Here is a 57,671-nt window from a genome sequence, read left to right as displayed (position 1 = left end):
CGGAGTCGGCTGTCCAGCTACATCGGCGGTGAGGTTCATGCCCTCGGTGTCGATCGACTCCATGCGCGCGGCGGTTGCCTGCGGCGTTTGACCAAAAATACGCGCGTATAGCAACACGGCTTCGGCATGATCGTCATTCATGTGGGCGCAGATGCGATCGCTGACTTGCGGCGTGAGCGGATCGGCCATGGGTTTTCACCTCAGTACTCGCTCGCCAAATGCTAGCATCTCCGCAGGCTCGGGCCGCGCGCGATCGCCGCACCGGCAGCTTTTACATTACTTGCAGTCAACGTGCGGAGTTAATGCCATTGTGAGTTCGACCCTCAATCGCGATATCCGGCGGTTTTACGATGCTTCGAGTGCCCTGTGGGAGCGCACTTGGGGCGAGCACATGCACCACGGATATTACGGTCGCTCGGGGACGCGACGCGTGCCCCGCCGCCAAGCGCAAATCGATCTCATCGAAGAGTTTTGGAATTGGGGGGTAAAAGCGGGGACGCCGAGCGCAAGCGAAGATCGCCCGCAGCAGATCCTGGACGTGGGCTGCGGCATTGGCGGCAGCACGCTGTATTTGGCCGAAACCTTCAACGCCCGCGCAACGGGCATCACCCTATCGCCGGTGCAAGCCGATCGCGCTAGCGAGCGCGCGGCAGCAGCCGGGTTGGACGACCGCGTCCGATTTGAAGTGGCCGACGCGCTAGCCATGCCATTTCCCGACAACAGCTTCGACATAGTCTGGTCGTTGGAGAGCGGCGAACACATGCCCGACAAAGCAAAGTTCCTGCGCGAATGCGATCGCGTCCTGCGACCGGGAGGACTTTTTTTAATGGCAACGTGGTGCCACCGGCCGACCGCTTCGCTGGCCGGTGCGCTGACAGATGAGGAGCGCCGCCATCTGAACGAGATCTATCGCGTGTATTGCTTGCCCTATGTCATCTCTTTACCGGACTACGAAGAGATCGCGCGCGCGCTCGGTTGGGAGGGAATCCTGACGGCGGATTGGTCCGCCGCTGTTGCGCCATTTTGGGATGTCGTCATTGCCTCTGCCTTCAACCTAGAGACAATTCAAGGGTTGGTCTCCAGCGGTTGGCAAACCGTTCAAGCTGCTTTATCGCTGGGATTGATGAGTAAGGGCTACGCCCGCGGGCTGATTCGCTTTGGGTTGCTTGCAGCTCGTAAGTCCGAGTACTCTCGAGCACTCTAGCAGCGCAGGCGACTCCCTTAAACCTTCCGAATTCGCGACCGAGCCTGCGATCGCTCCCCTCGTTCGATATGGGAATTACGTCGAGTGCGATCGCGCCAGCCTTTGGATCGGCATCTTTACCCAACGAGAGCTATGAGCCAACCCTCTGGTACCCAACCGCGAAGTTTTTGGCGCGAGCCGAGGGCGTGGCTGCAGAGTTTCTGGACGTTCTCGCGCCCGCATACGGTGATTGGCACTAGTTTGAGCGTTTGGGCGCTCTACGCGATCGCGGTCGACACCGTCGGCGAGCAGTCACTATCTGGGGCGAGCGTGGCAGCGATCGCCTGGTTGGCATGCCTGGGCGGCAACATTTATATAGTCGGACTCAATCAATTGACCGACGTCGGTATCGATCGCATCAACAAACCGCACCTACCTATTGCAGCCGGCGAGTTCGCCCCCGCACAAGCACGATGGCTGGTCGGGCTATCCGGCAGCTCGGCCTTGGCGATCGCGGCCCTGTCTGGGCGCTGGCTATTCGCAACCATTGCCACCAGCCTAATCGTCGGCACAGCGTATTCGCTGCCGCCGATCCGCTTGAAGCGATCGCCGTTGCTCGCGGCCCTGTGCATTTTGTTCGTCCGTGGCGTAGTCGTGAATCTGGGGTTGTTCTTGCACTTCACGAGTGCGATCGCCGGACGGGAACTGCTGACACCGTCGGTGTGGGCGCTGAGTGGATTTATTTTTGTTTTTACGATTGCGATCGCGATCTTTAAAGACGTTCCCGACCTTGAAGGCGACAAGCAGTTCAACATCACGACGCTGACAATCCTGCTTGGGAAACGCTCGGTGTTTAACATCGCGCGCTGGATTGCCAGCAGCTGCTATCTCGGATTGATAGCTGTCAGCTTAGTCTGGGAGGTGGATCTGAACCCAGTTTTCCTCGTAGCAACGCATTTTTTGTTGCTCGGCGGCTTGTGGTGGCGCAGCCGAGGCGTCGATCTCGACCGCAAACCGGAAATTGTCAGCTTTTACCAGTTCATCTGGAAGTTGTTCTTTTTGGAGTATCTGTTGTTGCCCGCGGCGTGTTGGTTGGCTTAGCAACCGCGATCGCGCCGGACAAGCGACTGGACTATCCAAATGCTCTAAACGCTTACTGTTGGCGATCGCGCGGATCCAACCTGCACTTCGCCACGCCAATTTCAGGCTAATCCACAGACTCGGGACTGACGCTTTGGCTGTTTCGGAAGTCCCTAAGACTTTTAACTGCGTGTTACGGCTAACTGCGTGTAACGGCAGCTTGCTCGGTTTTGCGAACGTCAAGGGAACTGCCGATCTCGTTGCCGAAGCTGCCACCAGCCAAGTGCGATGAAGCCGCTGGCGATCGTGAGGACTGTCATCCCCGGAAGCATCCCTGCGTCCGGACCCTGAAAACGAGCAAATGCTAGTTCGAAGAAGACAATTGCACCGCTGAATGCGCCAAAAAACGTACCGACCCCCAAACTGGCCCTAGATTCGGGGACTAACTCCAGAACGAAGGGAACCATGCCGTTCAGAACCGTGCTGAGGGTAAAACTCATGACAGCCGCACTTACAAGAAAGATCGCCATGGGTGCGTTAGACGAGACAATCCCGAGGAGCAGAGCCGTGGCAATCGTGGCGATCGCCATCGCACGCGTATTGCCGATTTGGCTGGCAACCCATCCTGCCGGTAAGGCAGTCAGGGCGACCAACACATTAAACCCCAGCAGTGCCCAGTCTCCGGACGCTTCGCTAAACCGCAGTGCGACTGTTTGAGTCAACCCAGCGAAAAGGAAACGTACCCCCCAGCAGAGCCCGATACCCGTTCCAATAATGGCGACGATCGCCGGAACGGAGATCGCTGGCGCGGGTTCGTTGCGCACTGGTGCTGGTGATGCAGGCACCGGCGTGACTCGACGCAAGAGCGTAGCAGCGCCTAAAAGGACGAACGTGCCAGTTGCAAAGGTAAATAACGGACCGATGCCGAGTATAAAGCCGAATGCGGAGAACCTAATGGCATTAATGCACTGCTGAATCAAGGTCAGGCAACTGGCCGCGATCGGCAGTTGGGGTTTGGGTGCAGCACGTGCGAGCAAAGCAACGACAGGACTGCGAAAAACAGCCATTGCTGAAGCCCATAGCACTGCTGTTGCCGGTAACATCCAGCGCCAGGGACTTGCCGGCGATAGGAAGAGTGCGATCGCGGGGATTGCCAGGAAGCACGCCGATGCCAAGACCACGCCGGAGATAATCCAGGGGAAACGAGTTCCGCGTTCGCGCTCCGAGCGATCGGCGAGATGACCGAAGAGCGGCTGGACGATCGCCTCAAGGGCATGTTCCAAGAGTATGAGAACTCCGGCCAACTCCTGCGGAAAGCCCAGTCGAACGAGCAAGTCGGGCAAATAGAGAACGTAAATGACCCAGCCCAAAGAAATCGAGCCTTGGACGGCGACGATGCCGCTCAACCGTCGCCAGTGCATCGCGGATTGTGTCATGGTCGACAATGCTATGGAGCTTTAACTCGGACCCTTGCTCGGCGAAGCAAGCTGGAATATTGCCCAAACGCTCGTGCAACAAATTTACTTACGGGCTCCCCCTACTTTGGAGGGTAACGGAAAAGCAACGTTGCGTCTCTGTCATGTTTGCCTGACACTCGTCTGTGCTGCACGGATTCCGAGTGAGAGTGCTGCCGTCGCTTGACGAATCTGGAAATCGCAAGCTAGGATGACAGTCTCACTATGGGGCTATAGCTCAGCTGGTAGAGCACCTCAATGGCATTGAGGGGGCCAGCGGTTCGAGTCCGCTTAGCTCCATCATCAAATAACCCAATAATCTCTATCAACGACCGGTAAACCCACTCTGGGAGCCGGTTTTCTCATATATTTTTTGTCCTCGAGAGTCCGAGTTTATCGGCGGGTATCTGGGGGGCAAATAGGGGAAACTCGATGACCCCAACCTTCCCGCGACCACATGTTGACGGATACGTTGGCGCAGGTAGTAAGCCTTTCAGTCCCTCCAGTCTCTTAGGCAAGGAAGTCGAGGCGTTATCGCTGGGGAAAGGCCAATGGAGTTAGAAAGTTAACTCGGCGTGTTGTCTCGGAGTAACGAGTACATGTTTTCACGCTTCCGTTCTGAGGAAACGACACCAATCATGGCTTTTGTCGGCGTAGCTACGCGATCGCAGAGCCCAAGGACAATTTCCGCCGACCTATTGCAGCTCTGGATCGATCGTCCTTACCATCCTCTACGGCAGCAATCGGCTCTCCAATGGCGCGATCGCTCTGGAGCGCTAAGCCATCGCGTCGGGGAAGCGATCGCCTGATACCACTCGCCGCCCCAGCCCTGCCGCGCAGTAACATCGAAGCACGGGTTCGAGGAAGTCAAAGTGGTTGCCCTCGCACACAAAAAGTTCACGATCGAGCAGTATCAGCGCATGGCCGAAGTGGGGATTCTCACCGAATGCGATCGCGTCGAGTTGATTGAAGGAGCGATCGTTGAAATGTCACCCCTGGGCAGCAAGCACATCGGTTGCGTCAATCGCCTAGCCGAACTGTTCTTCATGGCACTATCAGATGTCGCACTGGTGCAGGTTCAAAGCTCCGTGCGGGTAAGCGATCGTTCTCAACCCCAACCCGACCTTGCGATCCTGCAACGGCGCTCGGACTTCTATAGCGGCAAGCTTCCCGAGCCAGAAGACATCTTTGCTCTCGTCGAAGTAGCCGATACGACCATCAACTACGATCGCACCGTCAAAGCCCCGCTCTATGCCCGTGCCGACATTCGCGAAGTTTGGATTGTCGATCTCAACACGCCCGCGATCGAGATCTACCGCAATCCGAGTCCCGACGGCTACACCAGCGTGCAGACCGTCCGGCCGGGTGAATCTCTGGCGTTCCAAGCATTCCCAGATCGACCGTTTGCCGTCGGTGAAATCTTGGCGGATGCTCCGTGACGTTGCGGGGATTGTTCAGTAAAGCTTTGCCGTCCCTCGTTCGCGGTCGAACTCGAAACGTTTCTGGAAGTTCGTTACCCCATAAAGGTTGAACGAAATCGTGGGTTCGTTGCCGAGGACTTCTACGCTATGAATGGCTTCCGGAGTTAGCCCGATAACATCACCCGGATTCAACACGACTTCGCCGACCGGTTCGATGCGGTCCCGTGCGTCCGCTGTCGGCGATCGCTTCCAGATCCGGTTGCGCTCCTGCCCGGCTATCAGGGCGATCGCGCCCCAGGACGCATGATTGTGAATTGGCGACACCTGCCCCGGCGCCCAGGTCACCATCTGCAGCGTCAGCGGGAACTCGTGGTCTCGATACAAAAACCTCACCGCCCAACCCGTCCGCGGCGAGGGCGGGTCGAACTCCATCTGCAACCAGTACGAACTATTTAATAGAGTCCGCACCCGCGGCAGGATTGCTTGCAAGCGTTGGCGATCGTCGGGCTCCTGCGCCAAAATGTCTTCGAGATCGCTCAAGAACCGATAGAGTCGGTAGGGTTCCAACGGCGGTTCGAAGCACTCTAAGTCGAGTTCGGTGTAAGTGCTGTCGTCTATAACAAGCCAGTTACGGGCATCCATACGGGGTCTCAGCTCTGAATCGGCCTCAAGCTAGCATGGCAAACTTAACCCTTTCTAAGCCGCCGCTTGTCCGGTTCCTCGCGCCCATCCTAGCCGGGTCAGCAGCTGGAGCGATCGCCGCGATCTGGTTGGCATCATTGCCAGTGACTGGTGGACCGACCCCTGTTTGCCGAGATGACTTTGCCGCCGTGCCCGCTGGCGAGTTTGCGGCCGGCAGCGATCGCGCCGAACGCGACTACGGCTACCGCATCTCCGCCCTGGCCGCGGCACCACAAGCCGAACGCGTCCCCGCAGTCGAACAGCGCCTGCGTCAAGCTCGCTGGTTCGAAAACGAGCGATCGCGTCAGACGCTCTCCTTACCGGGGTTCTGTATCGCACGCAACCTCGTTACCAACGCCGACTACCGCGCGTTCGTGCAAGCCACCAGACACCGCATTCCGGGTATCTCCGCTACGGAGTACCAGCAGCAAGGCTTTCTCGTCCATCCCTACACCACCGTCGAGCGCTTCCTCTGGACGGGCGATCGCTACCCTGCCGGGACGGGGAGACATCCCGTCGTACTCGTGTCTTACCGCGACGCTCTAGCCTATGCCCGCTGGCGCGGCAATCGCGACGGCATCGCTTACCGACTGCCGAGCGCTCTGGAGTGGGAAAAAGCCGCCCGCGGCACCGACGGTCGCTATTTCCCCTGGGGCGATCGCTGGCGCGACGACGCCACCAATTGGGGGACGGACCCGGATTACACGACCGCAATCGCGAGCTACCCCCTCAGCCGCAGCCCTTTCGGAATGGAAGACGCTGCCGGCAACATCTTCGAATACTCCGCCACTTTGACAGCCAACGGCGATCGCGTTGTTCTCAAGGGGTGCTCGTGGGACGACCTGCCGGGGTTTTGCCGTGCTGCCTACCGTCACGCGCGCCCGCTAGCCTCGCGACACATCTTGTTCGGGTTTCGCCTCGCCTACGATTCCGAGCCGAGCAAGCGGACGCTGAAATAAGCTAAATGCCGCCCATTCGGTTTTGCCGAAGCGCCATAATTGCGTTCGGGAATCCGACCCAACTGCGGTTAGCACTCCAATACAGAGAGTGCTAAATTTGCTACTGGTAGACCGACGGAACGACACGCAATCATGGCAAAAATCCTATCTTTCAAGGACGAAGCGCGGCGATCGCTCGAAGCGGGCGTTAACGCTGTTGCGGATGCCGTTCGCATCACTTTGGGTCCCAAGGGCCGCAATGTCCTGCTCGAGAAAAAGTATGGCGCGCCGCAGATCGTCAATGACGGCGTGACGGCAGCGAAAGAGATCGATCTCGAAGATCCGCTCAAGAACACGGGCGCACGTCTGATCCGCGAAGTTGCCTCCAAAACGAACGACGTGGCTGGCGACGGCACCACCACCGCCACCGTGCTCGCACAGGAGATGATCCGCGAAGGTCTCAAGAACGTAACGGCTGGTGCCAATCCCATTGCCCTCAAGCGCGGCATCGATAAGGCTGTCGATTACCTGGTCGCGGAGATTGAAGCCGTATCGAAGCCCGTAGAAGGCGGCGCGATCGCCCAGGTGGCAACCGTGTCTGCCGGTAACGATGAAGCGGTCGGTGACACGATTGCCGAAGCAATGGACAAGGTGACCACCGACGGCGTCATTACGGTTGAAGAGTCGAAGTCTCTGGAGACCGAACTGGAAGTCGTCGAAGGGATGCAGTTCGACCGCGGATACGTTTCGCCCTACTTCGTGACCGATCAAGAGCGGCAAACCGTCGAGTTTGAAAATCCGTTCCTACTGATCGTCGATAAGAAGATTGGCGCGATTCAAGATTTGGTCCCAGTTCTGGAGCGCGTAGCGCGAGCGGGGCGACCGCTGCTGATCGTTGCCGAAGATGTTGAGGGCGAGGCCCTGGCGACGCTGGTGGTGAACAAAGCACGCGGCGTTCTAAACGTAGCGGCAGTAAAAGCACCGGGCTTCGGCGATCGCCGCAAGCAGATGCTCCAGGACATTGCGATTTTGACCGGCGGTCGCGTGATCTCCGAAGAAATCGGTCTGAGCTTGGAAAGCACGACGGTCGAGATGATGGGGTCTGCCCGCAAGGTCTCGATCGATAAGGAAACCACGACGGTTGTGGCGACGGGTGAAAACCGCGCGGATGTTGAGAAGCGCATCGCGCAGATCCGCAAGCAACTAGCCGAAACCGACTCCGAGTATGACAAAGAGAAGCTGCAAGAGCGGATTGCTAAATTGGCCGGCGGCGTTGCCGTCATTAAGGTCGGTGCAGCAACCGAAACCGAGCTGAAAGAGCGCAAGCTTCGCATCGAGGATGCGCTGAGTTCTACGCGCGCGGCAGTCGAAGAGGGCATCGTCCCCGGCGGCGGCACGACGTTGATTCATCTGGCAACCAAGGTCGGGGAGTTCAAGCAGTCCCTCGATGCCGAAGAGCGTCTGGGTGCTGACATCATTCAGCGATCGCTCATCGCACCGTTGCGTCAAATTGCTGACAATGCTGGCGTGGAAGGCACGGTCGTGGTCGAGAACGTGCGCACCACCGATTTCAACGTTGGCTTCAATGCTCTGACCGGCGTGTACGAAGACCTGATTGCAGCAGGTATCATCGACCCGGCGAAAGTAGTACGCTCTGCTTTACAGAATGCTGCTTCAATTGCGGGCATGTTGCTAACGACTGAAGCCTTAGTCGTCGAGAAGCCCGAGCCCGAACCGGCGATGCCCGACGGTGGCATGGGTGGCATGGGTGGCATGGGCGGCATGGGCGGCATGGGCGGCATGGGTGGCATGGGCATGATGTAATACCCACCGCCGCGATGTCGTAGCAATACGCACCGCGCTGCATACAGCCCCACTTACTCGAACAAGCGGTCTGTCCTCCGGGACAGACCGCTGTCATATCATTCCTACGAAATCACTTTTATACCGTCTCTGCCCACTAGTGGACGTTCGTCAGCCCCGCAATTGCTTCAAGTGGGGTATCATCCACCGTCATCATCGTTTGCTTACCATTGCCTCAGCTTGACAACTGCCGTGGTGCGGTTGAGTTTGTTGGAGACGCCCAGCAGATTGTCGTTGCGTCAAAGATCTGCGCGCGCGTTCCGCCCTCAGCATCATCGCTCTTGCGCCGGCGATCGCCCGCATAGAGCCCTTCTCGAGCCTGCTGCTGGCAGCCACCTCGAACTGCCAGATACCGTCCGCAATCTTGCCAAAGCGTTCGGATAGCCCGGGCGATCGCAGTCGTTCTTCACTCCGCCGATCGATCGTCATCACGCGAGCGGGGCAAGCGAGTGGTGTAGACTGAGCCTAAGCAATCGACGAACGTGCAGCTGCGTAAGCGGTATCTGCAGTTCGCGAACCCGGCGCAAGCAAACGCGGTCGGCCCCGATTAGGTCGGGTCGCTGTGGGATTTTTACTCGTTTATGATTCCCACAATCTTTGCTAAGTCGTTAGGGACTAGTGAGTTATGGGTCGGAATGTTCGGGCTTTTACTACATTTCTTGACAAGTTTCTTGCGCGACAGCTGGCGCTCTACGAGTAGGCGCTTGTTTGTCGCGGTCGTCGGCGCGATCGCTCTGTTGCAATGGGTTATATTCCCGGCATTCACCCAGCAACCGGTGACCGTGAAGGTACTGGTCCAAGCGCTTGAAGGTGCACAGCTAGCACCGTTGGTAGAGCGCTTTCACCGCGAAAACCCCGACATCGAGCTCGACATTGTCGAAGCGCCCAACGATACGAACAACGTCGAAGATCTTTACACCTCGGCGTTTTTGCTAGGCCAGTCGCCCTACGACCTGGTTTACATGGATATCGTATGGGTGCCGAAGTTCGCGGCAGCCGGGTGGTTGTTGCCGCTGGACGATCGCATCGAGCGGGCGGGCATCGACCTTGGCAAGTTTCTCCAGGGCGACGTCAATGGCGGACGCTACCGCGGCGAGCTCTATCGTATGCCGTTTCGCTCCGACGGCGGCATGCTTTACTACCGTACGGATTGGTTGCAAGCAGTCGGACGGCAGCCGCCCGCAACCTTTGACGAATTGGTCGATGTCTCCCAAGAGTTGCAAGCGCAGGGACTGACGGATTGGGGATACGTTTGGCAGGGCAAGCAATATGAAGGACTCTCGGCGATGTTCGTTGAGGTGCTCGCTGGCTACGGAGCGTACTGGGTCGATCCCGACACGCTGGATGTCGGCTTAGACCGATCAGAGGCGATCGCTGCCGTGGAGTTTCTCGTCAGCACCATCACCTCGGGCGTGTCCCCGCCGGGAGTGACAACGTATTCCGAGGAACCGGTACGCCGCTTGTTCGAGAACGGACGGACCGCCTTCATGCGCAACTGGCCGTACGCCTACAGCCTGGGACAGCAGTCGGCGATCGCGGGTCAGTTCGCCATCCAGCCGATGGTGCGATCGTCTCAGGGGCGCAGCGGAGCCTGTCAGGGCGGTTGGGGCTTGGGCATTGCTAAAACCACGGCGCATCCGGACGCAGCTTGGCGAGTTGCAGAATACTTCGCTCGCGCGGAAACGCAGAAGCAGTACAGCTTAGAGACTGGCTATGTTCCCAGCCGTCGCGAGCTGTTCGCGGATCCCGAGCTGGTTGCCGAATTCAGTTATCTACCGGATTTGTTGAACGTCATCGAGAACTCGGTGTTGCGACCGCCGATCGCGCAATATTCCCAAGCATCCGACATTCTCCAGCGCTATCTGAGTGCGGCATTCTCGCGTACGATGACGCCGGACGCAGCCATGGAAGCCGCCGCGCGCGAGACGCGGGCGCTGCTGCGCTCGGCGCCGCGGGCATCCTAACCGTTGCGCGGGGAAGTTTAGTTAACCTTCGAGCGTACGCGATCGTGTCTATTCTCAAACCACAAACCATTCAAGAACAGGACCAATTGACGGGTTGGTTGCTCTCGCTGCCCGCACTCGTGATTTTGTTGCTGGTGTTTGCGTACCCGATCGGGCGCGCGATTTGGCTGAGCTTGTTTACCGAGAATCTGGGCACGCAACTGCAACCCATTTTCTCTGGATTGGAAAACTACGCGCGCATGTTCGGTGACGGCCGCTTCTGGCAGAGCCTGAGCAACACGGCCCTGTTCACCCTTGTGTCGCTGCTGTTGGAGTTGGTTTTGGGGATGGGGATGGCACTGGTGCTCGATCGCGAGTTTCGCGGTCGCGGCCTCGTGCGCACGATCGGGATCTTGCCTTGGGCGCTGCCAACGGCAGTCATGGGCTTGGCGTGGGAGTGGATTTTCAACGACCAGTACGGCGTGGCCAACGATATTCTGCGGCTATTCGGCGCCGATGCCGTTACGTGGCTGGGCGAACCAGGTTATGCCATGGTGGCACTGATCGTTGCCGACGTGTGGAAGACAACGCCCTTCATTGCAGTCATTCTCTTAGCCGGATTGCAGTCCATTCCGCAGGACTTATACGAAGCACATGCCATTGATGGTGCCAACCCGTGGCAGAACTTTCGGAAGATTGCACTGCCATCGATCGCACCGCAGATAACCGTCGCGCTGCTGTTCCGATTTGCGGAAGCCTTCGGTGTCTTCGAACTCGTGCTGGTCATGACCGGTGGCGGCCCTGCTGGTTCGACCGAAACCGTGTCGCTTTATGTCTATAACACGGTCATGCGCTACCTGGATTTCGGCTACGGTGCGGCATTAATTGTTATTACCTTCGGCATCTTACTTGCTGCCGTGGCACTAGCGGCCTTCGTGCTTTCTAAAATCCGAACAAACGCGATAGGAGAACGATAGACGTGGCGATCGTGCAAGAGCAAAATGAAGGGCAATCTCGATCGGTTTCCTGGCGTAACGTGGCACTAGTTTGTGGAATCGTCGGGTTAGTCGTCTTCTGTTTGGCTCCGGTCATGTGGCAGGTGCTGACGTCGTTTAAGGTCGACACCGCGATCGCGCGCATCCCCAATATCTACTTACCGAGTCCCACACAGCTGACGTTCGATCATTACATCGACCTGTTCTCGCGCCGGCCCTTTCTGCTGTACGTTTTCAATAGTTTGTTCGTGGCAGCCGCAGCAACGCTCGTGGCCCTGGCAGCGGGGGCGCCAGCAGCCTATGCTCTAGCGCGGCTGAAGATTCCCGGCGAGCGCGTTCTCGTAGCGATCGTGTTGATCGTGACGCTGTTTCCCTACGTACTGCTCTTTCTCGGTTTGTTCGAGGTTGTCAAAGCCCTCGGTTTGGGCAACAACTATTTGGCACTGATTATTCCCTACGCCGGCAAGAACTTGCCGTTAACGATCTTGGTGTTACGAAGCTTCTTTCAGCAATTGCCGAAAGATTTGGAAGACTCGGCCAAGATGGACGGCTACAGTACCGTACAGTTACTCACGCGTATTATCTTACCGATGACCGTTCCAGCAATAGTCACAACGGGCATTCTGGCGTTTATCTTTGCTTGGAACGAGTTTATCTTTGCCCTGACGTTCGTAACGCGCGAGAGCATGAAAACCATTCCGGTGGCCACGGCACAGATCGGCGGGTCGTCGATTTTCGAAATTCCTTACGGACCGATCGCCGCTGCCACCGTGGCCGGGACGCTACCGCTCGTTCTGCTGGTTCTGTTCTTCCAACGCCGCATCGTTCAGGGGCTGACGGCAGGTGCGGTTAAAGGTTAGCAGAGCTATCTCGGCCGGCGCGTACACACTCTAAACGACCACACGCGATCGCGAAAACCATGGCAAAACTCGAGTTACAAAACGTCCGCAAGGAATATAACTCCAAAACCGTTCCAATCAAGGAACTCAGTATCGAGGTTGACTCCGGGGAATTTCTGACCTTCGTCGGTCCGTCCGGGTGCGGTAAATCGACGACGCTGCGCCTGATTGCTGGTTTGGAAGAGCCCTCCCGCGGACGCGTGATTCTCGATGGCAAAACCATTAACAACGTGCCACCTGGCGATCGCAACATTGCCATGGTTTTCCAAAGCTATGCTCTGTACCCGCACATGACCGTTGCCGAGAACATTGCCTCGCCCTTACGCCTTCGCAAGGTTGACGCAAGTGAAATCCAACAGCGCATCAACGGCGTCGTTCAAAAGCTCGGACTGGATCGGGCATTACTCGGGCGCAAGCCCGGTCAACTGTCCGGCGGTCAGCGGCAGCGCGTCGCCGTGGCACGGGCGCTCGTGCGCAAACCGGAGGCATTCTTGCTCGACGAACCGCTGAGCAACCTCGATGCGTTGCTGCGCGAACAAGTTCGTGCCGAACTCAAACAAATCTTCGAAGCGCAAAACAAACCCGTCGTCTACGTCACGCACGACCAAGTTGAAGCTATGACGCTCTCGACGCGCATTGCCGTACTCTTCGACGGCGTGCTGCAGCAGCTCGCGACGCCCTACGAGGTCTACAACGTCCCGGCTAATGCCTTCGTCGCCAGCTTCATGGGCAGCCCGCAGATGAACTTGCTAACGCTCGGCTGCAAGGGCGATCGCGCCATCTTAGGCAATGCTGAAATTCTCTTACCAGACCTACAGCAAAAACCGTCGCGTGTGGTTCTCGGCATCCGTCCGGAAGACCTGACGTTGGCGACTGATGAAGGCGAACTGACAGTAGGCGGCAAGGTGTTTCTGGTGGAGGATCTCGGCAAAGAGAAACTGCTTAGCGTGCGGCTTGACGGCGATGCGGAAAAGACGCTGCGCGCGCTGGTTCCGGCAGATGCCTCCCACGGTGATGACGTCCAGCTCGCGATCGCGTCCGGCGGGCTGCATTGGTTCGACGCGGAGTCGGGCGATCGCCTCTCACAGTCGGATTCAGGCTGAGTACTAGCACCGCCAGCTTAGGGCATCGTGCTGGAAAAGGGAAAAGGCTGAGTTCTGCACCGATTGAGGTCCACTGGCTTAAACAAAAAACTTGACACCCTCATTTTTGAGACGATTAACTAACGTTCCTTGAGAGAGGCTTGTGGCTTTGAAGGCATTAGTTGCCATTACTCTGTTTGCGTGTCATGACGGGATCGCAGACCGCGCGAATTGCCAGAGTTCCTGAACTACAAGATCTTGCGCCCGGTCAACAATTGCCGGACTTCGAGCATGGCCGAATACGTCGGCAAGACATGCAGGGTTTCACCTGTAGGGCTTAGTTCCAGCGCGCGATCGACCGCTCGGGACAGTTCCGGCTCGACGAGGATTGCCGCTCCGGCTTGTTTTAAAGTTTCGCAACCGTACTGCAGCCGCAGTGCCATATCGTAAGCCCGATCGCCACTAACAACAAGCGTGCCACTAGCGAGTAACTTCTCCGTGTCGGCGTCCCAAATCCACGATACGTCCGTGCCGTCGGGAATGCGATCGTTAAGAACAATTAGCACGACTGACGTTTTTCCGCCATCCCGTTGTTGTACAACCGCGCGGATAGTTTCGTTGGTGCCGACGGGGTTTTTCGAGAGGAGAATGCGGACGTGTTTGCCGGCAACGGTCAGTTCCTCGGCGCGACCGAACGCAGCTCGAAACGATTGGATAGCGGTTTTTACGCCCTCGAGCGGAACGTTAAGTTCCTTGGCAATAGTTGCCGCCGCGAGCGTATTGTATTTGTTGTAAACGCCGATGAGGATTTGCGGCCACTCGCGGCTGTTCAGTGCCGGCTGCGGCTTAGCAAACCCGCAGTTCGAGCAAGTGTAATCGCCCAAGTGAGACAAGTAGACTCCTGCATAATCCAAAGCGGTACCGCAGCGCGGACAGTAGATCGAATCGACTGCGTGGGGAATCTCGTCGAGATAGAGCTCGGGCTCGCTCAGTCCAAAGTAAGCCACGCGCTGGGATAGTTTCGCTCCCAAATTCGCTAGGGTCGGGTCGTCGGCAGCGAGCACGATCGCCGTATCGGTAGGAAGTGGCGCGATCGCTGCTTGCCAGCGCCGTCCGATCGTATCGACTTCGCCGTAGCGATCGAGTTGGTCGCGAAATAGGTTGAGACCCAAGATCGAGCGCGGGCGGCAGTCCCGCAACACCAGCGGCAAAATGTTTTCGTCAACCTCTAGGATGGCGTAGTCGGCGTCGAGTTGCCCGAATAAATTGGCATCGGCCAGCAATGCCGTTATTAACCCGTTCAATAGGTTTGCGCCAGCGGCATTGTGAGTGACGCGCGCGCCAGTTTGTTCCAACATCGTCCGCAACAGCAGCGACGTCGTCGTTTTGCCGTTCGTGCCGACCACCAGCACGACGCCCTGGCACACCTGCTCGAACAACAACGGCAATAAGCGCGGATGCAGCCGCCGCGCGATTTCGCCCGGTAGCACGCTGGCGGCACCCAACCGCAAGCCGCGTACCGCAGCCGTCACGCTTTTCGCGACGAGTACGGCAAGTCCCAGCCGCAGCCGGTCGCCGAATTGCTGTTTGCTTGGCACGGTCGTCCTCCTGAGCGATCGCGCGTTGCGTCCGCCTGGTTGCACAATAGTTTACGGAGTCTACGAAAGTTTACGGACGCGCTCGCACTGCTCGGCAGGAACGTTCGGGTCCGCAGGAATATAAGCGAGGGATGACTGATGGATTTTCCGCACGTACTGCCGCATGTTTTACTGCCCGCTCTAGCGCGCGTCCGCTCGCTGCCGTGGCAGACGGTTCGTCGCCTCTGCTACCTGACCGTGACGCTAGCAGCAATCGGCTTGTTGCTGAGTGGCGCCCCCGCGATCGCCAGCGTCGACGACGATCGCTACGAAGGCAATATTTTCGCGCTTTATGGCGGGAACGGCTCGTTGGTTCCGCCGCACGTCACTCTCGCCGAATCGTTGCGGGCCGGGAAACCGGCGTTGCTTGTGTTTTATCTTGACGACAGCCGCGATTGCAAAGAGTATGCCGTGTCCGTCACCCGGCTACAACGCTTCTACGGACGCGCCGCCAGTTTCATTGCCATCAATGTCGACTCATTGCAGGACGGTCGCGAGTTCGCGCGCACCGAAGCCGGTTACTTTTATAGTGGAGCAGTGCCTCAAACGGTTTTGATCGACGGTAGCGGTGCCGTGGCGTTCGATGGCACGGGACAAGTGGAATTTGAAGCGGTCGACGATGCCTTCCGCGAAGTGTTCGACCTACTCCCGCGAACGGAATCCGTCGAGCTGAAACGCCGTCCGGTTAACGAGATTCTCTACGAGCTGACGGAAGAGTAAAGTTCGGGCGACTTGCCAGGGGCAGTTCGGCAGTTGCGGGGCGATCGCATCGGACAGCGCGGCGACAATCGCGTTGCGTCTCCAACCATCATGCCGACGGACTCATGGGATCGGCGGTCGCGCAGGAGGTCGCGCCGTAAATGGCAGTTTCCAACTGTTGCAGGGCCGTTTCCAAATCATCGTTGATAATTTGCCAATCGAATTCGTGCTGGGCGGCAACTTCCTCGCGGGCGCGGGCAAGGCGTTTGGCGATCGCCGTTTCGCTGTCTTTACCGCGATCGCGCAAGCGGCGCTCCAACTCGTCGAGCGACGGCGGCAGTAGAAAGATGGAAACGATCTCTGCATCGTACTGCGCGCGCACCTGCCGCGCTCCCGCCAGCTCGATTTCCAACAACACCGACTTCCCCGCCGCAAATTGCTCCGATACCATTTGGCGCGGCGTGCCGTAATAGTTACCCGCATACTCAGCCCATTCCAGTAACTCGCCCGCAGCGATCGCTGCTTTGAACTCCGCGCGCGCGAGAAACCAATAATCTTGGCCGTGGACTTCACCAGGCCGGGGGGCGCGAGTCGTAGCCGAAACCGAGAGTTGTAAATCCGGGTGGCGTTGAAGTAACGAGCGCACAAGAGTGCCCTTGCCGACACCGCTCGGGCCGGTGAGAACGATGAGCTTGGTTGCTTGCATGGAATAACTGTCGCGTTAATTGCGATCTTCGTGCCCGTCGCGGTGAACGACAAAGCGATGCGCCACGGTTTCCGGCTGAATCGCCGAAAGAATGATGTGGCTGGAGTCGGTAATGATAACAGCACGAGTGCGGCGACCGTAAGTAGCATCAACGAGCTGCCCGCGATCGCGGGCATCGGTAATGATGCGTTTAATCGGCGCTGACTCGGGACTGACAATAGCAACTACTCGGTTGGCAGAGACAATATTACCAAAGCCGATATTTATCAATTGGATATCCATTCAGAGAAACGAGCGGACGCTCGCAAGGCGGGGTAGGGCTGCTGCCTCAATAGTATCGATAATGAATAGTTCTACAATCGAAAAGTTAAGCGAGCATGAGGTTCTCGTCGATTTGGTTAAATTTACGACCAATTGCCTGTGTTTTCGCGACAATTCTCCTCCTTTAGGAGGATCGAACTGGGCGATTTCACCCGAGGGCGAGGGATGCAAGGAGTAGATTTCACCACATTAAGCGCGGTGCTAGTTGAGCTTCGAGCGGGATGGTTGCCTGCCCGCGCCGAGCAAGTTTATCAACGCGATCGCCACACGTTATCGCTCGCGTTGCGGACGCTGCGCGGTCGGGACTGGCTGACGATTTCTTGGCACCCCCAAGCCGCGCGCTTGCATGTGGGCGAGCCGCCGCCGCGAACGCCCGATACGTTTGCCTTCAGCGAGCAATTACGTCACCAAGTCAACGGATTGGCCCTGGTCGATATTGCCACGATCGCCCCCTGGGAACGGGTGGTCGATCTGCAGTTTGCCCCCCGGCCGGGCGATGCGGTGTTGTGGCACCTGTACGTAGAAATCGTTGGCAAGTATAGCAACACGGTGTTGGTGGATGCCGGTGGCAACGTGGTGACGGTCGCGCACCAAGTATCCCCCGAGCAGTCGCGGTTGCGGCCGGTACTGACGGGGCAACCCTACGAACCACCACCGCCGCTGACGGGCACCGTGCCGACCGGTGAGGAGGCCTTCACTGACTGGCGCGATCGGGTGCGACTGGTACCGGGCAAACTTTGGAAGCAGCTGTTGAAAAGCTATCGCGGCGTCGGTCCGACCCTAGCGCGATCGCTGAGCGCGGCAGTGGGCATCGATGCCGACCGCTCGACTGACGACCTCCACGATGGCGAGTGGCACTTGTTATACGAACGCTGGCACGAGTGGTTAAGTGCCTTGGAAAACAAGACATTTGTTCCGGGCTGGACGGACGGCGGTTACACGGTCCTCGGTTGGAATTGCGTCGCACCCGAGCAGTCGGTTCAGACATTGTTACAGAGCTATTACGGGCGGATTCTCGAACGGCAAGTCTTCACACAATTGCACCAACAACTGTTGCAGAAAGTGAAGAATGCAACTACTAAAATCGAGCAAAAGATCCGGCGTTTTGAGGAACGATTGCAGCAGTCCAACGATGCCGATAGCTATCGCGAGCGAGCCGATCTGCTCATGGCTTATCTTCACGAATGGCAGCCGGGAATGACAGCGATCGCGCTACCGGATTTCGCAACGGGAAAGCCCGTAGAGATTGCGATCGATCCCGAAAAGAATGCCGTTCAAAATGCTCAGGCTCTCTACAAACGCCACCAGAAACTCAAGCGCGCTCGCACTGCTATCGAGCCGTTGCTGCAGGACGTGCGCGCGGAAGCCGATTATCTGGGGCGCGTCGAAGCCGCGCTCGCGCGCCTCGATTGTTACACGACACCCGACGATCTGCAGGCGCTCGAAGAAATCCGCGCGGAGTTAATTCAAGAAAACTACTTGATTTCGCCGCGCGATCGCCGTCGCAATAGCGGCGATGCCGACAACCTTACTGAGGCGCAGCCCTTACGATATCGCGCACCGAGCGGCTGCGAGTTGCTCGTCGGCCGCAACAACCGCCAAAACGATCGCCTCAGTTTCCGCACAGCTGTCGAGTACGATTTATGGTTCCACGCCCAAGAAATTCCCGGCAGTCACGTGCTGTTGCGTCTCGCACCCGGTGCGGTTCCTGACGATGCCGATCTCCAATTTGCAGCAGACCTCGCTGCTTTCCACAGCCGAGCGCGGCAGGGCGATCGCGTCCCGGTGATCTACACCGAGCCCAAACACGTCTTCAAACCCAAAGGTGCGCTTCCCGGCACAGCAATCTATTCCCACGAACGGGTTTTGTGGGGCAGCCCACAGGCGATCGCCCGCAATCCCTCAGGCGAGGTAATGCCGTAAGCGATCGAGCAAATACGGTACCCCACCGATCGCTCGACGCGATGCTGCTCAGGTCTCTCGTTCCGTCATCTAACAGTTGCGACGAACCAAACAGAGCGAAGGGGACCTCCTCCCTAGAGGCTATCAGCGAGGGCACTCCCACAAGCTTCCTATTTATGTGAGACCAGAGGCGTACTTAACATGAAGGGCACATCAAAATTTACCGGATTGTGGCGTTCCGGCAGCTCAAATGCCTTCCGCCGTGCCGACCTTCGGTCTTGGGCGATTCGATCGAGGTGCATTGAAGTTTCTTTTTCTGGATTTGGTATGGTTTTGAGGGGTAGGATCGAATATTCCGAGTCAAAAACAAGCGAGCCCCAGAACGCCCATCTTGGCAATTGTTCTTAGTCCCCTATCCGTTGCTAATTGAATCATTTGCCGTGAGGCCGAGATGGTGAACCGATCTCCGAGGAAGCTAATGCGATCTCCATTGGCTCGAGTTGCGCTGGTTCGAATCGATATTGAAACCAAGCGACAGCAAACATACAGCGCGAAACGCGAATGCAATTGAGAAAGGGCTAGGTTGACGGCAACCTAGCCCTTTCTCGAGCTATAAGTTTCGATTGACTTTGTAGTTGACAATGAGCGAAGCGACTCTACTGTTTGAGCCGGTAACGATAAGAACAACGACGCAACCTTGCAGAACTGTCTCGCCTTCGAGCTTGCCTAACCAGGCTTGCGGTTGAGTGCTTTCCTCGTGGCCCCTCCCCAGAGACTTTAATGTCTCTTCGAGCAGTCGGTACTGATACCAGCTGAGGAAAACGAGCTTCCTTTTTTTTGAGGATTGGCGGGTTCGGGTCGCGTTGGAATCAAGCGGATGGCACTATGCTCGATTTCCCAAATTCTTAAGAACCTTCCTGTCGGTTCTCTTGTGCCTTAACCTCAAATTAACGCTTTCTAGCCCCCTCTGCAACCCCAGAAACATATTTTCACAATATCGCTGCTCGGCAATCTCATGCTGAACGTTTGCCAATTGAGCACTGCGTAGCAACAGCTGCTTGCACGAGTTAAAGCGGTTCATTTATTTGTCTCCATCGTTCTGCATGATTGCCTAAAAGCAGCTCAATGATTATTGATAGAGAGCCAGTACATTGCAAAACAAACCGCAGACACTGCACCCTCGGATGGCAACCACGATCGCGTCCAATTCTCGGGTTTGCGAATGCAAAAGTCCGGAGCAACTGAAAAGGAGCAAGGCTGATGGCAACCTCGCTCCCTATCTCCTTCTGAAGTACGTTAAGTGTGATTGACTTTTTTTGGGTTGGCAATGAATGAATCGACTCTTCTTTCGAGTCGGTAATGGGACACTAAACCACAACCCTTCAGAACTTACTCGCCTTCAACGTTGCCTAACCTGGCTTGAGGTCGAGTTGCGTTCCTCGCGAACTCTAGCTTCACATCGAGCTTGGATCGAGCACGGCGGCATCAAGTTCTTATTGAGGAAGATGCACTACCCTTTTTTGAGGATTGGCGGGTTCGGGCTGCGTTGGAATCGAGCGGATGGCACGGTGCTGCGATTCCTAATCCTTAATCGGAACCTTCCTGTCGGCTCCTCTGTGCCTTAACCTCACGTTAACGCTTCCCAGCATCCCCTTACACCCTCGGAAACATATCGTCACAATGGCTCAGTTCGACGGTTCTTATAACAGTTGCAGTCCGACTTGAATGCCGAAAGTTGCCAGTTTTTCACACAACCTAGTGCCGCCAAGCCAACTGCCACAACTGCTCGCACAGAGGCGTCACAGTCGGGTAAAAAGTCGATTTCAAGTGCAATTCCGACTAGGCCGCTATGGTGCATTGCAGAGACCATCCAACTCCATTCATGGTGCCAAGAATCGCTCTTGGCAGCGTGCAGCCACTCTCTTGCAAACAGATGATGCGGTGAGTGTTTTGAGCGGCTGCAGCAACCAATAGCTTGGATAGGCTCTGCGAATGCGCTACCAAGGTCTAATAGTTCTGAAAAACTTGCTTGAGTACCGGCCAATCAATTAGGGCGTAGAACCCAAAGACAACGACATCGGCAACAACTGGTAGCAAGAGAACTAATGCCGACAAATACAACTGAACGACACAGGCAGCCTCTTGGGTGACAATGCGCGGGCCGCTGCATGAGATTCAATACAAACCTATGCTGCCGGCGTAGGCGAACTCGTCCCACGAGAATGAATCAGTTGTCTGTTTTCCTGAAGTGATACCAATTGCAGAAATGCCTAAGACAGATGGTGCTAGCGAGCCCCGGGAGTAAAAGTTCCCGAGCTGCCATTTGTCGCAGCACTTCCTAGAGTTGGTATGAGATGCTTGTAATGGGCTAGGAGCATGCTAAATGAGGGTTCTGCACCTGTGCTAGCCTCACTGTGCCGGACTACCCGTTGTCTTTACGTCACTTTCTTGCTTCGCCCTGTGGTTTTTCCGGTTGTTTTCTTGCTCGCCGTCGAGTCCGCCGATTGACCGTTGGTAGAAGTAGATGTGCTGGACGACGACTTGTCAGCTGAGGATTTACTTTCCGAGGACTTACTCTTTGAAGACTTTGCCTTGGCCGTCGACTTAGTCGTCTTCGACGACGAGGCGCTTGCAGACTTGCTAACGGTTCGGGATTTTGTTGCAGTGGACTTGCCCGACTTGCTCGATTTGCTCCTCGACTTAGTCGGACCTTTCGCAGCAATCGCCGCGATCGCTTGCTCCAGAGTGATGTTATCTGGTGTCGCGCCATCCGGTAGCGAGGCATTAACCTTCCCGTGGCTGACGTAGGGACCGTACTTGCCGTCGAACAAGTTTACGGGTTCGCCATCTTCGGGGTGGTTGCCGAGTGCGCGCAGGGGGGGTTTCGTACCGCGCCCGCGTCCGGCCTTGGGTTGCGCCAGCAGTTCCAGCGCGCGCTCCAACCCAACTGACAGCACATCGTCTTCCTTTTTCAGTGAGCGGTAGTCCTTGACGACTTTGCCCTGCTCGTTTTTGCCCCGCTCGTGAACGATGTAGGGACCGTAAGGACCGACACCTGCCTTCACGGGGCGGTTGGTTTCCGGGTGCGTGCCCAGCAGTCGCGGCAGTTTTAGAAGTCCGACCGCCTGCTCGAGCGTCAGCTCTTCGGGAGGCGTGCCCTTGGGCAGGGATGCACGCTTGGGTTGCTTGTTGGTCTCGGTTTTATCGCCGAGCTGCACGTACGGGCCGTAGCGTCCCACCAGCAAGTAAATTGGTTCGCCCGTCTCTGGATGCAATCCCACCTTGTCGGGACCTTCGAGCTTCTGGCGCACCAAGGTCTGAATGCGATCCGGGTCGAGATCGGCTGGCGTTAAGTCTTCGGGGAGGGATGCCGTCACTGGCTCCGCTCCGTCGGCTTTAACTTCTACGTATGGACCGTAGCGACCGATGCGCACGATCGCGTCCTCCAGGGTCGCCATCGAGATGGCTTTTGCTGTTGCTGGATCGATGTTGGTTTCGCGTTCCTTGACCTGGTTCTCCAAGCCGCGATCGCCCGAATAAAAAGTCTCCAAGTAGGGCACCGACTGCACGCCCCCGGTAGCAATATCGTCGAGGGTTTGTTCCATGCGAGCCGTGAAACCCGGATCGACAAGGTCGGGGAAATGTTCTTCCAACAATCCAGTGACTGCAAAGGCCGTGAAAGTGGGGATCAGCGTGCTATTGCGCATCAACACGTAGCCGCGATCGACGATCGTGCCCATGATCGTGGCGTAGGTGCTGGGACGACCGATGCCTTCGCTTTCCAGGGTTTTAACCAAAGAAGCTTCGGTGAAGCGAGCGGGCGGCTGCGTGTCGTGGGAGAGGGCTTCGAGGGTGCGGCAATCGGGGCGATCGCCCACGCCCAGATGCGGCAGAATGGCTTCGCGATCTTCGAGCGCGGCCTCCGGATCGTCCGACCCTTCGACATAAGCCCGAAAGAAGCCGGGAAAGTCGATGCGCTTGCCGGATGCGCGAAACTCGGCATCTTCGACTTGAAGGCGCACGCTAGTCTGGGTCAAGCGGGCGTCGGCCATCTGGCACGCTACCGTCCGCTTCCAAATTAAGTCGTACAGCGACAGCTCCCGACCGCTCAATCCAGTATCTTGGGGCGTGCGAAAGGTTTCACCAGCAGGACGGATGGCTTCGTGGGCTTCCTGTGCGCCTTTAGATTTGGTTTTGTACTGACGCGGCTTGGGGCTGAGATAGTTTTTGCCGTACTTGTGCTCGACGCACGAGCGCGCGGCCGTCACGGCTTGGTCGGACAGGTGGACGGAGTCCGTCCGCATGTAGGTGATGAAACCTTGCTCGTAAAGGCTCTGAGCGACTCGCATCGTGTCGCGTGCGGAGATACGCAATTTGCGGTTGGCTTCTTGCTGCAACGTCGAAGTCGTGAACGGAGGCGAGGGCTTGCGGGTAGTCGGCCGCTCGTCCACGGCACTCACCGACCAGGGCTTACCGTCGAGGCGGTCTTTAAGCGCGGCAGCGTCCTCGGCGTTGAGAAGCACCACGTTGCGACCGGCCGATAGTTGACCGGTGCTGGCATCGAAATCACTGCCCGTAGCCAGACGCCTGCCGCTGAGGGAAACGAGCTTGGCTTCGAAATCGCTTTTATCCTTGGCGAGTAAAGCTTTAAGGTCCCAGTACGTTCCGGACTTAAACGCCTGTCTTTCTCGCTCGCGCTGCACCAGGAGCCGCACTGCTACAGACTGAACGCGCCCGGCCGAAAGCCCCGGCGCGATCTTTTTCCAGAGCAACGGAGAAAGCGTATAGCCCACCAAGCGATCGAGGATGCGGCGGGTTTCTTGGGCGTGAACGAGGTCTTCATTGAGGGTGCGGCAGTTGTTCAACGCCTTCCGGATGGCCTCGCGAGTGATTTCGTGGAAAACCATACGCTTGATCGGCACCTTGGGCTTGAGCAGCTCTTTCAAATGCCAGGAAATGCTCTCGCCTTCGCGGTCTTCGTCCGTTGCTAATACGAGTTCGTCGGCATCGGCCAGCGCGGCTTTCAACTCCTTAACAACTTTTTGTTTCTTTTTGGGGATGACATAGAGCGGCTCGAAACTTGCCGCAACATTAACGCCGAGCGTTGCCCAATCTTCACCCTTAACCTTTGCCGGCACTTCATCTGCCGACGCTGGGAGGTCGCGGACGTGACCCATTGAGGCTTCGACGCGATAACCGGTCGGCAAGTACTGGCGGATCGTACGAGCTTTGGTCGGGGATTCGACGATGACGAGCTTAGACATCGGCGGCACGGTGAGAGAGAGCAGGTGAATGGCTCAGTTTTAGGTTGCCACCACTACAGCAGGGTAGCCGAGCGGAAAGCCGGGAGAGGAACTCTGGCGCATGGAAACCAATGGTTGCCAGCATTCCTTACGAATACCAAATCTAATACTAAGTTGCTAATGACCTTAACATTCGCGGTGGAAAACGTTGCTCGGTCGCGCGGAGGGATCGCCGGACGCAGCGGTCTCTTTCGGAATCATTGCAATTAGTTAAGCAGATCTTGGTAGGCTGTAAGCTGGCATCTGAACTTCACTATTCATCACCCGAGCCTAACGCGATGGACTACAGCAGCAATTTTGCCGGTCCGCTCAACGTCGCCCCGATTCTCCCCGAGTCGATCGTCCTGGTGGCGCTGATGGCGGTACTGGTAGGCGACTTGATTTTCGGACGCGGTGCAGCCCGCTGGCTGCCGTACGTAGCGATCGCGGGGTTGCTGGGCGCGATTGTGGCACTGTGCTACCAGTGGGATTCACCCCACCCCCTGGCACTCTTGGGCAGTTTCAATGGGGATGACTTAAGCATTCTGTTCCGAGGCATCATTGCCCTATCGACAGCAACCACGATCCTGATGTCGATTCGCTATGTGGAGCAGTCGGGAACGGCGCTGTCGGAGTTTGTAGCGATGCTGTTAACCGCGACGCTCGGCGGCATGTTTTTGTCCGGCGCGAACGACTTGGTCACGATCTTTGTCTCCTTGGAGACACTCAGTATCTCCTCTTATTTGATGACGGGATACATGAAGCGCGACTCGCGGTCGAACGAAGCCGCATTGAAATACCTGCTGATCGGTGCATCGAGTTCGGCAATCTTTCTCTACGGGTCATCGCTGCTGTATGGGCTCTCCGGCGGCGAGACGAATCTGGTGGAAATTGCCGCCGGTATGGCAGCAGCTGGCAGTACCCAAACCTTGGCAACGGCGATCGCCTTAGTGTTTGTGATTGCCGGTATCGCTTTCAAGATTTCGGCGGTGCCGTTCCACCAATGGACGCCGGATGTATACGAAGGCTCGCCGACCCCGGTGGTGGCGTTTCTGTCTGTGGGTTCGAAGGCAGCTGGCTTCGCCCTGGCAATTCGACTGCTGGTGATGGCATTTCCGCTGGATACGGCAGAGTGGCGCTTGATTTTCTCCACCCTGGCGATTCTGAGCATGGTTCTGGGGAACGCCGTTGCGCTCGCGCAAACCAGCATGAAGCGCCTACTGGCGTACTCGTCGATCGGGCAAGCGGGATTCATCACGATCGGCTTGGTGGCTTCGACGGAGGCCGGCTTCTCCAGCACGATCTTTTATTTGCTGGTGTATCTGTTCATGAACCTGGGCGCGTTCGCTGGCGTGATTCTGTTTGCATTGCGGACGGGGACGGACCAAATCAGTGATTATGCAGGACTTTATCAAAAAGACCCGCTGCTGACATTGAGCTTGAGTGTATGTTTGCTGTCGTTGGGCGGCATTCCACCCCTGGCCGGCTTCTTCGGCAAGATTTACTTGTTCTGGGCGGGTTGGCAAGCCGGACTCTATGGTTTGGTATTGCTGGGATTGGTCACGAGCGTCATCTCAATTTATTACTACGTCCGCGTCGTGAAGATGATGGTCGTGAAGGAGCCCCAGGAGATGTCCGAGGCAGTGAAGAACTATCCCTCGGGCGACGAGAATATTAACGGTATGCGCCCGCTACGAGCTGGCTTGGTCCTATCGCTCGTGGCAACGTCACTGGCAGGTATTCTCTCCAATCCGCTCTTCACGTTGGTGACTGAATCCGTTGCGCACACGACGATGCTGCAACCAGCACTCGTGCAGCCGCAGTCTGCGGCTGCGGAGCAACCGCAAGTATCGCTCGTTCTCGAGCCGGTATTCGCTCGCAGCGAATAGGTCGCTCACCAGCCCTACGTTCCCAGCATAATCACCCGAGTGCAGGAGGTTGGGAATGACACGCTCGTGCGCTCTATCCCGAAGCTTTGCCCCACCGCTCCCGCGATCGCCGCGACATCGCCTTGCCGCCTCGGGTGACTCGACATGTGCCTGCCCGGTCGTACACAGCATCAACTGCGGTTGCATTGTCCTGAGCCAGCCCGGTTCGGCGATCCGGTGGCCCACTCTGGCAGGCTCACGGTCCGTGGAGAGTATTACCTGGCTCCGACCGACCGTCGAGCAGCTCTCGATGGCGCCGATCCGGTAAAGTGGGTCGATAGCGATTTGCGTTTGGCTGTTACCGGATACCGAACGAAACCCTCGATGGACCCCCTGCAACTCCTCGTTAACGGCATTGCCCTCGGCAGCATCATTGCCCTTGCCGCCGTAGGTCTGACGCTTACGTTCGGCATCCTCCGCTTGCCGAACTTCGCCCACGGCGACTTCATGACCCTTGGCGCCTACGCCACGCTGCTCGCGAACGTTAATTTTGGATGGAATATCTGGTTGTCGACGATCTTCGGGGCGATTGCTACTGTCGCTGCGATGCTGCTGGCCGAGCGTACCCTATGGCAACCCATGCGCCAGGTCCGCGCGCAGCCGACGACGCTGATCGTCATCTCTATCGGACTGGCGTTGTTTATTCGCAGTGCCATCTTGATGGTCTGGGGCGGCACCAACCTGTCCTATGACTTGCCCGTTGTGCCTGCAATCGCACTGCCACCCGACGATCCGATCGTCCGCATCGCCTTTAACCGGATCGTCGTCGTCATCCTATCAATTGTAGCGATCGTGGCACTGCACTTTTTCCTGCAGCGCAGCAAGGTTGGCAAAGCCATGCGTGCCGTTGCCGATAACATCGACCTCGCACGCGTCGCCGGCATCAACGTCGAGCGGGTTGTGCTGTGGACCTGGGCGATCGCCGGCGTGCTGACAGCAGCTGGGGGGGCAACTTACGGGTTGATTGCCGCCGTTCGTCCGAATATGGGGTGGTTTTTGATTTTGCCGATGTTCGCGGCAACGATCCTTGGTGGTATCGGCAATCCCTACGGGGCGATCGCGGGTGCCTACACGATCGGCATTGCTCAGGAACTTAGCGTGCCGCTGCTTGGATCCCAGTACAAACTAGGTGTGGCCCTGTTCCTAATGACAATCGTGTTGCTAGTGCGACCGCAAGGATTGTTTAAGGGAACGTTGTAATCCGCTTCGCTTTTGCCAGAGATAGGTTAAAAAGGAATGGGCTTGCCTCCGCTTGCCGGGTTCGGTAGGAGGTGCTTGCCAGTTATCTTCTAAAAGTTGCGGAACCGTTGAGGTTCTGGACCAACTTTGCAAGGAGAATCCTGCTCAATTCACATCAGCTTGCGGCCAATGGACGATCAATACACTGCTGCGCGCAATACTCCAGTCGATCTAAAAGAGCTGACTGAGGCGGCTTTCTTTTTTGCAGGATTACCCGAAGAGACGCTGGAGAAGCTTGTCAATCACGTTGTGATGCGCAATCACCCCGCCAATCAAGTTATTTTGCTCGAAAATGATTGGGGTGGTTCGGTTTATTTCATCCTTGATGGATGGGTGAAAATTCGCACTTATAACCAAGATGGCAAGGAAGTTACGCTCAATATTCTCGGGCGGGGCGAAGTCTTTGGCGAAATGGCCGCGATGGATGAGGTCCCGCGCTCGACCGATGTCATCACCCTAACGCCGACCAAAATCTCCAGCATTCCAGCTCAGGACTTTTTGAAGATTGTCAATACCGAACCCGCCGCTGGCGTGCGTTTGGCCCAACTCATGGCCAAGCGCTTGCGCCAGGTCAACCGCCGCTTGCGCTTGCGCGAAGCCGATAGCGTTTCTCGCGTGGTGGACACGCTGCTGTTCTTGGCGGAAGGTCAGGGCAAGCTCGTTGAAGAAGGCGGCATCGAAATTCCCAACCTGCCACACCGCGAGTTGAGCAGTCTCAGCGGATTGGCGCGAGAAACGGTCACGCGCGTGCTGACCAAACTCGAGAAAAAAGGTTTGATCCAGCGCGAACATCACATTCTCGGCATTCCCGATGTCAGCGCTCTCGAGAAGATACTGAATTGAACAGCTGGGTTAAGCTAGGTGCGGCGCGATCGCCCGACGCTCGATGCGAGTTCGATAAATGCGTTTGTTACCGGGTCGGCTGGATCGTCCCGTTCTGTTTGCAGTGACGAGCGCGTATGCCCTTTGACGATCCAACCGCACCCGACAAGTCGCGACTGCGAGCGTCGGGCGACGCTAGTGACGAGACCGACGAGCCAACGGATAGTCCCGACGACGACGAAAACTGGGTCGATGCGGGCGACGAATCCGGCTGGGACGGCGGGGAGAGCTTGGAGGCGGAAGCCTTGCGAAGCGGACCCCCGAGTCGCTCGCTGGCAATGGTCGAGACTGCATTTCTAGCCAGTGCATCAGGTCTCATTTGGTTGATCAATACGTACTTTCCGCCGGGGCCGCTTTTGCGAGTCGCGTTCCCGATCCCGATCGCCCTCGCGTATCTGCGGAGAGGACCGCGAGCGGGCTGGATGGCTTGTGCGATCGCGGGTTTGTTGTTGACGGTGTTGATGGGACCGACGCGCAGCGTGCTATTCGTCATGCCGTTTGGGGTGATGGGCGTGCAGTTGGGTGCCTGCTGGCGGCGGGGAACGAGTTGGATGCTGTCAATTTTGCTCGGCGCGCTGCTGGGCGCGATCGGGTTTTTCTTCCGGTTTTGGCTGGCGTCGCTTTTACTGGGCGAGGACTTGTGGGCCTTCGCACTGGTCCAGGTGGCAGGGTTTCTGGAGTGGGCGTTTGTGAAGCTGGGCATTTTGGCACAACCTAGCTTGGAGCTAATTCAGTCTGTAGCCCTAGTTGCGGTGTTCGTTAACAGCCTCATTTACCTTTTCGTGGTGCATCTGGTAGCACTGGCGATGCTCGATCGCTTGGGCAATCCGATTCCGCGCCCGCCGCAGTGGATTCGCGACATTTTCGATTACGAATAAAAGTTCGAAAACGTCGCCCGTCGTCCCTGACGGACGTAACGTGCTGAAGCAAACTGCTGCCGACACGATCGGCTGAAACAATGAGATAGAGCGATTGTTTCGCGTTCGTCCCATGATTCGTCCATGAGTATTGCCGTCGAGTTCTCTTGCTGCTATGAGCATTACGCCCGAATCCGTCCGCGCTCTCCTAACCTCCGAAGACTTCGGCCAGCGCATCAAAGGGATTAACCAACTGCGAGAGCTAAAGCGATCGCAAGCCCTGGAGCTGATCTTGCCGGTCCTGCAAGATCCCAACCCGCGCATTCGCTACGCAGCGGTCAGCCAAATGGATTCGCTGGCTGCCGACGACCCAGCAGCCGTGCTGCCGCTGCTGCGATCGCTACTATCCGACCCTGAGCCCGACGTGCAAGCGGCAGCGGCCGATACGATCGGTGCCTTGAAAGCCGAGGGGGCCTTTGACGACTTGCAAGCGCTGTACGAGCGAACGTCGGAATGGCTCGTGCGCGTCAGCGTTATAGCCGCGCTCGGGGAGCTGGGCGACCCGCGTGCCTTCGACCTCCTGCAAACGGCCCTGACTTCCAGCAACACTTTGGAGCAAACTGTCGCGATCGGATCTCTCGGTGAGTTGGGCGACCCGCATGCGGTTCAGCTCCTGCAGCCCTTCGTTACCGATACGGATTGGCAAATCCGCTTCCGTACGGTGCAGGCCCTAGGACGACTGAATACGCCCGAAGCGCGATCGCTCGTGGCCCGGATGACCGATGATGCTGCCGAACCCGTAGCCGACGAAGCGCGTCGCCTGATGTCGGATTGACGCTCATCCAGCTAACGCTTTGCGTATAGCTGGAGATTCCCCGTTCACAGACACTTGACTAGATGCCCCAAAAGGCACCCCCGTCAGATCGTCTCCAGGGGCATTTTCAAGACCGTGCGCCCCACGGCCTAAGAACCTATTCCGCAGTACGATACCGCTTGCCACATCACGGGGCATCGAACATCCACAGGAGCACTGGTGCCAGCGGTCAGAAAGGTTTTTCTTGACCACAGCACCGCAAGCAGGACATTCCTGACTGCTTCCCCGTGCATCCTCCTTGACGACTGCCTTGCCACGCTTAAATGCAACCCAGGGAAGCACCGAATTAAGGAATTGCCCGTGACCAGCATCTAGCATATGCTTGCCTAATACCCCGCGACTCAGGCCAATCAGGTTCAAGTCTTCAACCACGATCGCGTCAGCGACATCACAAAGCTTGTGGGCTTGCTTGAAGTGAAAGTCTTTGCGGGTATTGGCGATGCGTTCGTACAATCTCGCCACCTTAGCTTGAGCCTTTTTCCAATTGGCCGACCCCATTTGTTTCCGCTTTAACCTACGTTGCAGCAATTTCAGCTGGCGTTGCAGTTCCACAAAAAACTTAGGTCGTACAACCTGAAGACCGTCTGAGGTGGAAAGAAAATATTCCAGCCCGACATCCACCCCGACAACATGACCCACCGACGGCGGCCCTGGAATGGCAATGTCAGCCTGAAACGACAACATCAGGTAATAGCCCGATGCCCGTTTGATAACCCTGGCTTGCTTGACAACAAAGCCCTCTGGATAAGGGCGAGACTGACGAATCGCCACCCAGCCAAGACTAGGTAACTTAACTCGTCCCTGTGCCAACGGCACCTTACCCAGTTGAGGAAAGACGTATGACCGCATCCGACCCGCTTTCTTGAACCGTGGGAAACCAGCACTCAGCTTTTGCCGACGCTCAAATGCTTGGTCGAGGCGTCTCAGGACTTGCTGCAAAGCCTGGGCGTTGACCGAAGCTAGATCTAGATTTGCCTTCTTGGCCTGGGTTAGACGCTGGCATTGAACTTTGAAGCTAGGGTAAGGCTCATTTGCCGGAATGATGTACTCGCTACGCAGAGAGCAGGCGTCGATCGAACACTTCCGCGAAGCAATCCAATCTTTGCGATCTCTCAGCGCATAGTTCCAGACCTTGCGGCACACCTCTAAATCGTGGACGATTTGTTCGGCTTGCTGCTTAGTCGGTTTCAGTTTGTACTCATACGTCAGGGTTATCATAGGGACATTTTAACCTTTAGTCATCAGCAATGCCACAGCAGTTAAACAAACTTAGACACTGCAGTTACCTGATTCATTTTCACTTAGTCGTCGCGACCAAGTACCGTCGCAAATGTATCACCAAGCCGATGTTGGAGCGGCTCGGGCAAATCTTTGAAGAGACGTTGAACAAGTGGGAGTGCGAGCTGGTGGAGTTCAACGGAGAGGCCGACCACCTTCACATCCTGATGTCGGTAAATCCCAAAGTGCAGCCGTCTAAGCTAGTCAACAACCTGAAAACCGTTTCAAGTCGGCTCATCAGGAAGGAATTTGCTGAGCACCTCAATCAGATTTACCTTGGCAAGCCTGTTTTCTGGAGCCGAACCTACTGCCTGCTTTCATGTGGCGGCGCACCTTTGGCAGTCATCAAGCACTACATTGAGCAGCAGGCGGAGATTGAGTGATTGCTCCCTTCGGTCGCCCGCCGCTTCACCACCCCCCCAAGCCTTCGGCTATGGGCGAAGCACTGCGACGGATCTCTCTAGTGCTATAGCCGTTGTTGGCCCTTGAGTAGTCATCGAACAAAGATAAGCCAGTAGGCAGATCTGCTCAGTGCTGGGGGGTGTAGGTGCAGAACTCGCACTTGGTCATGCCCTAGAGCACCGTTACAGAAGTCAGAATTGCGGCTAGCCTGGATTATTCATGAAGATTTTGACGAAGCCTCAAACCCTTGCTCTGACTAGAGCACCGGTACGCTAGTCGCCCCATAGCTTATTCAGCACCCTAAATCCCCCAATTCTGGAGGACTTCCGGACTCAGAACTCCCTAAAACTGGGGGGCAGGGGGGGCAAAAAATGCAGGATCTTTGACTTCTGTACCGGTGCTCTAGCTCAGCATGAGCAACACACTTCAGGATTACCCCCCATCCGATATTGGTTTTCTGAGGCGATACTTTTCAGGACAAGAGAGATTGTCAAAAAGACCTATTGCCCCAGCCAGATGCGCCCCTTCCAGTTCCGCCCCATCCAGTTCTGCCCCATCCAGATGCGCCCCTTCCAGATGCGCCCCTTCCAGATCCGCCCCATCCAGATGCGCCCCAGCCAGATCCGCCCCTTTCAGATCCGCCTCTGCCAGAATCGCCCATTCCAGATGCGCCCCAGCCAGATGCGCCCCAGCCAGACGCGCTCTAGCCAGATCCGCCCCAGCCAGATGCGCCCCTTCCAAATCCGCCCCAGACAGATCCGCCCCTTTCAGTTCCACCCCTTCCAGATTCGCCCCAGCCAGATTCGCCAGATCCAGATGCGCCCGAAACAGATTCGCCCCTTCCAGATGCGCCCCAGCCAGATGCGCCTCATCCAGATTTGCCGCATAAAGTTCTGCTTGCGAGAGATTGAGGTAAGAAAGGCATTTTGAAGCAACACTCTTGTCTTCGTAATCCCTCTGACCTTGGAGCCGCAAAAGCCAACTACCAAATGTTGTTGGTTCGGTCCATTGAACCGTCGAAACCTCTCGTGTAACGCGTGCACAGGCATTCAAGGCCACCAACAAACACTCCTCCGCATGAATCGCCCACCGATTGGCTTTATGGAAAACCAGGGGCGGCACGATCTTCTCCATTGGCATCCCATGCTTCAGCATCTCCTCAATGAGTCGAGCAAAGGTCTTTTGCCATTTCGCCACGTCTTCCTTGGACCGAAGTGACACTTCATTCCAGACAAACTCCAACAGATAGGGGTCCATCCTGGTTGGTCCGCAGATTTCTGCCCAATGGAGCAATGCGTCTCGTTCGTCCCAGCCCTCCTCGAAATCTTTTTCACGTTGGTCGAGCTTGGCTTGGATGCGGGCCATGGCTCGCACGATACGCGCCGCCGTCAGATATTCCCCAAAGCTTTTGTGCGTGAACTCAAACGTCGGCTCGTTTTCCCGGCTGCCACTTTGGCGAAAATAAAACGCCAGGAAGAGCCGCGTCACCCCAGCTTTAGCACCTTCCTCAAATTGCTCGAGCAAACGCTGCAAACGGCTTCGCTGACAATGCTGCCGAATCTCCCCAACCGTGGTCGTTCGCCCATCACCGTGCCAGGCAGCTAACGACACTTCTTCAAGGATGCGGCGAAAATTTTCCTCGGACAGATCGCCGATCGCTTTGTGCCGCTTCCCTTTGCCCTCATAGCTACGCTCGTAAACCTCATGAAGCAAATCGGCATAGATGGAGTTAAGGTTGGTTGTATCAGAAAGGTTGAGCTTGCCCTTTACATAGGTAAAAGCTACCAAGTAATTCAGCAGCGGCTGTCCTGTAATCTCGGTGAGTTTCTCCCGATCTAGATCCTCAGGCATCCCTGTATATGCCTTCTGGGTCACCTCACCATACTTGCGCCACCAAACATCCCGGAGATCGACCGCCAAACAATCGCCTTCATCGATGTAGTACTCGTTGCTCTCTTCATATCGTTTAGCTTCAGGCTCGAAATAAGGCAGCACATGGAAAACTCGCTCCAGATTGCGAAAAGCCCCTTGTACTGCCACATCTCGCCCTGTGATCACCACCTGTAAGTGAGTCGTGCGTTGGTTGATCTGGCTGACTTTTTGGTTTACCTCGCGCACAAATTCCTTAGCATCGCCTTCAGATAATTTGCCCTGCTTGGACAGCTCGTCCAGACCATCAAAAATAATCAAAAGCCGCAGGTCGCGATTATCTGGATCGAGGGGGTTTTCTGATAGCTCCTCGTATCGCACGAATTGCCCCACAGACTGCACCAGGTCCCCTTTCAAATCGAATTGATGGAGGGGCACAAACAACACGGGGAAGTCAAAATCGTGACGCGCCGCAAACATCTTGGCAAAAGAGGACTTCCCCGACCCCGGACCACCACTCACCACCCGGATCGCGTCATTCCGATCGGCTCGATGCAGCCATTCCCGTAGCGCCGCCCCCAACTTCACCACTACGCGCTCGTAGCGATCGCATTCCTCATACCGACTTCTCTCCCCATCCTCTTCGCACTTGCGCCGGAAATAAGCACAGGGATCGACATAGACATCTTCCAGACCAAAGGGCTCTCCCAGCAGCGGCTCTGCCACTTGTTTCTTCAGCCACGCTTGATATTGCCGCCATCCCAGCTCCCGCTCCGCTGCCTGGCTAAATGGTGACTCCAGAGCCTGCAGGATTGGGGCATAGGTCGTCTGGTTTTCCCGCCATTCACGCGCGACTGCCAGCGGGAAATAGCTGGGCAGGCGTTGGGCAATGGTCTTTGCCTCCCTTTCGTCCGCCCCAAATCCCATAAACCACCGCTGCAACACCTGCTGCCAGGGCTCCAGCAGCGACAAGTTCTCGGGACGAGCGAAAAAGTCCTCGCCGATCGCGACCTCGGTTGCCTCCAACACTGACAAATCCAAGCGATCGCAAAAGGTTTCTAAGTCCTCCGGGGCATCGGGCAGCAGCCCCTCAGAATCGATCGCCAGCTCTACGGTGGCCTGCTGCAGGGAGTTGTAAATCAGGCTCCAAGCCAACTGTCCCGGCTCATTTACTTTCAAGCCCAGTGCGGACAGTGCATCGACTGCATCTTTGCCCACCCCGAGCCATTTGCCAGAAACCGCATCTACCCCGGCTTTGCCGAGAGCTTTGAACAGATTCCTAAAGTCGGCCTTCACCTCCTGGTTCCACACCGATACCGGCTTCGTCACGCTCAAGCCAAACTTGTTACCCGGATATCTCATCGCCGGCACCTCAGCTCGGGGGATGACATATCATTGTCTCAGAAGATTGCAGCGATTCGGGGATGGCTGGGGGAATATAGCCCCTAAACAATCCCCACCAGTAAGCTGCGCAATCCTTTATCGTCACTTTGCCTGTTTCCTTAGCAAGGATGCTGTCTCCAATGCGGAAGAGGATTTAGTCAGTATTAACTCAATCCTCTTCATTATTTTTCTTTTTTGCCAGCGAACGCAAGCAATTATTCAAGTTGGATTTGTACAAGAACTAAGAGGGTCTAGCGTAAACCTACGTACAGGACCAGGAACAAATCATCCTAAAGGATTAGTTCAGGTCGGCTCTGGAGGAGAGAGAGTTTTTGCTCGCTTTGAACAGCGCAATTACACAGTCTCTGACCGAGAGCTAGTTCTTGTCTATTCATTTAGTCGCGGTGTGGACGGAAGCACTTGGCTGGAAGTTGGAACAAAACAGTGGGTTGCTTGGGTCCGCTCTGATTTTGTTTGTCGATAACCTTGGAAGACTGGGAACTTCCTTTGCCTAGATGATGCACAGTCTTAACGGAAGAAATTCTGGCAGTCCTGAAGTATGACGAACGTGCTGGGTTGGGAGCATGGATAAGTAAGGGTTCTGCACCTGCGTTCCCCTCACTGTGCAGGACTACCGAAACTCTCAGATGGTCGCTGTATCATCAACCAGCATTCGCATCTCATACCAAATCAAAGAATATGCACGACAGATAGAGCGCCGAGAATGAAGTCATATTCCCCGAGCGTTGAGTTTCCTCGGGTCGCTGTTCCTACCACTGGCATTCGTTACTCCCTTTTTTCAATTTGGTATGATTCGATCGCTGCCGGCCGAGCGATCGCGATCGGAGCAAGTCCCTTTTATGGGGTACGAGAAATTGCTTGTTTATGGGGTACGAGAAATTGCTTGGGGCGACCAAGATCCTCACGCGCGACCGAGAGCGATCGCCGTCCAAATTGTCCAAACATCAATCAGAAAAAGTAGAAGCGCGAACGCGAACAGAACTAAGTACATCCACGGTTGAGCTAGGGGTCGCACATCACGCATGTCGAGACCCGTACGAGCGCTAACATTTTCGACGAGCCGTGTAAACCCACCCACGCGCATAGGGAGTAAGTAAGCCCGATCGCCGTTGCGCGTTACAAAGTAATACACCAAGCCGCCTTGACCGGTAGTTCGCATTTTGAGGTCGGCGATATCCGACCATGCTAGCGACCAGCCCGATCGGAAAAATGGGGGGATCCAGCGTGGATAAGTAACTTTAATGCACTCCGCATCGACGACGACGCGCTCGCACAGCGCGCCGTACAGCGCCACAAGCCCGATCGCGATCGCGATCCACAATCCTGATGCCGGGATGGGGGCGTCGGTTGCCGTTGCTAAGAACGGTAACGGCACGGTTAACCCTACATACAAACATAGCAACGTGATGCGCACGATCGGCGAGAGGCGGAAAATCGTGGCGTTCGGTGTCGTTTCCGGCATGGTATGTAACGTCGAGTTGACCGGGCGAGGCAGCCTCAATTATATTTCCGCCGCCTTCCTGTGAATGGAGGTATGCGATCGAGCGCGTGCTTGTAGGCCCGTGTGGTCGATCTGCTTTCACAGCAAGGGGTTGGCGCGCGCCCGTCGCCTCCCGGAACCGAGTACTTACAGCTGACCGATTGCCTTGTGGGTTTGGGGCACGACGCGGACGCAGGCGAGCTGCTGTTTGAGCAGGGCTTGCCATGCCAGCACTTGGGCGGGAGTTGGTGGTGAGATTGCCCCAACAGCAAGAGGTTCCGCGAGTGGCGTTACCGGCTGCAAGAATACTGGAATCTCCGGCGACGTGCCGGCTACAATCGCGGCCGCGCGCTCTAGGTCGGCCCGGTCGGTGCGATCGCTGACGATTAGCTTGGCAAACACCTCAACGCCAGCATCGCAACATCGCTTGAGGAAATCAGCGTGGGCTTGCCAGCGCTGCTCGCCGCTGACGCTCGGCAGCTTGAGGTCGGCACCAACCGCATCGAGAAACGGCAACACTGCCGAGAGTTGCTGGGGGTGGTGGCCGCCCGTTTCGAGATAGATCGGCAAGCCCAGCCTGCGGACCTCGGGCAGAAATGTTTGCAAGAACGAGGCATGAAGCAGCGGTTCGCCGCCTGTCAGGCTAATACTGTCGTGCAAACCGGGGACGTGCTGCCGCACCACCCATGCCAAGAGCTGCGATCGCGTTACCGGATTGGCGTGGGTTTCGAAATCGCGCGCGCCGGGTGTGGCTTCAATACGGCAGGTGGCAGGTGTGCCCCACGTGCGAGCGCTGTCGCAAAAGTGGCAGCGCAGGTCGCACCGGGCGAAGCGAATGAAGATTTGTCGCGTTCCGACGTTCGATCCTTCCCCTTGAATAGCTGAGAAAACCTCGACGAGGTTAGCGCGATCCACCGTCAGCACTGCTGCTGCCGTGTTGGTTGGCTCGGTTGCCGGTACTGTCGTTGTCATGAGTGCTGCTGCGCGCGACGCGGCTCGAACGCTTGAAACTCGAACCGATGACAGTGATTGGCAGGACACCGAACATCGATACGACTCCATGCTGGCACGGACAGTTGCGCGATCGCTTGTTCCGAACGCATTAAGCCGAGCGGACTAGGAGCACGCCCTGGGAATGCCCGAGTTCGAAGTGCGCGAGGTTGTTCACCTCCAGTCCCGGTGTCGCGATCGCCAGTTCCCACTCACCGATATCGAGTTGCAACCAGTCGCCAAGCGTCACCGTGAGCGGCGCGCCGCCCATGTGGGCCACCATTGCGACTTGCTGTTCGTCGGGACGGGCGCGGATGCCGTAAAACACCATCCGCCCATCTTCACTTATTTTGTTGAAACGATCGCGGCCGGTTAGGTTGTCGCTCAACCACGGACGAGCGCGGCGGAAGTGGCGCAAGCCCAAGTTGAAGGCAGTTTGGCGGGCTTCGAGGTTGTCGCGATAATGCCAGATATTGCACAGCTCGAAGCAATCTTCCATGAACATCAGCGCGAAATGCTTGAGTTTGGGAATGTCCAGTCCGTTCAGGAAGCTCACCATGCCCGGTCGGTTTAAGCGTTGCAGCAAGGGAAACTCGCAGCGATCGGTTGCTTCGCCCAGGCACGAATGACAGGCTTCGACGACGGCATTTAAGTCGTAGTCGCGCTCCAACATCGCGATCTGCAACGCTTTACCGAATTCGCGCACTTGTTCGAGAGTTTCGAATCCCAGGGATTTGAGGCGCGGAAACGAGTGCGATCGCGCGTAGATTTCGGGCGTGACTTGCCAGTCGAGAAAACCGACTTCTTCAGAAACGACTTTTACGCCATACCGCTCGTCCGTGTTGCGGAAAAACATCCAGGGGGCGCGAACTAGCGCATTAATGAAATCCATCGGCAGGCCGGGGCTGAAGCCGTAGACCCACAAGGTAGTGGCAGGATTGTCATAGGCGTTTTGCAAGACCTCTTGAAGCGTATTCCCCAAATTCCAATCGATTTGCGCGTGCGGATCGATTTGATTGCCGCGCCGGACCGTATCGTGGTTGGCACAACCCGTGATCCAGCGATCGCCCATTGACATCACCTCGCACACGCGCCGCCATTTACGCTCCCAGAAGCCTTGGAGTGCGGGGGTGTTGTGAGCGAAGATCAGCGGTCCCCATTGGTAAGCATCTGGACGCAGTTCGATGAGATCGCGATAAGTTGAGGTTTCTTCCCAACCCTCCGTCGGCCAAGGGCGACCGTCCTCAAATATCGTGAACATTAAGCGCTGGTAACCGCCAATTTCCTGGACCACATCGCTCATAGCCAGCAGGTAAGCGTCGTCTTGTTCCACGCGGCCGCTCAGCGGGTTGAAGAAACGAAAATCCTGACCGCCATCTACGCGAATGCCGTCTGCACCGGAGTTAAGTTTGCGCCGTTGCATCTCCAGGAAGATCGCCCGCACGGTCGGCAACTGGTGGTTGAGGTCCTGACCGTACATATTCGGCCCTTTGAGAAACTGGCGGTTGATGAGGAGTTCGGCTTGGTTGTCGGCATGGCCGTACACCAGGTCGTAGATAACCTGAATCGGCCCCTCCGGAAAATTGTGCAGCTCTGCAATCAAGTCAATCGCTTCGTCGGGACGCAGACCGGCTAGCAGGTCGGGGCTGAAGGCACTGGAGCCGAGAATCGGCACGTCATAGCCCCAATCGCAGGTAGCTGGGTCTTTAATGGACAGTTGGACTTCGTCGGAGAGCGGCAGGGCCGAGTTACTGGGAAGCTCGGTATCGGGGTCGGCGTAATCGAAGAATTCGCTGATCGGGCTGTAGTCGTCGCGATATTCGATCGTCGGTTCTACTGGCAGGAATTGGATCGCATCGTAGCCGACGAAATTCTCTTCGAAGGGAGTCAACGGGCGATCGGCGGCGATCTTCTCGGCAATTTGCCGGTAAAGCTGGGTCAGTCCTTCAAAGGAGCGATCTTCAGCAGAGGTCCCGATGTGAATTTGCAAAATGTTGCGCGGGGCGGGAACGCGGGGAATGCTCGCCGCGCTTGCTCCGGCAGCAGCGACAGGATTGCCCTTCTCGGTCTGGGGTTCGGCAGCCTCGCCATTTGCCGCACTCTTACTGACGGCGACGCCCGTACGTCGGAAGTATTCGAGATCGGCGCGCTGGCTCTGCAGGCGCTCTACGTCGTAAACCTCGGCGGGACCGAAAATACCGAACGGTAGCGAATAGGCAACTGGGTCGCGGACGATTTGCAGCTGCTCTTGGGGGTCTACATAGCGCAACCAGTACAACGAACCAAGGCGATCGCGCGTACCGGCTTGCAAGCCGGAGACGACGCCGAAGAAGAATTCTCCTCGCTGGCGCAATGAAAGGCGATCGCGACGCACGCGAATGGTTTGCGCCTCAAATCGCAAATTGACAGTCTCCAAAGGCGTAAAAACTTCGAGATAAATCGCCCGCGGGCGCAGAACTTCGCCGGTTAGCTCTGGCGTCCAGAAACCGACTTCTGTCAAACCATCCGAGCGATAATGCGCGCCCAAACGGCGGGCGTAGGCTTGACCTTTCTCAAAGTAGGTCATCGTTTCGAGGTCGGCATTTTCGATTGCCAGTCCCCAGCCCTCGAATCGGTCGGTTTCGTCCTCTACAAGCGAGATGATATTCGGTTGGGTCGCCTCAGCTACCACGCTGACCTACCTTTCACACAAATGCATCGATGCATCCGAGTGTAGCAGTCCCCACCGGTCTTTCACTGCCCCAATCAAAATAGCCAAGCATTACGAATAGTCCGGGTTTGGTAAAGCTTTCCAAGCGAATACGATGCTATTACAACGCGCTCGCCCGACCGTAGAATCGAAAACACAAACCTTTGAAAACTTCAACATTTCTACACAAAACAATTTTTCCTTGCTGGGCTCGAGGTATTGGCACTAGATCGGATGCGAAAATGTTGGCAAGAATTTTTTGAGGTTGTGGTATGTAATTGGGCGCGTTCTCAGCAAAGTGTCCTGGTCTAATTTGCTAGAGCTAAACGTGGATGCGCGCTTGGAGTTTGCCGGTCGACTACTGGTGATGGCGTTCCTCAAACCATGCCTTCATCTCGCGTTCGGAGCCAGGCGTAGTTATCTGCCGTATTGCCGGATTGCAGGCTTCCCAATAGGAATATCCGGCGCGATCGCTTCGCCATGTGATGCGCGGTTCTAGAGCTCGTATTCACGAACGCAGTAATGGTTTGTATGGTTAGACGAAAGTTGGGGCAACCCAACCAATCCTTGCTGTCTGCCGGGTCTGCTGCAGCCGGGAGTGTTGTTATGGGGGGCAGGGGCGATCGCGCGGAAAGGAACTCGATTGTTTTTTGCGCGAAAATACCTCCTGCTGGCACTATAGAGGCTCGTTACCGAATGAAGCGGTTTCTCTATCGGAGGCTAAAGCATCCGGCTGCGGTGATGTGCGATCGTGGTGTTCGCAGCAAGCTGGTATCCCACAACGCATTCCCTCATGTCTGGCATGGAGATTTTCAAGATTGACTTCGACATAGGTTTAGATGAGTCTCTTTCTGGCTCTTTTTGCGAGCTGCCGAATCATCTGACTGTTTTACATTTACGAGCGGGTTCCAATCCCCGTCAACTTAGATTGATTCTAGGGTGTCAGAGTGTGCTCTACAGTAAATACTTCAATCGGGGAAACAAATGCTTTGAGTTTGATTTGTTTTACCCCTTTGGTTCTGACTATATTGTCAACTAAGTAGTCATGAAGTGCTTCAATCTGACCTTCACTTATGAGCCCCTTCTCGGCGAAAAGTCCCATCTCGATATTTAACCTATTGCCATGCAGTTCTACCCCTAGTTGACCTAGTAACCATTCTTGAGGTCTGCCCTTTGTATCTTTCTGAAGTAATACCATCGCTTGCTCGATTTCATAGGTTGCTATAAACTCCCGCAGTGAGTTCCAAAGAGGCCAGCAGAGGAGAACAACAAGCAAAACCCAGTTCAATCCGCCTTTAAGTACAGCTTGAATGCTTCCATAAGACTGAAGCAGAAATACCAAACAAGCTGTAAAGATTATCCCAGCTAAGTTGGCAAGAAATAGGAGCAACGCTCCAGTTGCGAGACTATTGGCACCGAGGGAAAGTCTTAGAGGAGAGACAGCAGAACTTCCCAGTTCCAAGCCAATGCCGACAACGCAAAGAGGTGGGACCAGAGCGACTGCGATCGCAACACCTGCAATGGAATTGGCAATGCTCGCTCGAGTCAGAGCGAAGCCACCGGCAGCCCCGGCGGCAATGGCAATACCCAGATCGAGTAAGGTCGGTTCCGTACGAGCCAGAACTTCGCTACCGACGACCGAAACGCCCATGAGGCGGCTCAATCCGAAAGACAGCAGTATCGTTATACCGATCCCTAACAGTAGTGTCAGGATGGATCGCCGGTAGAGGGTCCAGTTGCCTGTAGTGATGCTATAAGCCATGCTCAGGATTGGATTCATCAGAGGCGCAACGATCATGGCGCCGATAATCACTGCCGTACTGTCGGCAATGAGTCCCAATGTAGCGATGGTTGCGGCAGCTGCTAGCAAGAAAAAGAAGCCGAAGGAAGGAATCGATGCCTGTTCGCGCGATCGCGTTAGCTCGTCCTTAGTAACTGGAGCTTCTAGATGTCCGACCCAGGTTCTGAAGGGGCGTTTCACAACTAGAGGTAGAGTGCGTGAAATGCTACGAAGAATAGGGTTCATTGCTAGTTACGTATTCAGTTCAAGTACTCGAATAAGAGCCGGATTCTACGAGAACAATCCTCACAACGATCGCTAATCGAGAATTTGGACCCCGGCACCGCTCAGTTGGGCAATCCAGAAGTCGACCGTTGGATTGTCGATACGCGCACGCACGGCTTGCATCACTTCTTCAGCGCGATCGGGCGACTCGCATAGTGCAAACACGGTCGGACCGCTGCCGGACATCATTGCTCCCAATACGCGCTGTTCTAAAAATGCCGATCGTAGCTGCGCTACCAAAGTATGTTCCGGCAACACCACCCGTTCGAGATCGTTACGCAGGAGGTTCCCGATCTGCTTGTTGTCTCGATGGGCGATTGCCCGGACCAGCGGTCCCGAATGCACTTGGGTCGCGCGTGTTTCGATATCTTCCGGTCGCGTGACATAGGTGCTGCTGAATTGCTGCCGGTGGGTTTTGTACGCCCATGCCGTAGACACGCTTAGCACGCGCGACTTGGCGAGCACCACCGAGAGCGGGTCCGGACTGCCGATCGCGCTCAGACATTCCCCGCGCCCCGTAGCTAAAGCCGTCCCCCCGGCGATACAAAACGGTACGTCCGAACCGAGCTGCGCTGCCAGCTCCTGCAGTTCTGGTACGGTCAGCCCGAGCTGCCAGAGATGGTCGATGCCCACAAGCGTCGCTGCCGCGTTGGCCGACCCGCCGGCCAGTCCGGCCGCAACGGGAATCTCTTTGGCAATTGCGATCTCGACCCCCCCAAATTGTGCGTGGGCTGCGGGGAACTGCTCGCACATCAATTGCGCGGCCTTGTAGGCAAGGTTCTCAGTTTCGGGTGGCATGCCCGGCGTATCGCAACTCACGTGAATGCGCTCGGTACTGCCAGCTCGTACGTCCACGCGATCGCATAGGGAAATTGCCTGTAACACCATTACCAATTCGTGGAAGCCGTCCGCACGATCGCCAATTATTTCCAAATAAAGATTGATTTTGGCTGGAGCGAGAAGCGAAAACGCGTGCATTTCGATCGAACCCAAATATGTATTTATGCGCCATCAGATAACTGGGCGAGCGGATACTGAAGACCATCACGGTCGCCGATCGAGCGATGAGGTGCCGGCCGATGCGCGATGTAACTCCTGCTCCCGATCTAACGCGTTGCTTAGCTCGACCCACTGGCGAACGCTTACGGCTTCGGCGCGCGCTTGCGGGTGAATTGCTAATTCTTTCAGCAATTGCATCAGGCGATCGCTGCCGATGCAAGCTTTCAAATTATTTCGTAACATTTTGCGCCGGCTCGCAAAGCCTAGCGCAACTAGCGTTGCCAGCTGCTTTGGGTTGACTGCCGCGATTGCAAATGGGCGCGGCATCAGTCGCACGATCGCCGAATCGACCTTGGGTGGGGGAGAGAATGCGCGTGCGGGAACGGGGGCGACGATCTCGCAGTCAGCCAAGTACTGCACGCGCACCGATAGCGCGCCGTAAGTTTTGGATCCCGGCCGAGCACAGAGGCGATCGCCGATTTCCTTTTGGACCAAAAGCACGATGCGCTCGTATGCGTCTGTTGGCGCTGCAATCGTGCCCAGCAAGGTTTCGAGAATCGGTCCGGTGATGTTGTACGGAATGTTGGCGACGACCTTATTCGGTGCGGCAAAGCGATCTCGACCGGTTAACAACGTGGCTAGATCGAGCCGTAATACATCACCTTCCAGCAGCAAGAGCGTGTCCGCATCGCCAAAGGTCCGGCACAAGTAACGACACAAGTCGCGGTCGATTTCCACTGCGGTCACTGCCGCGCCCGCTGCCAATAACCGTCGCGTTAGCGCACCTCGGCCGGGCCCGATTTCTAATACGCGATCGCTCGTTTGTATGTCCGCTGCCGCCACTATCTCGTTCAGGGCGCGATCGCTCCGCAGCCAGTGCTGCGCGAAACGCTTACGCGGTCTCATCCGCCGATGCCCAAGCGACCGGCCAAACTAGGACTGAGCGGAATCAGGGCGGCCAGCATCAGAAATAGCGCTAATAGCCCTAATGCCGCCCGAGCATCGTCCGGTTCCGTCAGCTCGTTAAGGCTCGGACGCTCCAAATTGCGCTGCAAGAACAAAATGAGCACGCCCCAGTACAGCGGAATTGGATTGCCCGGATTAAAGACCGCCACAATCCCCAGCACGATCAGCGTCGCTACCGTGGTGCGTCGCGCTGTCTTACGGCCGTAGATCGCTTGCACAATGCGCCCGCCATCAAGCTGGCCCGCCGGAAGCAAGTTTAGCGACGCGATCGCCAGACCCAACCAGCCCACAACCGTCAGCGGGTGAATGTCGACGATCGAGGTCTGCAACTGTTCGCCCAGCACCACCCGCGCTAGAGAACCTACTAATACCGAGCTTTTGAAGAATTCCGTCGGCAACTGATAAGCACTCCCCGGATGCGAGAGGACCAGCCCCATCACGACCATCAATAAAGACAACAACCCACCTGCTGCCGGTCCCGCAATTGCTACGTCGAACAGCACGCTGCGCGTGGGGACTAACGACTCCAAGCGAGTAATCGCACCGAAAGCTCCGATTTGAAAGCTCGGGATAAAAAACGGCCAGCTCAGTTTCAATCCGTGGCGCTTTGCCATCCAGAAATGCCCGAGCTCGTGCGCTACCAGAATTGCCCACAGCCCCAATACCAAAGGCAAGATCTCGCCGTAGCGGTGGGGGGTCGTGAAGAAGTCGAAGCCGACGAGCAGTCCAAACGCCTCGCAGCTGGTCGCAATTGCCGCGATCGCCAATGCGAGGACCAGTCCTTTCTGCCAGACGGTTAACGATCGCGGATCGTTGGTGCTGGGCAACACGATCGCAACCGGTCGGTTTTCCGGACTTTCCACCAAGAACAAACGATATTTCTCGCCCAAGCGATCGCGCAGTTTGTCGACAAGCTGTTGGTAAGCCACGTCAGGGTCGCTGCGCAAGTTGCCTTTAAAAATCGCCCCGTCCTGATAGGGAATCGTTTCCGTTGCAAAAAATGTGTCGATACCAAATATCCCTTGAACTGCTTTCAAATCCTCGTTGGGAATTGGCGTAGCGGATTCGCCATCGTCAGTGGCATCGGTTGGTATTGTCTGTTCGGTATCGGTACGTACGCTCGCGTCATCGGTCTCGATAACCTGCAAGCGCCGGGCGGCTCGTTCGCGTAGAATCGCTTCCTGCCCTTCGGCTCGCAGACGACGGCCTAGGTAGATGTAGGCCCCAGTAGAGGCGATGAGTAGAAATAAAATTGCAACTAAGTTTAAATAAATTCCGGCAGCAAACAACCCAAAAAATAGCAGCCACGGAGCCATTAATAAGACTGACTGAAGCCATGCCAAGATACCCAGTTTCCCGTAGGGTCGCGCGCGCTGGAAGCCCCATGCTGAAATCCCTACAGCGATGGTGGCGATCGCAGCGACCAACAGTGTCTCGGTGTTTTCAGCCATAAGTGTGTGGGGCGATTTCGGTCGGATTGATATTTAATGTGGCACCGTTGCAGGCAGGTTCCAAGCCAAGATTTAGCAACCGATTGTTGGATCGGTTGCGATACAAAAGCAAGCTAACCTATCCGCAACGCTAAGCAAATTATATCGCGGGCGATTACCGCAGCCCCGCGCGGGATTTAGCTGCCCGATTTTGAGCCAACGCCCGCAGCCGCAAGTGCTATTCGCAGATTGCCGTTATGCTCGTCCAACAAGCACTCGCCTGCGACGGCATCCAGACCGCTCCAGTGCATCAGTAACGCGAGCTTGACGCGCAGCTGGCTGCGTTCCAGTAAATCGGCAGCTGCCGCTCGATCGCAGCCAGTGAGGTCGCCTACGATGCGGTGGGCGCGATCGCGCAGCTTACTGTTGGTTACCGCCACGTCTACCATGCGGTTGCCGTAGGTCTTCCCGAGCTGGACCATCGCGCCGGTTGAGAGGATGTTCAGCGCCATTTTAGTTGCGGTGCCGGCTTTCAGGCGCGTGGACCCTGCGAGCACTTCGGGACCGACAAGCAGGCGAATGTCGATATCGACGGCGGCCGGAACGTCAGCTGCCGGTACGCAGGCAATAAAAATTGTCGTAGCCCCGAGCTGACGCGCGCCCTGCAGCGCGCCGCGTACGTAGGGTGTTGTCCCGCCCGCGCTAATACCCGCTACCACATCGACCTCGCAGACCTCGCGCTCGCGCACTGCTGCCGCACCATCTTCAGCACGGTCTTCCAGGGCTTCGGAACTGCGGACGAGTGCGGCTTCACCACCAGCGATAATGCCTTGCACCAGCTCTGGGGGCGTGCAGAATGTCGGCGGACATTCGGCTGCATCCAGGACGCCCAAGCGTCCGCTCGTACCTGCACCTACGTAAAACAATCGGCCGCCCTTAACCAAAGCAGATGCGATCGCCGCGATCGCATCTGCCAGTTCTTGCCGAACGGCACGAACGGCCGCGATCGTTTTTTCGTCCTCGCGATTGCACAATTCAACAAATGCGAGGGGGCTGAGACAGTCTAGTTCAGTGCTGTTGGGGTTGGCTTGCTCCGTCAGTAGATTTCCCCGCGATTCGCTATCCTGCATGACTGCCCGCTTGTAGTTGCTTGTATCGATATCAACAGCACTCGATCGCTCAGCTCCGACACATTAGTGCCGATAGCAAGACATCATCTCGCAAAACTTAAGACATACCGCAAAAAGAGGATTGCTGTCGCGTTACTTGCCGATGGCACGTGCTGTTGTGGTAACGACCGCAGCTATCCAAACGTAAACCAGAGGTATGATAGCGTTCCCCAACCGAGCATCATGCGGATAGAGGGCATAGTACTGCAGTAGCTTGTGGTTAACGACAGTCCAGAGCCATCTTGTTTTCTTGGAGCATTTCTTGGAGTCCAGTACCGATTGAGGTTCGTCGAGTTCTCCAATCTCGGCTGCAGGGGTATCGTCGGTTGGGAGGTCCGGCCAGGCTGCAGCGCACTGACGAACCCAGTCGATGACAGGGTTATGGAAGACCCCGTTACAGCACTCGATGCTGCGGCAGCCCCGGCCACCGAGATAACGCTGCAGGTAGTCCGGACGGACCTCGGGAGATGCCCCGCGGGTGGTTAAACTCGCTGGCTTAGCGGTTGCGGTCTTTGCATTGATGGTTTTGCTTATAGCGGCGATGTCCGTTCTTGCGAATACGTTCGGAGTGGGAGTCTGGGCAATTTAACTCTGATGCCTTCGCAATGGTGGTTCGAGTGCTTCATCCCTCCATGGTGCAACGCCCAAGGTTTTCTTGAACCCAAACTTCTTGGTCAAAGCAGCCGATTTCGAGATCGTGCTGCACACCTGGAACCTTTTCAGGAGTGGGTTACGGCTGTTCGGTATCTTAGCTGCGCAGCGTTACATCAAACGCAGACACTAGGGCATCGCGGACCTGTTGCAGCAGCGGTTCTACGTCCTCATCGGTCAGCGTGCGATCGGGCGCGCGGTAGACCAAACTAAATGCCAAGCTGCGATTCTCTTCTGGGACGTGCTCGCCGCGATACTCGTCGAACACTTCTACATTTTCGAGCAGCGTACCGCCTGCTTTCCTCATGACTCGTATAAAACAGTTCACCGGCAGTTCCAACGGCGCGAAAAACGCGATGTCGCGGGCGACTGCTGGATACAGCGAGTAGGGCTGCAAACAAGGTCGCAACCGATCTTCCCGCGTTAGCGCTGCTTGTAGCAAGGACAATTCCCACGAGAAGGCATAGGTTGCAGCCGGCAGGTCGCGATCGCGTTGCAGCTGCGGATGCAGCTGCCCGAAAATCCCCAGCTGTTCCCCTTCAAGCCATAGCGACGCTGTCCGACCGGGATGCAGCCGATCCCCCGCATCTGGCACGGCGCGATATTCCACGTGCAGTCCCAAGCGCGCGATCGCAGTTTCTAGCAGGCCTTTGGCCTCGAACCAGCTCAGGGGCTCGGAACGCCCGCCCGCCGCCCAACGCCCCAGCGGCGCGCGATCGCCGCCGAGAATTCCAGCTACCACCTCGGTCTCGTGCAAGTCGTCTGCTTCTTGCCAGAAGCACCGCCCGATCTCAAAGCCGTTGAGTGCGCCATTGCCTCGCGCCCAGTTAGCTGCAAAGGCATCGATCAATCCCGACAATAATTCCGTGCGTAACGCCGAATACTCCGCGAACAGCGGATTTGCGAGCGTCACTTCTTCACCGCACGGTTTGACCAGTGAATAATGTACGAGTTCGGTCAGCCCGACTGCCCGCAGAGCCTCGCGCACCTGCAGTGTTGCCCGTTGTGCGGGTGCGTATCCACCGGAGGTGGTGCGGTCGGGGAGTTCGTTAAGGAAGCGATCGTAACCGTAGAGCCGCGCGATTTCTTCGATCAAATCGATTTCGCGCTCTAGGTCCCGGTAGCGGTAGGGCGGCACCGTGACCTTCCACACGATGCCCGTTGTCTCGGCCGTACCGCCGAACTTCTGTAGCGTGCAGCCCAACGCCTTAAGAATGCGCTCTACATCCTCGGATTCGATCTGCCCCACGCTACCGTCGTCGGTTTGCACCGGGCCCAATAAGGCATTGACTCGATTTAACCGCAATTCCACTAACCGGCTCCACTGAGACGGCTCCAGACGCGTGTCAGCTGCGGCCTGGTCCACTACCGTCCCGCCGGCTAGCTCTACCAGAAGCCCGATCGCCCGCTGACAGGCACGATTCAGCTCGGCCTGGTTGACTCCGCGCTCGTAACGCGACGACGCTTCTGTCCGCAGCCCCTGTACTCGAGCCGAGCGACGAATCGCGACCGGCTCGAACAACGCTGCCTCCAACATCAAACTCGTCGTCCCGTCATTAACTTCTGTCGTTTCGCCGCCCATGATGCCCGCCAGCGCGACGGGTACGTCATTGGCGGCGATCAGCAAATTCTGTGGCTGAAGCTCGCGCGCTTGTCCGTCCAGCGTCACCAGCGACTCGCCAGCCCGCGCCAGCCGTACCCCGATCGCCACCGAGGCATCGCCGGCAACGGCTTGGAGGCGATCGCGATCGAAGGCATGCAACGGTTGCCCCCATTCCATCAAGACGTAGTTCGTGACATCGACAACGTTGTTGATCGGTCGCACGCCCGCCGCCTGCAAGCGCCACTGCATCCACAGGGGCGACGGCGCGATTGTTACGCCCGCGATCGTCGTGCCGATGTAAGCCGGGCATGCGTCGGTATCGGCCAGCACTATGCTCAGGGTCTCGCCAGCTTGGCTTGCATCGATTGCTTCGCTGGGAGCTGAGGGCAGTCGCAGCGGCGCACCTGTCAGTGCGGCCACCTCCCGTGCAATACCAACGACACTCAGCGCATCGGCTCGATTCGCCGTTGTCGTAAGGTCCAGCACTACGTCGTCGAGTCCCAAGAGCGGGCGAACGTCGCTGCCGGGGTGTAGGGTTTCACTCCCGGACTCGCCCTCGCTTGCGAAGATGTGGATACCGTCCGAGCTCTGCTCCACCCCCAATTCCGTTAGCGAGCAAATCATACCCTCCGAACGCACGCCGCGCAGCTTTGTCGGCTTGAGCTTGAGGTCGATCGCCGGTAGATACACGCCCGGCACGGCTACGGGTACGAATGCTCCGGCGCGAACGTTGGCGGCACCGCAGACGATCGTTGCTGGCGCATCTGAGCCCACATCTACCGAGCACACGCTAAGTTTGTCGGCATTGGGGTGGCGATCGCGCGACAAGACCTTCCCGACAACAACACCTGCTGCAAGCTGTCGGCGATCGTCAATGTCCTCTACTTCAAAACCGGCCAGCGTTAGAGTTTCTCCTAACTCTTGAGGTGACAGCTTTACGTCGACGAACTCTTGCAACCAGTTAAGAGAAATCCGCATCTGCCCTGTAATGCCCGATATTGCTCGGTTCTCATTCTACCGTTCGTCCCCCGCTGACTCGACCGGCAAAATGGGGAATGCTTTAAATCGGATCTAACCCGCGGGAAAGTCTCCGCAATCTCGGCCCCGCTCAGACTGGACTTAAATGGGAATGGTGCTGACTTGTGGAGACTCAAATCTGCGCGACCTATTCCAGGAAAGGAATTTAGGCGTTTGAGTAGATGTCCTCCTGACTCGTTGAACGCGTACCTGCACGGTCGTGAGCCAATCCCCACCCTTGGTTTGCTGTTGAGCCGAGGTTAATGGAGTATTGTTGCCGTGTTCTCAACCCCTTTTGCACCCGGGACTTTGGCTTAAGTCAATTCCATTTGACCGAGACAGTATCGCAAACTGCAAACGTCGGGAGAAAGTAAGGTATTCTTTGAAGGAGTTCACCTTCTCAATGCATTGTGGAACGCCACAGGTTACTTAGGTAACGCATCCACTAGGGTCGGAAGTAACTATTCCACAGCGCGATCGCCGACTCAGTTGGCAGACCTTATCCCAACCTCCCGTTTCAGTGCCGACAAGCGGGTACCGGGCAGATTTGATGCCGGAACAGTATCGTCGGTGAATTGCATGAGCTACTGCCCGAACCCGGACTGTCCTCAACCGCAGAATCCCATCGACGTGGATGCATGCCAGAGTTGTGGAACTGAACTCGTTCTCAATGGACGCTATCGCATCGGTCGGTCGATTGGACAAGGCGGGTTCGGTGCGACGTTCATTGCAACAGATGTGTCACTTCCAGGCGAGCCAGCTTGCGTGATCAAGCAGCTGCGTCCGTCGGCAACGTCCCCCAGCTTTATGTCTATGGCTCGCGAGCTGTTTGAACGCGAGGCTCAGACGCTCGGCCGACTCGGCAGCCACCCGCACATCCCGCGCCTGCTCGATTATTTCGAAGATTCGGAGCAATTCTACCTCGTGCAGGAATATGTAAGTGGCAACAACCTGCAGGAGGAAGTCAAGAGGAACGGTCCATTTACAGAGGCGGACCTCAAGGAATTCCTCAGCGAAATCTTACCGATGCTGCAGTTCGTTCATTCGCAACAGGTGATTCATCGCGATATCAAGCCTGCGAACATCATCCGTCGGGAACTCGACCGCAAACTAGTGCTGATCGACTTTGGTGCGGTTAAAAATCAGGTTAATGCCGCGATGGCAGCGATGACATCCGACCAAACTGCTCTAACGTCATTTGCCGTTGGTACGCCGGGGTTTGCCCCAGCCGAACAGATGGCGATGCGTCCGGTCTATGCCAGCGATATCTATAGCTTGGGCGTGACCTGTATTTATCTGTTGACCGGCCGCAATCCTAAAGATCTCGACTACGACCCCACGACCGGCGTGCTCAACTGGGAGCAACACGTCAACATCAGCGATCGCCTTAAAGTTGTGCTGCGCAACATGATGGAAATCGCCGTACGCGATCGCTATCAGTCGGCGAACGAAACCCTAAAGGCACTCGCACTCGAGTCCTATATGGACGGGCTATCGCGCGGGCTGGTCCAGCAGCCGATTAACGATAGCGGCAGCGGCGATGATGATGCCCTCCGGCCTGGCGACAAACTCAAGCAATACGTTTCGCCGCAAGCGCTTAAACTCGCTCAGACAATTCGCGAGCAGCGCGCCCGCCGCGACCTGAGCGGGATAGGCACTTGGAGTGGCGGTCGGCGCAGCGATGAAGACCGCACCGGGATTGCAACGGCACTATACGGCGGCAGCCCGATCCCGTGGAATGAAGGCGGTATGGTGCGGGTGAAAAAACTCACTGCTCGCGAGGTACGCGATGCATACGAAGGCGGCCGGCGCGACTTCTCCGAGCAGAATATGACCCAAATCGACTTGCAGACGATCGCGTTGCCCGGAGCGCGGTTTCACGAAGCGAAACTGGCTCGGGCGAACTTCCGCAAGTCCGATCTCAACCGCGCGGACTTTGGCAAAGCCGACCTCCGTTACGCGAACTTCCGCGATGCATTATTGAACGGTGCTTATCTCAGTTACGCCAACCTTGAAAATGCCGACCTGCGAGGTGCCAACCTGTCTGCGGTAAATTTTATGCAGGCAAACTTGCAGGGGGCAAATCTCTGTGGTGCCAACCTGACGAATGCGGTCATTAGTGACGCGCAGCTCGAACAAGCTAAAGTCAACTGGGCGACGACACGCCCGGACGGGAAGCGCGCCATTTGGTAGATTCGGTCGGCATTGCCGAAACTATGTGTGCTGGCCCGTTGCAGATTGCATCGCAAGCGACAATCCCGGTCGTGCACTGAACTCGTCTTTTCCATGTCAGGCGATCGCACTGTTGGCTAGCAAACTTGTAAATAGCGCGCGTCCGTGGTTGTTCCCAAGGATCGGGTCCGAAGCACGTTCTGGATGGGGCATCATGCCGAGTACGTTCCCGGCACGATTGGTAATGCCGGCAATGTTGTGGCAAGAGCCGTTATGGTTGCCGCTCGCATCGAGCTTGCCGACAGGCGTACAGTAACGCAGCAGGACGCGCCCTTCATCTTCAAGGGCTTGAAGTGTCTCGGCGTCAGCGTAGTAACGGCCTTCACCGTGAGCAATAGGCAGCTCGATGACCTGTCCGGAACGATAGGCGCGAGTCCAGGGCGAACGATCGCTCTCTACGCGGATGGATACGCGATCGCAGATGAAGTGCCGATCGCGATTGCGTACGAGTGCGCCGGGTAGCAACCCGGCTTCAGTTAGCACTTGGAAGCCGTTGCAAATACCGAGAACGAACTTGCCGCGCTCGGCATGCTCGATCACGCGGTTCATGACCGGGGAAAAACGCGCGATTGCGCCGCAGCGCAAATAATCGCCGTAACTGAAGCCACCTGGGATGACAATCGCGTCGAGGTCGTCGACATCGATCTCTTGATGCCAAATCGCTCGCGTCGGCTGACCGAGCAGGTCGCGAAGTACATAAATCGCATCGCGATCGCAATTCGAACCGGGGAAGACAATGACTCCAAACTTCACGCAACCTCCTTCTACTTAGCTTGTTCGGTCGTCTGTCGGACGATGGCGATCGGATCGCCGGCATTCTTTGAAATGAGAATCTCGGAGCCACTGACGTGCATCGAGACCTTACGACCGTCGTATTTCATACCGCCACCAGACAGATCGAGATAGGTCACCTCGGCACGCTCGCGGCGTTCGATGACAGCTGTCGGCGAATCGGTGGCAAAGTAGGTAGAGATTGTGTCCTCGGTCGTTTAGTCGTTGCAGGCGAACGCCTCCGATCCAGTAGGCAGCAGCTGCCACTTGGCTTGCAAATCCGCCGCCCGCAATTTGTAGTCGCTTACGCCACACGTGCGGGCGTCGGCGGACTTCCAGCAGTCGATGCGGCCGAAGAGCCAACCGCGTTGCTTGGCAGCAAGTTAGCTCCATCGGACTCTGGCGCAGCGGCGAGCGGGGCACTAAAGGTTTCGTCGATTTGGCGGTCGAGAGTAGCGCAGGCATCATCGGTGCAAATAAGCTCCTCGACTGTGCTGCTTGCACCCGGCAGTCGAAGGAGTGCTCTGCCGCATAAGAGGATTTAACGACTGCCAAGGGAACCAGTCTCAGTCCGGCTGCTGGCCAGCAGTACGACAACTGGCGCGGGCGGGGGCTATTGGTGCGGGCGGGCGGAATGTCATAGGGGAGAACTCGCTTGCGAGGGCGGGGGAGCAAACGTCGAGCGGTCGCTACAGGCGAGCGAGTTACCGTGGGGACAGCGCAGGGGATTCGCCCTCTGCATCAGCCGGCGTAATGGCATCGAGCTCGAAGCGGTAATTCTCGATTGCTGGATTGGCTAGCAGGCGATCGCAGATTTGGTCTAGCTGAGATCGCGCGGTAACATCGTCCTTGGCTTGCAGCTGTAGCTCGACATATTTGCCAATCCGGACGCTGGAAACGCTATCGTAACCGAGCCCGTGCAAACCCGACTCTACAGCCGCGCCAGCTGGGTCGAGGACGGAGGGGCGGAGGGTAACGTAAACGCGCGCTCGGTAGTCTTGTCGTGCCACGGCCGTTTGCCTCGCTCTACTATGCAAAAAGACGGATGGGAACCCAACACACGTTCTTCGCCCCCTAGTCTAGCCCGAGTCCGCACCCCTCCCCATCTGGGTGCGCGCGCGAATCCACCGACTTCAACCCCGACTGCGCGTCCAGGTTTCTGCCGATCTCACTCGCTTGCTGCTATTGTCCAGTGCCTGCCAATGAAAAGTCGCCGTACCCCTTCTCAAAAGCGCGTGCTCAAATTGCTGCATGCCAGCACGCGCGCGCTCTCAGCGCAGGAAATCTTCTCGAAGCTGCGCAAGCAACAATTAGCTACGGGGTTGGCAACAGTTTATCGCGCCCTCGACGCGCTCAAACTCTCAGGAGAGGTACACGTGCGCATGCAGACCAATGGCGAGTCGCTCTATACGGCTGCACATGATGACACGCACCATTTAACCTGCCTAAATTGCGGCAAGTCCGTAACGATCGCAGAATGCCCGGTCCACGCACTCGAAGCTCAGCTGCAAGCCTCCCATCAGTTCCAAGTCTTCTATCACAACCTAGAATTCTTCGGTTTGTGCGATCGGTGCCAGTCCTAGACATTGCGATCGCGCCAGCTCGGTCGTTAGTCCCGACCCAACGCGCGAGCGCGCTCGTATGCCGAACGCACGGCTCGAATCAACGCCGACCGAAACCCCGCGCGCTCGAGTTCGGCGACTGCGGCGATCGTCGTCCCCCCCGGACTCGATACCCGGTCTTTCAACTGCCCTGGATGCAGCCCGGTTTCTGCGAGCTGCTTTGCAGTCCCGAGTACCGTTTGCACGGCCAGTTGCTGAGCGATCGCGCGGGGCAATCCCGCTGCCACGCCACCATCTGCCAGCGCCTCGATCGCGATTGCAACGTAGGCGGGTCCGGAACCCGACACGCCCGTGACGGCATCTAGGAGTACTTCCGGTACTTCTACAACCTCACCGACGGCCGAAAAAATTGTCCGCGCGATCGCCACGTGGTCGGACTGAACGAGGCTGCCCGGCGCGATCGAGGTAATGCTTGCTCCGACAATGGCGTTGGTATTGGGCATCGCACGTACGACCGGACAGCCCGGCAAAGCTGCTTCCAGTCGCTCCAGCGGCGTTCCTGCCAGGATTGAGAGCACGAGCGGCGTTGCAGCCGGAGCATCGGCATTCGATTCACCCAGAGTTAACTCTGCGACGACCCGCGCAAAAACCTGCGGCTTTACTGCCATCAATACGATGTCCGATTTACACCAAAGCTGGCGATTATCGGTCGTGGTCGAGACGTGATAAAGCTGATGCAAGTGCTGGCGCCGCTCTATTGATGGATCGCTGACTAAAATACGATCCGGTTCGTAAACTCCAAGCGCAAGCAAGCGGGATAAAAGCGCTTCGCCCATTACCCCGCCGCCAACGATTCCGAAAATTGTCGCCACGATTTCTATACAGTCGGTCTATACGTTCGGTTCGAACTTCAAAGAAGTTGCCTCCTGCAAGGATTGCCGGATTCGATTGCCGCTACGTAGCGTGCCATCCGAGCTCGATCGGTGCAAGAGGCTAAACTCACATGCAACAGACATTATTGGGCGATGGAGTGCGCCTCGGAAGCCCAAGCAGATGTGGGCGGACCGGCTAAAGGCGAGCGCGTCGGATCGCGCTGCAGAGGTGGTGCAACTTCATGAACGACACCCGTCTGAGTCGTCACCTGAACGCAGTTCGGCGTGAACAAAAAGATGCTTTCGCCAACGCGCTCTTGGTGACCGTCGATCGCATAAGTCGCTCCGGCTACGAAGTCGACCGCGCGCTGAGCTTCCTCGGGATCCATCATCGTCAGGTTCAGCACGACGGACTTCCGCTCGCGCAGCGCCTGAATCACTTGCGGCATCTTTTCAAACGAGCGCGGCTCGATCACGATCACTTCAAACATGCTGGCATTAACGCCCGGCATCCCGATGACATTACTGCGCGAGGCAGCAACACTGGCAGCAGCCCGACTGGACTCGGAACTGGTAGCGCGCTCGCGCAAGCGACGACGACTCGAACGGTCTTCTACATCCATAGCAGGCGCAGTTTCCTCGGAATAAGCAGCGTAATCGTTACCGTCAGATTCGGCATAGTCGTAATCGTAGTCTTCGGCCTCATTGAGACCCACAAAATCCTTGAGCTTAGTAAAAACAGTGTTCACGTTTCGGTCTCCCTCTCGACTGCTAATTGGCATCAGGGCACTTGTCGTCTGCGTTGACGAATATCCGCACCACAAAGTTCGCGACACAGGTCTTTTTTAGTAACTCTTCTCTACCGCGTCGCACCTCTAACATCGAAACGCCGAAATATTCTCATAAACCTGCGGACAAAACTAGAGTGGCCAAAGGCTTAAGGTGCATGCGGATCGTGCGTTTAGGCATTATGTTAACCGTATCTTGCATGCCCAGCGCATCTGCACCATAAATAAACATTACGAATGATGCGTACTGGATACAGTTCGGCACATGGGTTCGCGATCGCTGTAATTGCTGTCTTAACATGCCGAAGAAATCGGTACTTATGTTCTTATTTTCAAGATCTTATTAAGGTGCGGAGTCTCTACCCGTGCGGTGTCCTGGTGCGCGTGCGCTCGCAGCGCCAACCGCGAGAGCGGGCAGTTACACCAGATAAGAACAATCGAACTACAAAACGGTTTGGGTGCCTCGAAAAAGCCGGATTGAGGTGTACCGGCGTCTGAAATGCCCGTGCCGTTGGTCCGATCTTCGGTCTTAGGCGAATTAATCGAGGTGCTCTTTTGCAATGAGCATTGTCAACTAAGCGTTGTGCTTCAGAAGACTGAATTTTTGGGTGTGAATGCCGCCTCGGTCTGATATCTACTCAACTGCGTTCGTTCCTGTCAAATTCCGCCCACTTTCACATCGTTGGCTCGTGACCTTCCTCCCGGTATTCTGCTGAGCTCAGCTCGTGCTGATAAGTGGACATGACCTCCTATAGGTTTGAAGGCTAAATAGAAGGTTGGCTTGACCTGGAGATTGCAAAGGATCCACCCCACTTTCCCTCACTGCGTTGCTTGGTGCAGGTTATCCGCTCGGTTGTTCTAGTCCTTGTGGTGTTTGGGCTCTCCTCCTTCGGGCTGCTGCTGCTTCGCTGCACCGTAGCTCTTGAGTTTGGCCGTGACGAGCACTCGAAGAGGATGCCCCTGACTGACTGGTCGAAAACCTGAAAGCGATACACTGCTGGCATTATCAGCATACTGAAGGGAGTCGCCGGCCTCTGCAAGCATATTTACACCACCCTATTATTTCACCGGCAAATCTTTGCCGGGTTATCCCTCATTGGCTACTTCCGGAAGTGAATAGTTTAAATGAGAGATTTTAGTTCGAGTGGGCTCGGACATCATATAAACAGAGGGAGAACAGAATATAAAACAGAGGGAGGACAGAGCGACTTTTTATGCTCTCCATAAATTAACTGAAGAGGGATGAAAACTCGATCTGGTTCTAAGGCGGAAGCAGTCGGATCGATGCCACGCCGATCGACCCACTTTACGGAGCAGAAGTTTTTCTGGCTGGTTTTGGCACTGCAACGGCAATGGGTTGCCCGATCTCTTGTTCTGCACCGCCGTCAACAGCGACAACAGTATCCGAGCGCTCAACTGGACGCGATGTTCGGCGCTACGGCACTCCCCAATCTTTCGCCGTTCTGGGAAGCCTCACCTAATCGCGATCGCAGCGGTGAGGCTCGGCTTGGTATAGCTTCGCGCCACAACCTAAACCTCCGCCAATTGCTTCACGCATCAATACTCGC

At 56.6% G+C, this 57,671-nt stretch carries 44 protein-coding genes, 1 tRNA gene and 1 pseudogene (1 of these 46 running past the window's edge); 22 read left to right on the top strand and 24 right to left on the bottom strand.

The genetic code is table 11. The features are described from left to right. Positions 1-189, bottom strand: the 5' portion of a protein-coding gene (locus tag KR51_RS14315; RefSeq protein ID WP_022608781.1) for a DUF2470 domain-containing protein. It extends 111 nt beyond the left edge of the window; 189 of the gene's 300 nt are visible here — the first part of the coding sequence; it begins with the start codon at positions 187-189; its stop codon lies beyond the left edge, outside the window. A gap of 121 nt (positions 190-310) precedes the next feature. Here KR51_RS14315 and KR51_RS14310 point away from each other — a divergent pair, with 121 nt between their 5' ends. Beyond that, positions 311-1,204: a methyltransferase domain-containing protein gene (locus KR51_RS14310; RefSeq protein ID WP_022608780.1), complete on the top strand. Its 894-nt coding sequence runs from the start codon at positions 311-313 to the stop codon at positions 1,202-1,204. A gap of 132 nt (positions 1,205-1,336) precedes the next feature. Continuing rightward, the gene (locus tag KR51_RS14305) at positions 1,337-2,284 is read left to right on the top strand and encodes a homogentisate phytyltransferase (protein WP_022608779.1); all 948 of its coding nucleotides are present in this window, start codon (positions 1,337-1,339) and stop codon (positions 2,282-2,284) included. A 218-nt stretch (positions 2,285-2,502) separates the two neighbouring features. On the opposite strand, the gene KR51_RS14300 is transcribed toward KR51_RS14305, so the two are convergent. After that, positions 2,503-3,699: an MFS transporter gene (locus KR51_RS14300; RefSeq protein WP_022608778.1), complete on the bottom strand. Its 1,197-nt coding sequence runs from the start codon at positions 3,697-3,699 to the stop codon at positions 2,503-2,505. A gap of 245 nt (positions 3,700-3,944) precedes the next feature. Here KR51_RS14300 and KR51_RS14295 point away from each other — a divergent pair. The 3 genes from KR51_RS14295 to KR51_RS14290 all read left to right on the top strand — a co-directional run bounded on the left by KR51_RS14295 (position 3,945) and on the right by KR51_RS14290 (position 5,156). Then, a tRNA-Ala gene (locus KR51_RS14295) sits at positions 3,945-4,017 on the top strand. Between the two features lie 299 nt (positions 4,018-4,316). After that, on the top strand, positions 4,317-4,526 hold the full coding sequence (locus KR51_RS19870; protein WP_022608776.1) for a hypothetical protein: 210 nt from the start codon (positions 4,317-4,319) through the stop codon (positions 4,524-4,526). Between the two features lie 63 nt (positions 4,527-4,589). Further along, the gene (locus KR51_RS14290) at positions 4,590-5,156 is read left to right on the top strand and encodes a Uma2 family endonuclease (RefSeq protein ID WP_022608775.1); all 567 of its coding nucleotides are present in this window, start codon (positions 4,590-4,592) and stop codon (positions 5,154-5,156) included. Between the two features lie 15 nt (positions 5,157-5,171). Here KR51_RS14290 and KR51_RS14285 read toward each other — a convergent pair whose 3' ends face one another. Then, positions 5,172-5,780: a cysteine dioxygenase family protein gene (locus tag KR51_RS14285; protein WP_022608774.1), complete on the bottom strand. Its 609-nt coding sequence runs from the start codon at positions 5,778-5,780 to the stop codon at positions 5,172-5,174. A 35-nt stretch (positions 5,781-5,815) separates the two neighbouring features. Here KR51_RS14285 and KR51_RS14280 point away from each other — a divergent pair, with 35 nt between their 5' ends. Then, positions 5,816-6,778, top strand: a complete 963-nt coding sequence (locus KR51_RS14280; RefSeq protein ID WP_022608773.1) for a formylglycine-generating enzyme family protein — start codon at positions 5,816-5,818, stop codon at positions 6,776-6,778. Between the two features lie 132 nt (positions 6,779-6,910). After that, a complete protein-coding gene (groL, locus tag KR51_RS14275) occupies positions 6,911-8,581 on the top strand; it encodes a chaperonin GroEL (protein WP_022608771.1) in 1,671 nt (556 codons plus the stop codon). A gap of 192 nt (positions 8,582-8,773) precedes the next feature. Here the strand turns inward: groL and KR51_RS14270 are convergent, their stop codons facing one another. Continuing rightward, positions 8,774-9,049, bottom strand: coding sequence for a hypothetical protein (locus KR51_RS14270; RefSeq protein ID WP_040656398.1), 276 nt, complete (start codon positions 9,047-9,049; stop codon positions 8,774-8,776). A 275-nt stretch (positions 9,050-9,324) separates the two neighbouring features. Here KR51_RS14270 and KR51_RS14265 point away from each other — a divergent pair, with 275 nt between their 5' ends. The 4 genes from KR51_RS14265 to KR51_RS14250 are packed head-to-tail and all read left to right on the top strand — an operon-like array spanning position 9,325 to position 13,560. Continuing rightward, a complete protein-coding gene (locus KR51_RS14265) occupies positions 9,325-10,584 on the top strand; it encodes an ABC transporter substrate-binding protein (protein ID WP_232214624.1) in 1,260 nt (419 codons plus the stop codon). Positions 10,585-10,634: 50 nt separating this feature from the next. After that, positions 10,635-11,540 (top strand): carbohydrate ABC transporter permease, encoded by a 906-nt coding sequence (locus tag KR51_RS14260; RefSeq protein ID WP_198016801.1) that lies wholly within the window; start codon positions 10,635-10,637, stop codon positions 11,538-11,540. Between the two features lie 59 nt (positions 11,541-11,599). Continuing rightward, positions 11,600-12,418: a carbohydrate ABC transporter permease gene (locus KR51_RS14255; RefSeq protein WP_408638131.1), complete on the top strand. Its 819-nt coding sequence runs from the start codon at positions 11,600-11,602 to the stop codon at positions 12,416-12,418. Between the two features lie 59 nt (positions 12,419-12,477). Next, positions 12,478-13,560 carry an ABC transporter ATP-binding protein gene (locus KR51_RS14250; protein WP_022608766.1) on the top strand — a complete coding sequence of 361 codons (1,083 nt, stop codon included), beginning with the start codon at positions 12,478-12,480 and terminating at the stop codon, positions 13,558-13,560. 227 nt (positions 13,561-13,787) lie between these two features. Here KR51_RS14250 and KR51_RS14245 read toward each other — a convergent pair whose 3' ends face one another. Then, entirely contained in the window at positions 13,788-15,137 is a 1,350-nt protein-coding gene (locus KR51_RS14245) for a Mur ligase family protein (protein ID WP_022608764.1), read from the bottom strand. Positions 15,138-15,275: 138 nt separating this feature from the next. Between KR51_RS14245 and KR51_RS14240 the strand changes: the two genes are divergently transcribed. Further along, positions 15,276-15,896 carry a thylakoid membrane photosystem I accumulation factor gene (locus KR51_RS14240; RefSeq protein ID WP_022608763.1) on the top strand — a complete coding sequence of 207 codons (621 nt, stop codon included), beginning with the start codon at positions 15,276-15,278 and terminating at the stop codon, positions 15,894-15,896. Positions 15,897-15,984: 88 nt separating this feature from the next. On the opposite strand, the gene gmk is transcribed toward KR51_RS14240, so the two are convergent. Both gmk and remA read right to left on the bottom strand, forming a co-directional pair. Beyond that, positions 15,985-16,581 carry a guanylate kinase gene (gmk, locus tag KR51_RS14235; protein ID WP_022608762.1) on the bottom strand — a complete coding sequence of 199 codons (597 nt, stop codon included), beginning with the start codon at positions 16,579-16,581 and terminating at the stop codon, positions 15,985-15,987. Positions 16,582-16,596: 15 nt separating this feature from the next. Next, positions 16,597-16,863 carry an extracellular matrix/biofilm regulator RemA gene (gene remA / locus KR51_RS14230; RefSeq protein WP_022608761.1) on the bottom strand — a complete coding sequence of 89 codons (267 nt, stop codon included), beginning with the start codon at positions 16,861-16,863 and terminating at the stop codon, positions 16,597-16,599. A 204-nt stretch (positions 16,864-17,067) separates the two neighbouring features. Between remA and KR51_RS14225 the strand changes: the two genes are divergently transcribed. Continuing rightward, positions 17,068-18,825, top strand: a complete 1,758-nt coding sequence (locus KR51_RS14225; RefSeq protein ID WP_022608760.1) for an Rqc2 family fibronectin-binding protein — start codon at positions 17,068-17,070, stop codon at positions 18,823-18,825. Between the two features lie 2,588 nt (positions 18,826-21,413). On the opposite strand, the pseudogene topA reads toward KR51_RS14225, so the two are convergent. After that, positions 21,414-24,068, bottom strand: a pseudogene (gene topA / locus KR51_RS14215) (type I DNA topoisomerase); the annotation flags it as partial. Positions 24,069-24,385: 317 nt separating this feature from the next. Here topA and KR51_RS14210 point away from each other — a divergent pair. The 5 genes from KR51_RS14210 to nblB all read left to right on the top strand — a co-directional run bounded on the left by KR51_RS14210 (position 24,386) and on the right by nblB (position 29,827). Next, positions 24,386-25,975 (top strand): NAD(P)H-quinone oxidoreductase subunit N, encoded by a 1,590-nt coding sequence (locus KR51_RS14210; RefSeq protein WP_022608756.1) that lies wholly within the window; start codon positions 24,386-24,388, stop codon positions 25,973-25,975. A 363-nt stretch (positions 25,976-26,338) separates the two neighbouring features. Continuing rightward, complete coding sequence (locus KR51_RS14205; RefSeq protein ID WP_022608755.1) at positions 26,339-27,214, top strand: branched-chain amino acid ABC transporter permease; 876 nt, start codon at positions 26,339-26,341, stop codon at positions 27,212-27,214. A 168-nt stretch (positions 27,215-27,382) separates the two neighbouring features. Beyond that, positions 27,383-28,096, top strand: coding sequence for a Crp/Fnr family transcriptional regulator (locus KR51_RS14200; protein ID WP_022608754.1), 714 nt, complete (start codon positions 27,383-27,385; stop codon positions 28,094-28,096). A gap of 116 nt (positions 28,097-28,212) precedes the next feature. After that, the gene (locus KR51_RS14195; protein WP_022608753.1) at positions 28,213-29,013 is read left to right on the top strand and encodes a DUF2232 domain-containing protein; all 801 of its coding nucleotides are present in this window, start codon (positions 28,213-28,215) and stop codon (positions 29,011-29,013) included. Between the two features lie 154 nt (positions 29,014-29,167). Further along, complete coding sequence (gene nblB, locus KR51_RS14190; protein WP_022608752.1) at positions 29,168-29,827, top strand: phycobilisome degradation protein NblB; 660 nt, start codon at positions 29,168-29,170, stop codon at positions 29,825-29,827. 3 nt (positions 29,828-29,830) lie between these two features. Here the strand turns inward: nblB and KR51_RS14185 are convergent, their stop codons facing one another. After that, positions 29,831-31,084, bottom strand: a complete 1,254-nt coding sequence (locus tag KR51_RS14185) for an RNA-guided endonuclease InsQ/TnpB family protein (RefSeq protein WP_022608751.1) — start codon at positions 31,082-31,084, stop codon at positions 29,831-29,833. A gap of 29 nt (positions 31,085-31,113) precedes the next feature. Between KR51_RS14185 and tnpA the strand changes: the two genes are divergently transcribed. Then, the gene (tnpA, locus tag KR51_RS14180; RefSeq protein ID WP_022608750.1) at positions 31,114-31,527 is read left to right on the top strand and encodes an IS200/IS605 family transposase; all 414 of its coding nucleotides are present in this window, start codon (positions 31,114-31,116) and stop codon (positions 31,525-31,527) included. A 451-nt stretch (positions 31,528-31,978) separates the two neighbouring features. Here the strand turns inward: tnpA and KR51_RS14175 are convergent, their stop codons facing one another. From KR51_RS14175 to pheT, 10 genes are all read right to left on the bottom strand, one after another. Further along, the gene (locus KR51_RS14175; protein ID WP_022608749.1) at positions 31,979-34,777 is read right to left on the bottom strand and encodes a pentapeptide repeat-containing protein; all 2,799 of its coding nucleotides are present in this window, start codon (positions 34,775-34,777) and stop codon (positions 31,979-31,981) included. A gap of 943 nt (positions 34,778-35,720) precedes the next feature. Beyond that, positions 35,721-36,281 carry a hypothetical protein gene (locus KR51_RS14170; RefSeq protein ID WP_022608748.1) on the bottom strand — a complete coding sequence of 187 codons (561 nt, stop codon included), beginning with the start codon at positions 36,279-36,281 and terminating at the stop codon, positions 35,721-35,723. 165 nt (positions 36,282-36,446) lie between these two features. Continuing rightward, positions 36,447-37,271: a 7-carboxy-7-deazaguanine synthase QueE gene (locus KR51_RS14165; protein WP_022608747.1), complete on the bottom strand. Its 825-nt coding sequence runs from the start codon at positions 37,269-37,271 to the stop codon at positions 36,447-36,449. Between the two features lie 130 nt (positions 37,272-37,401). Beyond that, on the bottom strand, positions 37,402-39,960 hold the full coding sequence (gghA, locus tag KR51_RS14160; protein WP_022608745.1) for a glucosylglycerol hydrolase: 2,559 nt from the start codon (positions 39,958-39,960) through the stop codon (positions 37,402-37,404). A 952-nt stretch (positions 39,961-40,912) separates the two neighbouring features. Further along, a complete protein-coding gene (locus tag KR51_RS14155; RefSeq protein ID WP_051358223.1) occupies positions 40,913-41,848 on the bottom strand; it encodes a DUF389 domain-containing protein in 936 nt (311 codons plus the stop codon). Positions 41,849-42,076: 228 nt separating this feature from the next. Then, complete coding sequence (ispE, locus tag KR51_RS14150) at positions 42,077-43,021, bottom strand: 4-(cytidine 5'-diphospho)-2-C-methyl-D-erythritol kinase (protein ID WP_022608742.1); 945 nt, start codon at positions 43,019-43,021, stop codon at positions 42,077-42,079. A gap of 66 nt (positions 43,022-43,087) precedes the next feature. Then, positions 43,088-43,948, bottom strand: a complete 861-nt coding sequence (rsmA, locus tag KR51_RS14145) for a 16S rRNA (adenine(1518)-N(6)/adenine(1519)-N(6))-dimethyltransferase RsmA (protein ID WP_022608741.1) — start codon at positions 43,946-43,948, stop codon at positions 43,088-43,090. Continuing rightward, the gene (locus KR51_RS14140; protein ID WP_022608739.1) at positions 43,945-45,459 is read right to left on the bottom strand and encodes a site-2 protease family protein; all 1,515 of its coding nucleotides are present in this window, start codon (positions 45,457-45,459) and stop codon (positions 43,945-43,947) included. The genes rsmA and KR51_RS14140 overlap by 4 nt, the downstream gene beginning before the upstream one ends. Positions 45,460-45,635: 176 nt before the next feature. Further along, the gene (murQ, locus tag KR51_RS14135; protein ID WP_022608738.1) at positions 45,636-46,568 is read right to left on the bottom strand and encodes an N-acetylmuramic acid 6-phosphate etherase; all 933 of its coding nucleotides are present in this window, start codon (positions 46,566-46,568) and stop codon (positions 45,636-45,638) included. 787 nt (positions 46,569-47,355) lie between these two features. Further along, entirely contained in the window at positions 47,356-49,839 is a 2,484-nt protein-coding gene (gene pheT / locus KR51_RS14130) for a phenylalanine--tRNA ligase subunit beta (RefSeq protein WP_022608737.1), read from the bottom strand. Positions 49,840-50,457: 618 nt separating this feature from the next. Here pheT and KR51_RS14125 point away from each other — a divergent pair. Next, positions 50,458-52,071 (top strand): serine/threonine-protein kinase, encoded by a 1,614-nt coding sequence (locus tag KR51_RS14125; protein ID WP_022608735.1) that lies wholly within the window; start codon positions 50,458-50,460, stop codon positions 52,069-52,071. 96 nt (positions 52,072-52,167) lie between these two features. Here the strand turns inward: KR51_RS14125 and purQ are convergent, their stop codons facing one another. The 3 genes from purQ to purS all read right to left on the bottom strand — a co-directional run bounded on the left by purQ (position 52,168) and on the right by purS (position 53,891). Beyond that, positions 52,168-52,863 (bottom strand): phosphoribosylformylglycinamidine synthase subunit PurQ, encoded by a 696-nt coding sequence (gene purQ / locus KR51_RS14120; RefSeq protein ID WP_022608734.1) that lies wholly within the window; start codon positions 52,861-52,863, stop codon positions 52,168-52,170. Positions 52,864-52,874: 11 nt separating this feature from the next. Then, entirely contained in the window at positions 52,875-53,021 is a 147-nt protein-coding gene (locus KR51_RS19865; RefSeq protein WP_156915129.1) for a hypothetical protein, read from the bottom strand. Between the two features lie 564 nt (positions 53,022-53,585). Continuing rightward, positions 53,586-53,891, bottom strand: a complete 306-nt coding sequence (purS, locus tag KR51_RS14115; RefSeq protein WP_022608733.1) for a phosphoribosylformylglycinamidine synthase subunit PurS — start codon at positions 53,889-53,891, stop codon at positions 53,586-53,588. A gap of 192 nt (positions 53,892-54,083) precedes the next feature. Between purS and KR51_RS14110 the strand changes: the two genes are divergently transcribed. Further along, on the top strand, positions 54,084-54,464 hold the full coding sequence (locus KR51_RS14110; protein WP_022608732.1) for a Fur family transcriptional regulator: 381 nt from the start codon (positions 54,084-54,086) through the stop codon (positions 54,462-54,464). 26 nt (positions 54,465-54,490) lie between these two features. On the opposite strand, the gene proC is transcribed toward KR51_RS14110, so the two are convergent. After that, positions 54,491-55,315, bottom strand: coding sequence for a pyrroline-5-carboxylate reductase (proC, locus tag KR51_RS14105; RefSeq protein WP_022608731.1), 825 nt, complete (start codon positions 55,313-55,315; stop codon positions 54,491-54,493). A gap of 143 nt (positions 55,316-55,458) precedes the next feature. Further along, entirely contained in the window at positions 55,459-56,064 is a 606-nt protein-coding gene (locus KR51_RS14100) for a cell division protein SepF (RefSeq protein ID WP_022608730.1), read from the bottom strand. Positions 56,065-57,387: 1,323 nt separating this feature from the next. Here KR51_RS14100 and KR51_RS20320 point away from each other — a divergent pair. After that, positions 57,388-57,671: hypothetical protein (locus KR51_RS20320; protein WP_022608728.1), on the top strand; the 284-nt coding region annotated here is incomplete at its 3' end.

The organism is Rubidibacter lacunae KORDI 51-2 (assembly GCF_000473895.1).
Lineage (GTDB): Bacteria > Cyanobacteriota > Cyanobacteriia > Cyanobacteriales > Rubidibacteraceae > Rubidibacter > Rubidibacter lacunae.
Note: the sequence above shows the minus strand (reverse complement) of the source record. Positions and strands in the feature narration are given on the sequence as shown.

Excerpts from the sequence above, each read along its gene's own strand:
- KR51_RS14305 (WP_022608779.1), top strand. The coding sequence starts at position 1,337 with ATGAGCCAACCCTCTGGTACCCAACCGCGAAGTTTTTGGCGCGAGCCG.
- KR51_RS14300 (WP_022608778.1), bottom strand. The coding sequence starts at position 3,699 with ATGACACAATCCGCGATGCACTGGCGACGGTTGAGCGGCATCGTCGCC.
- KR51_RS19870 (WP_022608776.1), top strand. The coding sequence starts at position 4,317 with ATGTTTTCACGCTTCCGTTCTGAGGAAACGACACCAATCATGGCTTTT.
- KR51_RS14285 (WP_022608774.1), bottom strand. The coding sequence starts at position 5,780 with ATGGATGCCCGTAACTGGCTTGTTATAGACGACAGCACTTACACCGAA.
- KR51_RS14280 (WP_022608773.1), top strand. The coding sequence starts at position 5,816 with ATGGCAAACTTAACCCTTTCTAAGCCGCCGCTTGTCCGGTTCCTCGCG.
- groL (WP_022608771.1), top strand. The coding sequence starts at position 6,911 with ATGGCAAAAATCCTATCTTTCAAGGACGAAGCGCGGCGATCGCTCGAA.
- KR51_RS14270 (WP_040656398.1), bottom strand. The coding sequence starts at position 9,049 with ATGACGATCGATCGGCGGAGTGAAGAACGACTGCGATCGCCCGGGCTA.
- KR51_RS14250 (WP_022608766.1), top strand. The coding sequence starts at position 12,478 with ATGGCAAAACTCGAGTTACAAAACGTCCGCAAGGAATATAACTCCAAA.
- KR51_RS14240 (WP_022608763.1), top strand. The coding sequence starts at position 15,276 with ATGGATTTTCCGCACGTACTGCCGCATGTTTTACTGCCCGCTCTAGCG.
- gmk (WP_022608762.1), bottom strand. The coding sequence starts at position 16,581 with ATGCAAGCAACCAAGCTCATCGTTCTCACCGGCCCGAGCGGTGTCGGC.
- remA (WP_022608761.1), bottom strand. The coding sequence starts at position 16,863 with ATGGATATCCAATTGATAAATATCGGCTTTGGTAATATTGTCTCTGCC.
- KR51_RS14225 (WP_022608760.1), top strand. The coding sequence starts at position 17,068 with ATGCAAGGAGTAGATTTCACCACATTAAGCGCGGTGCTAGTTGAGCTT.
- KR51_RS14210 (WP_022608756.1), top strand. The coding sequence starts at position 24,386 with ATGGACTACAGCAGCAATTTTGCCGGTCCGCTCAACGTCGCCCCGATT.
- KR51_RS14205 (WP_022608755.1), top strand. The coding sequence starts at position 26,339 with ATGGACCCCCTGCAACTCCTCGTTAACGGCATTGCCCTCGGCAGCATC.
- KR51_RS14200 (WP_022608754.1), top strand. The coding sequence starts at position 27,383 with ATGGACGATCAATACACTGCTGCGCGCAATACTCCAGTCGATCTAAAA.
- KR51_RS14195 (WP_022608753.1), top strand. The coding sequence starts at position 28,213 with ATGCCCTTTGACGATCCAACCGCACCCGACAAGTCGCGACTGCGAGCG.
- nblB (WP_022608752.1), top strand. The coding sequence starts at position 29,168 with ATGAGCATTACGCCCGAATCCGTCCGCGCTCTCCTAACCTCCGAAGAC.
- KR51_RS14185 (WP_022608751.1), bottom strand. The coding sequence starts at position 31,084 with ATGATAACCCTGACGTATGAGTACAAACTGAAACCGACTAAGCAGCAA.
- tnpA (WP_022608750.1), top strand. The coding sequence starts at position 31,114 with ATGCCACAGCAGTTAAACAAACTTAGACACTGCAGTTACCTGATTCAT.
- KR51_RS14175 (WP_022608749.1), bottom strand. The coding sequence starts at position 34,777 with ATGAGATATCCGGGTAACAAGTTTGGCTTGAGCGTGACGAAGCCGGTA.
- KR51_RS14170 (WP_022608748.1), bottom strand. The coding sequence starts at position 36,281 with ATGCCGGAAACGACACCGAACGCCACGATTTTCCGCCTCTCGCCGATC.
- KR51_RS14165 (WP_022608747.1), bottom strand. The coding sequence starts at position 37,271 with ATGACAACGACAGTACCGGCAACCGAGCCAACCAACACGGCAGCAGCA.
- ispE (WP_022608742.1), bottom strand. The coding sequence starts at position 43,021 with ATGCACGCGTTTTCGCTTCTCGCTCCAGCCAAAATCAATCTTTATTTG.
- rsmA (WP_022608741.1), bottom strand. The coding sequence starts at position 43,948 with ATGAGACCGCGTAAGCGTTTCGCGCAGCACTGGCTGCGGAGCGATCGC.
- KR51_RS14140 (WP_022608739.1), bottom strand. The coding sequence starts at position 45,459 with ATGGCTGAAAACACCGAGACACTGTTGGTCGCTGCGATCGCCACCATC.
- murQ (WP_022608738.1), bottom strand. The coding sequence starts at position 46,568 with ATGCAGGATAGCGAATCGCGGGGAAATCTACTGACGGAGCAAGCCAAC.
- pheT (WP_022608737.1), bottom strand. The coding sequence starts at position 49,839 with ATGCGGATTTCTCTTAACTGGTTGCAAGAGTTCGTCGACGTAAAGCTG.
- KR51_RS14125 (WP_022608735.1), top strand. The coding sequence starts at position 50,458 with ATGAGCTACTGCCCGAACCCGGACTGTCCTCAACCGCAGAATCCCATC.
- KR51_RS14110 (WP_022608732.1), top strand. The coding sequence starts at position 54,084 with ATGAAAAGTCGCCGTACCCCTTCTCAAAAGCGCGTGCTCAAATTGCTG.